Below are 49,190 nucleotides of genomic sequence, written 5' to 3'. Positions count from 1 at the left end.
CTCCGTTCTGTGTCGCAACTGAACAGAATCACAACCTGCTGAATTCACTCAACTCATTTCCGATTGGCCTCTCAGGCGCCGTCCCATCGGTTGCGCATAAAGGCCAGAGCCTCGCGGGCCAGCGCCAGTTCGTCGTCGAACATCCGGCGCCAGATGCGGGTCGGGTCGGTCTCGACTGGACTCTGTTGCGCAAATCAGGTGATCGCCGAATTGCCCCTTTCCCCGGACAGACTCATCCCACGTCTTCTGTAATGGGGATGCCGAGCGCGGTGAAACCGTTGAGCAATGAGCCATATCGCGCCGTCGCCCATTGGGCCTGAACCAATGGCGCCACAATGGGCGACTCCGAGCGACAATGGCGAATGACGCGGATTTGAAACTCTGCGACCTGACGGTCAAAGTCCCTTGCGTTCAACCGTTGGCCGAGTTGCTTCACGCAATGCATCTTTGCTTCGACGCGGCTTCGGCGGTGATACCGTTCGGGGCCGCCCTCGGACCGATGGCGGGCTGGCCCCTCACCATCGTCGCCAGATGGTTCGACCGACACGCTTGGATGTGCGCAGGATCTCATTGCGGTGTTCCTGCATCTGTCAGTCCGGAACAGGCACTGTCAGCCTGTGCGCAAGGGAGCGTATGTGCGAATCGGTCGGATTCAACTATAGTCTCTGAATTTATATTCATAGATTTTGGAGGGGGCGGTGTCGGAAGCACTCTTTCAGGGAGCTGGCAACGGCAGGATCTGGACCGCGGGAACGGGCAGTGCCCATCCGAACACATGGGCTGTCGCGGCGTTGACGGCGGACGGCGCGGTCATCACCTGGGGAACTCAGTGGAACGGCGGCGACCCGGGCGTCTATTCGGTGTCGCAGACCACCGGCGCGACGCTGATCGCGGATGTCTCGGATCAGTTGCAGGAGGGTGTGGTCGCGCTTTACTCCTCCAGCCAGGCCTTTGCGGCCGTGAAGGAGGATGGCGCGGTCATCGCCTGGGGCAACCAGTTCAGCGGTGGCGACACCAGCGCCGTGGCAGAGGCTCTGGAAAGCGGCGTCATGGCAGTCTACTCCACCCAGGATGCCTTTGCCGCCGTGACCGAAGGCGGTGCGGTCGTCACCTGGGGAAGTCAGGCCCGGGGCGGCAATTCCAGCGCCGTCGCCGATGATCTGGCCGGGGGCGTGGTCACCATCCATTCCACCCAGACCGCCTTTGCGGCGATCAAGGCCGACGGATCCGTCGTCACCTGGGGCCAGGCCGCCTGGGGCGGTGACAGCAGCGCCGTGGCCGAAGATCTAGCCGGGGGCGTGGTCACCGTTGCCTCGACCGAACGCGCCTTCGCGGCGCTGAAGGCGGATGGCTCGGTCATCACCTGGGGGGTGGCGGATTATGGGGGCGACTCCTCGGCGCTGGCGGATGAGTTGTCCGGCGGGGTCAGCGCGCTGTATTCCACCGGCCGCGCCTTTGCGGCGCTGAAGGAGGACGGCTCGGTCGTCGCCTGGGGCCAGAGCGCCACCTACGGCGCCGACACCTCTGCCGTGGACGACGATCTGTCCGGCGGCGTGGTGGACATCTACAACACGAACACGGCCTTCGCGGCGGTGAAGGAGGACGGCTCGGTCGTTACCTGGGAATGGGCCTCGGGCGGCGGCAATTCCGCCGCGGTGGCCGAGGCGCTGTCGGAGGGCGTGGTCACGATGGTCTCCACCCCGCAGGCGTTTGCGGCGCTGATGGAGGATGGCACGGTCATTGTCTGGGGCGGCTCGCAGGCCGCCAACACCGGCGCTGCGGCCGAGGCGCTGAGCGCGGGCAATGTCATCGGGCTTTATGCCAATCAAGCCGCCTTCGCCGCGCTCAGGGAGGATGGCTCGGTCATCACCTGGGGCAGCCAGTCCGATGGCGGAAATTCCAGCGCCATCGCCGAAGATCTGGCCGGGGGCGTGGTAGCGGTCTATCCGGGCTTCCGGTCCTTTGCGGCGCTGAAGGAGGATGGCTCGGTCGTCACCTGGGGCGATGCGGGTCGGGGCGGCGACAGCAGCGCCGTGGCCGATGATCTGGCCGCGGGCGTGGTCGATATCGCCACGCCCCTGGCGGTGGAGCCGCTGGACCCGGACGCCTTCATCTCGGCCCCCGAAGCGCCGGTGATCGATGTGGTGGCGGGCGATGACGTGATCAGCCCCGATGAGGCCGCCGAGGGCCTGACCATTACCGGCACTGCCGAGCCCGAGGTGACGGTGAGCGCAACCCTGGATGGCGCAACGCAAACCGTCACCGCCGGGGCCGATGGCGCCTGGAGCGCCACATTCCCCCCCGAAGACATCCCCGAGGCCGGCGATTACACCATTACCGCCCAAGCCAGCCGGCAGGGGCTGACCAGCCCGCTGGCCGAACGCGCGGTCGCGGTCATCACCGCCCCCGATGCGCCGGTGATCGACACCGTGGCGGGCGATGACGTGATCGACCCCGATGAAGCCGCCGAAGGCATCACCGTCACCGGCACCGCCGCCCCCGGCGCCACCGTCGCGGTCAGTTTCGCCGAGGCGACGCAGACCGCCACGGCGGGCACCAATGGCGCCTGGGCCGTCAGCTTCCCCCCCGAGGACATCCCCGAGACTGGCGATTACACCATCACCGCCCAGGCCACGCTGAACGGTCTGACCGGGCCGGGCGCCGAACGCGGCGTGTTTGTCGAGCCGCTGTCGGTGGAGATCACACCGATCGACACCCACAACCGCGGCCCCGGAGACGGCATGGTCTGGAGCGGCGGTTCCGGCAGCGCCTTCCTGAACCGCGACGCCTTCGCCGCCCTGCGCGAGGATGGCTCGGTCGTCACCTGGGGCGCGCCAGAAGCCGGCGGCGATTCCAGCACCGTGGCGGCGGCACTGTCGGGCAGAGTGCAATCCGTGGCATCGACGTATCGTGCCTTTGCGGCGCTGACCGAGGACGGCGCGGTGGTGACCTGGGGCGACCCTGAATACGGCGGCGATTCCTCGGATGTGGCCGAGGCACTGGGCGGCGATGTGGTCGCCCTGTCGTCCACCCGTGGCGCCTTTGCCGCGCTGAAGGCCGATGGCAGCGTTGTCACCTGGGGGGGCGACACCCTTTCCGGCTTGCCAACGGGAAGCGATTCCAGCGCCGTTGCCGATCAGCTTGCCGGCGGCGTCATCGGGGTCTTTTCCACGCGTGGTGCCTTTGCGGCGCTGAAGCAGGACGGCGCTGTCGTGACCTGGGGCGCGCCTTCCTGGGGCGGCGATTCCGACGAGGTGGCGGCGGCGCTGGGCGACGGGGTCAGCCGGTTATTTTCCAACCCCTACACCTTTGCGGCGCTGAAGGAAGACGGGTCGGTCGTCGTCTGGGGCCGGAACCTTTCCGGCGGCGACAACGCCGCCCTGCCGGCGGAACTGTCCGAGGGCGTGGTCGATATCGTGACCACGGCCCAGGCCTTTGCCGCAATGAAAGAGGACGGATCGGTCGTTGCCTGGGGCGATCCGGAATTCGGCGGCGATGCCAGCCCGGAGGCCGCGGCGCTGGGCGGCGGCGTGGCCGCGCTCCACGCCACACAATATGCCTTCGCGGCGCTGAAGGAAGACGGCTCGGTTGTAGCCTGGGGCGCGTTCGGGGGCGTCCAGGGCTGGGGCGGGGATCCTGGCCCGGTGGCAGAGCAACTGACCGGCGATGTTGTTGAGCTCTTCTCTACCCAAGGCGCCTTTGCGGCGCTCAAGGCCGATGGATCGGTGGTTACCTGGGGCGGACCAACCCGGGGCGGTGACAGCAGCGCCGTGGCCGAGGCGCTGAGCGGTGGCGTGCTTGCCGTCTATTCCAACCTCGGTGCCTTTGCCGCGATCAAGGCCGATGGCTCGGTCGTCACCTGGGGGTCCCGGGATTACGGCGGCAACCCCTCGGCGACCAGCGATGCCGCGGTTGGCGGGCTCGCCTTCGCCAGTGATCCGTCCACCGTGGACGGCGACCTGAGCGGCGGCGTCATCAAGATCTATGCTGGCGAGAGCACTTTCGCGGCGGTGCGCGAGGACGGCTCGGTCGTCACCTGGGGCAACCCGGAACGCGGCGGCGATTCCAGCGCGGTGGCGGCGGAACTGGCCGGTGGCGTGACGGCGCTTGCGTCCCCCTTTCCGGTCGAACCGCTCGACCCGGCCGGTTTCCTGACCGCCCCCGCCGCCCCGGTGATCGACACCGTGGCCGATGACGATGTCATCGACCCCGACGCGGCCGCCGAGGGCGTCACCGTCACCGGCACCGCCGCCCCCGGCGCCACCGTCGCGGTCAGCTTCGGCGAGGCGACGCAGACCGCCACGGCGGGCACCAATGGCGCCTGGTCCGTCAGCTTCGGACCCGATGACATTCCCGAAGACGGCGATTTCACCGTCACCGCCCAGGCCACGCTGAACGGTCTGACCGGGCCGAGCGCTGAACGCAGTGTCACCGTCGAGCCACTCCCCGATCTCATCGACCTCGATGCAGGCATCAAGGGCCCCGGCGACGGCACGGTCTGGACTGGCGGCAGCGGCATCGCCTTTGCGAACGAGCGTGCCTTCGCGGCATTGAAGGAAGACGGCTCAGTCGTCACCTGGGGCGCACCGGGTTATGGCGGCGATTCCAGTGCCGTCGCCGATGATCTGCAATCCGGCGTCGTCTCGATCATGCCCGCCCGCAATGCGTTCGCGGCGCTGAAGGAAGATGGCTCGGTTGTCACATGGGGCGCGGGCCTTGCCGCCGATTCCAGCGCCGTAGCGGAAGAGCTTGCCGACGGCGTGACGGCACTGTTCTCTGGCCGACACGCCTTTGCGGCGCTTAAGGAGGATGGCTCGGTTGTTTTCTGGGGCGGGGGCGCCGATCTGACCCATGATACAGCCTTCGTCAACGTTGTGGACCAGTTGCAGGGCGATGTGGCGACAATTCGCACGGCGCAATTCGGGTTTGCCGCCATCAAGCAGGATGGCTCTGTCGTCACTTGGGGTAATTTCGCCTGGCATCCCGCGTCTTTTCAGGGCGGCTTCGGGGACGACACCAGCGCCGTTGCGGACGCGCTGCAAGAGGGCGTCACGGCAGTCTATTCGACCGGCGGGCTGAAGGGCTGGGCGTTTGGGTCGGCCTTTGCGGCGCTGAAGCAGGATGGCTCGGTCGTCACCTGGGGTGTCGATCACATGGGAGGTGACCCCAGCGCCGTTGCCGATGCCCTGTCCGGCGGGGTCGTCGATATTCACCCCACGACAAAGGCCTTTGCGGCGCTGAAGGCGGATGGCTTGGTCATCACCTGGGGCGATGAGGGCTACGGCGGGGATTCCAGCGCCGTCGCCGACGCACTGCAGGGCGATGTGGTCGGTCTGCACGCCACCTTGCGTGCCTTTGCGGCGTTGAAGGCCGATGGATCCGTCGTCACCTGGGGCGATGCCAATGCCGGCGGGGATTCCAGCGCGGTTGCCGATGCTTTGCAGGAAGATGTGGTCGCCCTGTATTCGACCCGTTACGCTTTCGCCGCGCTGAAGGCCGATGGCTCGGTCGTGGCCTGGGGCCAAAGGCCCGACGACGTGAATACGGATATCGAAAACTGGGGCGGGGACGCGGGTGCGGTGGCGGACCAGCTGGACGACGGTGTTGTCCAGGTCTTCTCAACCGCCAGCGCCTTTGCGGCGCTGAAGGAGGACGGTTCGGTCATTACCTGGGGTGCTGGCAACCGGGGCGGCGATTCCAGCCTTGTTTCCGAGGATCTGAGCAGCGGTGTGGTCACGATCTACGCCACCCAATACGCCTTTGCCGCGGTCAAGGAAGATGGTTCGGTCGTCACCTGGGGTGCTGGCGCGTTGGGCGGCAATTCCAGTGCCGTTGCCGATCAGCTTTCCGGCGGCGTGGTGGCGCTGTCCGCCCCCTTCCCGGTAGAGCCGCTGGACCCGGCCAGCCTCGCCGATCCCCCCGCCGCCCCGGTGATCGGCGCGGTGGCGGGCGACGATGTGATCGACGTGACCGAGGCTGCCGAGGGCATCACCGTCACCGGCAGTGCCGAACCGGGGGCGTCTGTCAGCGTGCGGCTGTCCGACATTCTGGCGGCCAGCGCCACCGCCGATGACACGGGCAACTGGCAGGTGGTCTTCACGCCCGAAAGCCAGCTTGACCTTGGCGCCCATACCATCTTCGCCACGGCCACTGTCGGCGGGCTGTCCAGCGCCGTGGCCAGCCGCGATGTCACCGTCGTCGCCCCGCCGCTGGCGCTGGTGATCGACCGGGTGGCGGGCAACAACGTCATCACCCCGGACGAGGCCGCCGAGGGGCTTGCCATCACCGGCTCCGCCGCCCCCGGCGCCGAGGTGGCGGTTACCTTCGGCGACTTCGCGCAAACCACCGCCGCCAGCCCCGATGGCACATGGCGGGTCGAACTGACCCCGCAGCAGATCCCCGAGCCGGGCGATCACTTCGTGCTGGCCCGGGCCACGCTTGACGGCACCGCCAGCCCGCTGGTGGGGCGCCGGGTTTCGGTGGTGGAGCCGCCCTCGGCGCCCGAGATCTTCCCGGTCGGCGTGGACGATGTCATCGCGCCCGGGGAGCTGGATTTCGGGCTGGACATGCGCGGCCTCGCCGACCCGGGCGCGCGGGTGACGGTCAGTTTCGGCGACATCACCCAGACGGTCATTGCCACCGCAGAGGGTATGGTGACCGGCGGGTGGGAGGTGCTTTTTGATCTGGAGGACCTGCCCCCCGCGGGCGAGCATATGGTCACCGCGCAAGCCGCCCGGGACGGGCTGTTCAGCGATGTGACCGAAAGGCTGGTCACCATAGAGAACACCCCCGCCCAGATCTTCGGCGACACCACCGGCCAGGTGATTGACGGTGATCCCGCCGCCGAACAGGACCGCGGCACGCTGCTGGTGATCGACCGGGACCAGGGCGAGGACCGGTTTCAGACCCCGAACCCGCAGGAACTGGACACCCCCTTCGGCGCCTTCCAGTTCGACCCGCTGACCGGCAACTGGCTGTTCGCGCTGGATAACGACAGCCCCGCCGTCCGCGTCCTGAGCGCCGAGGACCGCGCCACCGCGACCCTGAGCGTCAGCAGCCAGGACGGCAGCGCCACCGAGACGATCACAGTCTCCATCCAGGGCGCCGGAGAGCCGGAGGCCGCGCTGCTGGAGGGGCTGGTGCTGGATCGCGCAGGCGCGCCGCTTGACGGCAGCACTGTCGTCTTCTCGGGTGCTGACGATCCGGACATCAGCGCGCCCGTCGCCGAGGATGGCGGCTTCCGCCTGGCGCTGGAGTTGGGCGCAAGCGGGCAGCTGGACGCGGCGCGCCCCCATGATCGCAGCATGGACGGTGCGGTCTCGGCACGCGATGCGCTGGAGGTGTTGCGCCTGGCCGTCGGGCTGGACCCAAGCTGGGGACCGGCCCACCCGCTGGATTTCATCGCCGCCGACATCACCCAGAGCGGACGGATCAGCGCCCAGGATGCGCTGGAGGTTCTGCGCGCGGCTGTCGGGCTGCAAAGCGATCACGCGCCGCGCTGGGTGTTTCTGGATGCCGAGGCTGACCTTTCGGGCATCGATCAGACCAACACCCGGATCGAGACCGGCATTCGGATTGATGCCCTGGAAGCGGGGGCGACCGAAGTGTCCATGACCGGGCTCTTGCTGGGCAATATGCAAGACTTCGCCTGACCCGTTGCCGGTCTGGCCCGGCGTTCGGATGGAGTGTCTGGTCCCCGCCAGGCGGGCCCTGTCATGATGGTCGATATGTGCCCTGCGCCGCCCAAGGCCGGGCAGCAGCAGGACGTAGTCCAGCTCAGCGCCCGCCATTGCGCCGCGACCGGCGCCACAGCGCCAGCCGCCGCCGTCCACGGATCATCGCCGCCGAGACACCGGGGCGCAGCAAAGGCAGGTCGATGGCCAGGATCAGCAGGCCCAGCGGGATCATCCAGAACCCGAGGATCGGCAGGAAGCCCAGGAACCCGCCCGCGACCAGCAGGAGCCCCAGCGGCAGGCGCAGGATCACGCCCGGGCGTGCCTCGGCCAGCCCGACCAGCCCGCGCAATGCCGGAAACCGCCGCGCCAGCGCAGCGAGTTGCCGGTCCAGACGACGGCGGTGGCGGTCACGCATGGGCATCTTCAGGCGAGCAAGCGCCGTGACGGGCGGTATAGAGCGGTGTGTTCGACGACATGAGACAGCTGGTGCCATGATGGCCATGATCCGGCAAGCCCCGGCGCGCCAGTCACGGCAACGCCGACCCGTGGCAGTCCACATCGCAACACCATGTCGCCAGAGGGGCCCGGCCCGCGATGCGGCAGATGGGCATGACCGGGGTGAAGAGCTTCGGGCCTGACGCGCAGTTCACATTGAAAAGCCTTGCAATCATTGACATCCGCGGGGCACTCTGAAAGTGAACCCCATCAGCCTGACCGCGTGTGGAATGACCAAGAGCATTGACGGCATCATCTGGCAGGCCGACGCGGATACTCTGCGTTTTCACCACGTCGGCGGGAGCGTTGGTGATATCCTCGGGTACAGCGCCGAGGACTGGCTTTCCGCAGACGGATTCTGGCAGTCGAAGTTGCATCCGGAAGACGCGGACAGGATCATCGAGACCTGCACGGACCTGAGCAGGCAGCGCCTGCCGCACAGGCTTACCTATCGCATGATCGCAGCCGACGGGCGCGCGGTCTGGCTTCAGGACAATGTCAAGGTGGTTGAAGACGGCGATCACGCAACGCTTTTCGGCATCATGATCGACGTTACCGATTTTGTCGAGGAGCGCCAGAAGCTGGAGGCCACAAGCCTGCAGAACGCTCACTACCGCGCGCTCTATGACCTCGTCCCCGTTGCCATCTGGGAAGAGGACTGGACCGACGTTCTGACGGAACTGCGCCGTCTTCGTGGGCAGGGCGTTGGCGACCTGGCCGCCCACGCGCATGAGACACCGGGTTTCACGCAGTTCATGCTCGACCGCCTTCGGGTTCTGGCGGTGAACGCCGGTGCGGTCGAAATGTTCCGCGCCGCGAATGCGGCGGAACTGGTCGCACGTGCCCATGAGGTGTTCGAGGCCGGACAGCCCAATTCGGTGTTCCTGACGGCACTTGAGGCAATATTTCGCGGCGAGCGACGGATCGAGGGCGTCAACAGGCTGCGCCGACTGAACGGCGAGCCCGTGCATGTACAGTTTCGGATCGCCCTGCCGGGGATCGAGGACCGCGAGGCGCATGTCGTCATCTGCGAGATGGATATCAGCGCGGCACATGTGGCAAACGAGCGTCTTGAACTGATCACCCGGGCCACGTCGGATGTGATCTGGGATTTTGACATCCCCCGAGACTGGCTCTGGGCCAGCGAAGGGCTGCAACAGAACTTCGGCCTGGACCCTGCGGAAATGCAGGGGTCGCTGGAAAAATGGACCCGGCGCATCCATCCTGATGACATCGGCGGGGTCATGCGCCAGTTCGACAGAATTCTGCATGAGGGCGCTGACAAGTGGAATCAGGAATACCGCTTCCAGACCGGTGACGGCACATACGTCTGGGTCCGCGATGAGGGGGTCATCCTGCGCAATCCGGCAGGCGAGCCGGTGCGCATGCTCGGCAGCCTTGTCGACATCACCGAGCGGCGCAAGCTGGAAGAGCGGTTGCTGCAATCGCACAGGATCGAGGCGATGGGCAATCTCACCGGAGGCATGGCGCATGATTTCAACAACCTGCTGACGGTCGTCATGGGCAACTTCGAAGCGCTGGAAGTCTCTGTCGGTGATGATCCGGAGGTCCGGAAGAACCTCGATGTCGCCAACCGGGCGCTCGACCGCAGTGCGCGGCTCATCAGCCAGCTCTTGTCCTACGCGCGCAGGCAGCCAATGGCGGCGCAGGCCATCGACCTGGACCACCTGATCGCTGAAATGAGCCACATCATTGCGCGAACTCTGGGCGAACAGATCGAGATCAAGGTCAAGACTGCGCCCGGGTTATGGACCTGTCGAACCGATCCCAGCCAGCTGGAAAGCGCGCTGCTCAATCTTTGCATCAATGCACGCGACGCGATGCCCGAGGGCGGTGTCCTGACCATCGGTCTGCGCAATGCCGAGGTTGAGGCAGACAGCACGCCTGCCGTTCGGGGGCTGGCTCCGGGGCGTTATCTCGTGGTCTCTGTGACCGATACCGGACACGGGATGGATGAGGCGACACGGCAATCCGCCTTCGATCCGTTCTTCACGACGAAAGGGCCAGGCGTCGGCAGCGGCCTTGGCCTGTCGATGGTGCAGGGCTTTGCGCATCAGTCGCAGGGCATCGTGGACATTCGCTCCCAACCCGGCAATGGCACGCAGGTCGAAGTCTTCCTGCCTGCGATCGCATCCGCCGCACCGGCAGAAAGCCACCCTGAAGCAACGGCCAGGACGGAGCACCAGGGATCGGGGCACATCCTGCTTGTCGAGGATCAGGACATCGTGCGCGACTACATGACCGGCTTGCTGGAATCCCTCGGTTACGATGTCACCGCTTCGGGCACGGTCGATGAAGCCGCGTCCTTGCTTGCCTCCGATACCGACTTTGATCTGGTATTCTCCGATATCGTGTTACCGGGCGGCAAATCCGGGCTCGATCTGGCAAAGCGGGTCGAGGTGTTGCGCCCGGATCTGCCGATCATCTTCACATCGGGCTATCATGAGGCTGCGGATGGTCCGGGTGCAAAGCTGCAGGAGGGCCGGAATTTCCTGCGCAAGCCGTTTCGCCGCAACGAACTGGTGACGCTTCTGCAGCGGGCGCTCCCCCGCGACTGACCGGCTGGAAACGCCCCCCGGACCAGTCGCCCCCCTCCCCTGAAAGGCTGCCGAAAAGACGCAATCCGCGCCCGATGGCCCGCGTCTGCAGTATCCGGGCCATATTCAGACCAAGGCCGACCGGGGGCAGCAGACGGCTGCGGCCGCCCCCGGGCGTTGTCAAAGCGGGTTGTCCACCCGGATTGTCACCATGGCGCGGCCCTGGGTGCCCTCGGGCCAGTGCAGGCGGACCTGGTCGTTGTTCGCGCCTTGCTGCACGGTGACATAGGGCATCTGCGACCGGACCGCTCCGCCGCCGCCCGTCGGCGCACCTTCCATCACCAGCGCCGAAACCGTCCGTGCCCAGCCACTGAAGGGCAGCCGCCCTGCCGTGTCCACGGTCCAGGTGGTGGCCGGGCTGTTCTGCTCATGGCGGATGACCAGCGGGCTTTGCGCCGGTATATCCACCCCGTTGAAGGCGTTGTTGTCGAAGATCACGTTGCGCGTGCGGTTGTAATCCAGCGTGGCATAGGTGCTGTCCACCGTGTCCACGCGGTCAATCCGCCCGTTCACCGTGCGGAACACGTTGCCGTTCACGTTCAACCCCTGCAGGAAGTGCCCCGGCCCATAGGGTTTGATGACAATCCAGGAAAACCACGGCGCCACGTCGTTGCAGGTAAAGGTGTTGCCCGTCACCGTCAGCCCGCCAAAGGAAAAGCCGTTGTCATGGGCCGGGTTGGCCGAATGTTCGTTGGTCCATTCCAGAAAGTTGTTGTCGATGTAGTTGCCGGTGATCGTGGTCTTGACGTTGGGCTGGGTCAGCACGATCCCCCCGCGCCGCACACCCGAAGGCTGCGTGTCACCCTGGAAATAGTGGTTGCCCATGATCAGATGCCCCGCCCCGTTCAGAATGGCGAAATGCCCCCACATCACCGCGCGGTTGTTGCGGATCTTGGAATCGTTGGAATTGACGTTGAACGCGATCGAGGTCCGCTCCTGCACCGGCAGGGCCATGTCGGGGGCCAGGAACTGGCAATGGTCGATCAGCAGCCCCTGACAGCCGCCACCGATCGAGGTGATGCCTCGATCCTTTGGCCGGTTGAAAGTGCAGTCGTTGAAGCGCAGGATGCCCCCGTCGCGCGGCAGCATCACCGCGCTGGCCGCACCACGGCAAAGAAACTCCACATGTTCGATCTCGAACCGGCGCAGATTGTCGAAGCCCGAGAAATCCAGCGCATAGGCATCGCGGGTGAAGGTCAGGTTCTGGGTCCCTGCCCCGCCGTAGAACGGCTGGCTCAGCGTCGCGTTGCCAGCGGCAGGGCTGCGCGAGCGGACATAGACCTCACGCCCCACACCAACACCCGTCACCCGCGCGCCCACCGGCAGGCTGTTGATATTGCTCATCCCCGACAGCCGCAGTGGGTTCGACGGGTCATAGCTGGCGGTGCGCGTCAGCGTCACACTGTCCCAGTCACCGCTGGCGATCACGTCGATCTGCCCGTTGGCGATGGTGCGCCGGGCGGTGAATTCGTCCAGCCCGGCCAGGGCTGCCACATCCACGGGCGATTGCAGCCGCACCCGGCGCCCGCGCAGATCAAAGGTCACATGGTCGTTGAAGTGAAACAGCGCCTGCACCCCCTTGCGGAACCCCGCATCGTCCGAGCCGAAGGCCGCGGCATAGGTGGGGAAGTCATAGCCGCTTTGCAGCAGCAGGCGGTGGTCATCCTCCATGACCAGCGTGCCCTCGAAGCGGACCGGGCCAGGGATGCTCAGATGCCCGCCGATCCGGTAACTGCCCTCGGGCACCAGCACGGTGCGCCCCTCGGCGGCGTCGGCGGCCGCCTCGAACGCGGCCAGATCGTCGGTGCTGCCATCGCCCAGCGCGCCATAGTCGCGCACATCCACCACGCCCAGCTTCTCGGACAGCCAGAAGCGGCTGACATCTTCGATCCGGATGTCATCGATCCGCACCACGCCGCCATTCAACCCGGTCAGATCCAGCCCGAAATGCCCGAAGACCGGCACCACGCCCCAGGGCATGTCCACCCCGCCGCGCGCGCCGGACCCAATGATGGCCGAGACCTCGACCACCTGGCCATAGGTCTGCAGCATCACCGACGGCCCCGTCTGCGGCACGGCACCGACATTGCTGCCGCCCGCATGGCCCGCCCAGCCCGCAATGCGCACCGATGGCAGGTTGCCGCTCAGTGCCTTGATCCGCACGGTGACGCGCAGATACAGTCCCGGCTGCATCGGCACCTCGCCCATCCAGCGCAGCCGCTGGGTGTCGGCGGTTTTCAGCAGCTCCAGACAGCCGTCGAAATCAGGGTCCGAGGGCACAAACACCGCATTCGGCGCCCCCGCATAGGTGGCCGTCCCGGGCCGCCCGGTGGTCTGGGACCAGACATCCAGTCCGGCGGAAAACGGCGGCGGCATCAGCCCCAGCCCTTCGGTGACAGCCTTGTTCATGCGCGGATCCCCTTTGGTTCAACCTTCTGGCAACACACCGAACCGGCCCCTTGGGGATGCACCCACGGGGGAAACGGTCCGGCTGCCCTGACCGCCACAGTCCTACGCCAATCGTGTTAAACTGCCTTGAGACCAGCGCGCGCTGCACTGCCCAGCGGCGCAACTGCCGGGTCTGCAACACGCCCCCCACCAAACAGACGGCCCTGTGCCCCGGCACAGGGCCAAGCGCCCGCGAGGCGCGCTGGGTGGGTGGGCGCGGCTCGGGGGCGCTCCTCCCCGCTGGCCCAAATGCGCAGCGCCAGGTCAGCGCAAGGCGGCCCTCAGACCCCGGCCTCCTGCGCCGGGACCAGCACAACACCGTTGATCCGCCAGCCACCGTCCGTTTCGATCATCTGATAATCCAACAAATGCACCCGCCCCGCGGCATCGCTGACGATCACCCGTTGCCACAGCCGCCCGCGCGCCTCGCGCAGATCACCGAAGCGCAGCGTTTCGGGACGATGAACCATGGGATAGCCCTCGCGCACCATCCGCCCAAACCGCTCGGGCGAGCCGAACATGCCGCGGATCGTGGGCGAGGCATAATCGAACGCGGCGTCGAAATCATCGTCGCTAAACGCCTCAATCTGGCTGGAGATGACCTCCGCGATCGCCCCGGCGCGTGCCGGGCCCTCGGCTCCAGCCCGCGCCGGTGTCAGGAAAAGCAAAAGCATCAGGGCAGCGAATGTGATCCGCATGGCACTCTCCGGTCGTCTGGCTCCCAATCGCCTTACGCGCCGGGGCCGCCGCCGGATCACACCCGCGCCTTTCAGAGGCTCAGTTGAACCGCTTCATGGCGTCCGAAAACGCCTTGTTCATGTTGTCCCAGGCCGACTCGAAGCCCTTGCGCATGTCCTTCCATGCGTCTTCGCTGGCGTTGCGGGCCTCTGCCATCTTCTTTTCGGCCTCATCGCGCTGGGTGCGCATCTCTTCGATCTGCTTTTCGTACTTTATCCGCGCATCGGCCTCGGCCTCGCGTGCCTTGGCCTGGAACTTCCCGATCTCGGCGTTCCACATGTCGATCTGCGCCTTCATCTTGTCAACATAGGCATCACGGTCCATGGACGTCCTCCCTCGTTACAGACCTTGCCAGTTTACCGCATTTGCGCGGAAAACCGAAACAAATCCCGCTCAGCCGCGCTTGCCCTCGGCGGCGCGGGCCAGATCGCGCGCGATGGCAAAGGCGCCGCGCAGCTTCTCGCGGTCCTGCGACCAGTCACGCTGCACCACGATCTTGTTGTCACGCACCCTGGCCTGCCCGTCCTGTGCGCGTACGAATTCCACCAGGCCCGCGGGGCTGGCGAATTTGTCGTTATGAAACTGGACCGTGGCGCCCTTCGGCCCCGCATCCAGCCGTGCGATCCCGGCGCGCTTGCACATCGCCTTGATCCGGATCACTGCCAGCAGCGTGTTCACCTCACGCGGGAGCTTTCCGAACCGGTCGATCAGCTCGGCCGCGAAGCCTTCCAGCTCCACCTTGCCTTCCAGCCCCGAAAGCCGCCGGTAAAGCCCCAGCCGCACATCCAGATCCGGCACATAGTCGTCGGGGATCAAAACCGGGACCCCGAGGTTGATCTGCGGCGCCCATTGACCGTCATCATCCGACGGGCCACCAAGCTCACCCGCGCGCAGCTTCGAGAGCGTCTCCTCCAGCATCTGCTGATAAAGCTCATAGCCAACCTCGCGGATATGGCCGGACTGTTCCTCGCCCAGGATATTGCCGGCCCCGCGCAGGTCCATGTCCTGGCTGGCCAGCGTGAAGCCCGCGCCCAACTGGTCCAGACTTGCCAGCAGCCGCAGCCGCTTTTCGGCCTGCGGGGTCAGCGGCGCGCGGGGCTTGGTGGTCAGATAGCAATAGGCCCGCGTCTTGGCCCGCCCCACCCGGCCCCGGATCTGATACATCTGCGCCAGCCCGAACATATCCGCGCGGTGGATGATCATGGTGTTGGCGGTGGGAATATCCAGCCCCGATTCCACAATTGTCGTGGCCAGCAGCACGTCATACTTGCCATCGTAAAACGCATTCATCCGCGTATCCAGATCGCCCGCCGCCAGTTGCCCATGGGCGGTGATGAAGCTGACCTCGGGGACATGTTCGCGCAGCCAGTCCTCGATCTCGGGCAGGTCGGCCACGCGCGGGACCACAAAGAAGGACTGCCCGCCGCGGTACCGCTCGCGCAGCAGAGCCTCGCGCAGGGTGACGGTGTCGAATTCGCTGACATAGGTGCGGATCGCCAGACGGTCGATGGGCGGGGTGGAGATCAGCGACAGGTCCCGCACGCCCGAAAGCGACAGTTGCAACGTGCGCGGGATCGGCGTGGCCGTCAGCGTCAGCACATGCACGTCCGAGCGCAGGGATTTCAGCCGCTCCTTGTGGTTGACGCCGAAATGCTGCTCCTCGTCGATCACCAGCAGGCCCAGATCGCGGAATTTCACGCCCTTGGCCAGCAGCGCGTGGGTGCCGATCACGATATCCACCGTCCCGTCGGCCAGGCCCGCGCGCGTTGCCGCCGCCTCCTTGGCCGACACAAAGCGCGACAGCGCCCGCACCTGCAGTGGAAAGCCCCGGAACCGTTCGGCAAAGGTCTTGAAATGCTGCCGCGCCAGCAGAGTCGTGGGCGCGATCACCGCTACCTGCACCCCGGACATGGCAGCGACAAAGGCCGCGCGCATGGCCACTTCGGTCTTGCCGAAGCCCACATCGCCCACCACCAGCCGGTCCATCGGGCGCCCGGCCTGCAGATCGCCCAGCACATCCTCGATCGCGCGCAGCTGGTCGTCAGTCTCCGCATAGGGGAAGCGGGCGCAGAAGGCATCCCACTGGCTTTCGGGCGGGTCGAACACAGGCGCGCGGCGCAACTCACGCTCGGCGGCAATGCGGATCAGCTTGTCGGCAATCTCGCGGATGCGGTTCTTCAGCTTCGCCTTCTTGGCCTGCCAGGCGCCGCCGCCCAGCCGGTCCAGCAGCCCGTCTTCGTGGCCGAAGCGTGACAGCAACTCGATATTTTCAACCGGCAGGAACAGCCGGTCACCGCCTGCATATTCCAGCGCGATGCATTCATGCGGGGCGCCCATGGCGGTGATCGTCTCCAGCCCCGTGTAGCGGCCCACGCCATGATCCACATGCACCACCAGATCGCCGGGGGACAGGGATTGCGCCTCGGTCAGGAAGTTCTCGGCCCGTTTGCGGCGGCGCGCGCGACCCACCAGACGGTCGCCCAGAACATCGGCCTCGGATATCACGCTCAGCCCCGGCGCCTCGAACCCTGCGTCCAGCGGCCAGACCGCCAGGAACAGCCCCCCCTTGCCCTCGGGGATATCGCGCGCATCAGCGATGATACGCGCGCCCTCGGCGCCATGATCCGCCAGCAACCCCGAAAGCCGCTCCTGCGCGCCCTCGGACCAGCTTGTCACAACCACCTGCCCCGCCTTGCGCCGCGCGGCCAGATGATCGGCCAGGGCGGCGAACAGGTTCACATCCTCCTGCTGGCGTTCGGGGGCAAAACTGCGCCCCGCGCGCCCGCCCGCATCCAGCACCCCCGGCCCGGGCGCCTGTGGCAAGGGGCTGAAGCGGATCACCCGGCGCCCATCCAGCGCCCCGTCCCAGGCCGCGTCATCCAGATACAGCAACTCCGGCGGGCAGGGCTTGTAGACCGTGTCCACCCGCGCGCCGCGCGCCGCCATCGCCTCGCGCCGCGCATCATGCTGGTCCGAGATCGCCTCCCACCGGGCGGCGCGGGCCGTATCGGCGGCGTCATCCAGCGTCACCGGCGCGCCAGGCAGATAGTCGAACAGCGTTTCCAGTCGCTCATGGAAAAACGGCAGCCAATGCTCCATCCCCTGATGCTTGCGCCCGGCGCTGACCGCCTCATAGAGCGGATCATCGCCGCCGCCTGCACCAAACTCGGCGCGGTAATTCTGGCGGAACCGCGTGATCGCGGCGTCATCGAGGATGATCTCGGACACCGGCGCCAACTCCACCGCCGACAGCTTTTCCGTGGTGCGCTGGGTCTCCGGGTCGAACCGTCGCGCGCCGTCCAGAACATCGCCGAACAGGTCCAGCCGCACCGGCCCGCCCTGCCCCGGCGCGAAAATATCGATGATCCCCCCGCGCAGGGCAAATTCCCCCGGCCCGGTGACCATGGGAACGGGCACAAAACCCATCCGCGCCAGATAGGCCCGCAACCCCGCCTCATCGATCCGCCCGCCCACCTGCGCCACGAACGAGGCCCCGGCCACCACCGCGCGATCCGGCACCCGCTGAACTGCCGCCGACAGCGTGGTCAGCAGCACGAACGGCCCCGGCACCGCTCCTGTCGCCAGCGCCGCCAGAACCGCCATGCGCTGCGCCGTGAGCGCCGGATTGGGCGACACCCGGTCATAGGGCAGGCAATCCCAGGCCGGAAAGGACAGCACCGTCAGATCGGGCGCAAAGAACGCCAGCGCCCGGCGCATGGCCTCGGCCCGGCGGTCATCGCGGGCCACATGAACAACCGGCCCCGCCCCCCGCGCCACCTCGCGCGCCAGCAACCGCGCATCATACCCTTCGGGTGCGCCCCCCAGAATGATCCGCCCAACCGCCTGGCTATCCATGCCCCGACCTTCCATACCCGGCCCTGCCCTGCCTGATCCAACCCTCATCCACACGCCACAGCATGATCCCCGCCTGCTCATTCACCCTTGGAGAAATATCCCGGGGGGCGCGCCCGTTGCGGGCGCCGGGGGGCAGCGCCCCCCGCGGTGCGGGCTTGCCCGCACCCGAAAAACAAACCCGTGGCGCGGGCTTGCCCGCGTCCACACATTGTCCCTGCAGCGCAGGCACGCCTGCGCTGCCCGGCCCAACGGGACGGACCTGCCGCTTCGGCAGGTCCGAACGGGCGGGAGCGCCCTCCCACCTGCGGTGCCGCCGACGGGGGGTTCCCCGCCACCAGATGCCGCGCCGCAAAGCTCACCCGCCCAGAACGCTCATGGTCAGGATGCTCCACATGCCCCACATGGCGGTGATGAAGATCGACACCATGCCGGTAACCTGGGTGGCCAGCCGCAGGCGCCCCAGTCGGCGCCACAGCGCCTCGCCGCGCTCGTCCCCGGCCTCGATCCGCAACGCCGTGCGCATGGCCAGAACCCCGGTCAGGCTCAGCGGCGCCAGCAGCAGAAATACTGCCTGCGCCAGTTCCACCCCATAGCCGAAGCCCAGCACCAGCAAGACCGTCAGCGCGGTGGCGACAAACCCGGTGATCCAATGCCCCGCGCTGCGCATGGCGGTCAGTCGGCGGCGCACCTGGACATGGGTCATGACCTCGGCATCCTCGGCCGCCATCCCACCGCGCCGCCGCGCCCGCGTGATCAGGTCATGGGGCACGCCCATCGTGTAATGCGACACGGTGGACCACATCACCGCCAGGGCGATCCAGTACCAGACCGAAGAAAACGACCTGGTGTCGATCAGCACGAATACGTTGTCGAACAAACTCACGCCCGCAGGCTCCTTCGCCGCGATGGTGCCGGTTGCGCACCTGCCTCTCGCCTGCCCTGTTAACGCGTTGCGCGCAGTGCCGAAAGGGCGAATTCAGCCCCGCAGCCCGCTGCGCAGCGCCTCGGCCACAGCCTCCAGCGCCTCCGGTTCAGGGCGCGGCGGGGCGGTGAAGGCCTCCAGCCCCTCGCCCAGATAAGCGGCCGAGGTCACGTCATGCACATGGTGCATGGGCACCACATGGGCGTGGGCATGGGGCACGTGAATGCCGGTATAGAACAGCGACACCCGCTCCACCGCGTAGATCCGCTTCATCGCCCGCGCCAGACGCTGCGCGCAGGTGGTGATCCGCGTGGCCAGCGGCTCGGGCAGATCCTCGAACCAGACATGATGCGCCTTGGGGATCACCAGCGCATGGCCGGGGCGGATCGGATGCAGGTCCAGAAAGGCCAGGATATGGTCATCCTCATGCAGCTTGTGCGCGGGCAACTCCCCCGCCGCGATCCGGCAGAACAGACAGTCCGGCTGGGCCGCGCCGCTCATGCCCCCTCCTCCATCCCGGCCAGAAACCCCGAGACCACCGGCCCCAGCGCATCCACGATCACGCCCACGCCTTCGGCATTGGGGTGGATATGGTCATCCTGCATCATGTCGGAAAAGGACAACCCGGCCTCGGCCTTGTCGGACATGGGTTGCAGCAGATCGGGGTAGAACGCGGCGCCATGGACCTCGGCCAATTCGGGATACATGGCCTCGAATGCCTCGCGGTATTCGGGCCCGTAATTGCCCGGCGCGGGCATGCCGACCAGCATGGCGGGGATGCCCTCAGTGCCCAGTCGCGCCAGAATCCCGTCCAGGTTGGACCGGCTGGCGCCCGGATCGATCCCCCGCAACAGGTCATTGCCGCCCAGGATCACCAGCATCGCGTCCACCGGCTCGGCCAGGGTCCAGTCCAGCCGCGCCAGCCCCCCGGCCGTGGTATCGCCCGAGACACCGGCGTTGATCACGTCCACGTCATGGCCCGCATCGCGCAGCCAGTCCTGCAGTTGCGGCACCAGCCCATCGCCTTGCGCCAGCCCGTAGCCCTGGGTCAGACTGTCGCCCAGCGCCACCAGCCGCAGCGGCTCGGCCGCCACCGGCGCGGCCAGCGCCAACCCCAGCGCCACACCCGCGGCCACTCGCCGCCCCGCCGCAGCGCAGCGCTTGCCAATCCGCCCCGCGGCCCCATATGCCAACCAGACCCAAGACCCCGGAAAGGCCAGCATGTCCGATACACTCCTCTCGCTCAGCGATGTCTCCCTGACCTTGCAGGGCAATGCCGGCCCGGTGGAGATCCTGCGCGGGATCACGCTTGATGTGGGCGCGGGCGAAACGCTGGGGATGGTGGGGCCTTCTGGCTCGGGCAAGTCGTCTCTCCTCATGGTCATGGGCGGGCTGGAGCGCGCCACCGGCGGGCGCGTCTTGGCGCTGGGCCAGGACCTCACCGCGCTGGACGAGGACGCGCTCGCCCGCCTTCGTCGCACGAATATGGGGGTGGTGTTCCAGTCTTTCCACCTGATTCCCACCATGACCGCGCTGGAAAACGTGGCCACCCCGCTGGAACTTGCCGGCCGGCAGGATGCGTTCGACCGCGCCGCCGAAGAACTGCACGCCGTGGGCCTCGGCGCCCGGCTGGACCATTACCCCGCCCAGCTTTCGGGCGGCGAGCAGCAGCGCGTGGCGCTGGCGCGCGCCGCCGCACCCCGCCCCCGCCTGCTGCTGGCCGATGAGCCCACGGGCAATCTGGACCAGACCACGGGCGAGGCGATCATGGACCTGCTCTTCGGCCTGCGCGACCGCCATGGCAGCACGCTGGTGCTGGTGACCCACGCGCCGGAGCTGGCCGCGCGCTGTGACCGGGTGGTCCGGCTGATGGATGGGCGCATCGCCGCGGACGAGGATCAACGCACCCTGCGCGGAGCCGCCGAATGAGCCTGCGCGTCGCCGCCCGCATCGCCCGGCGTGAGATGCGCGGAGGCCTGCGCGGCTTCTGGGTGTTCCTTGCCTGCCTGACGCTGGGCGTCGGCGCCATCGCCGCCGTCGGCTCCGTCCGCGCCGCCATCAATGCAGGGCTGGCCGAGGAAGGCGCGGCCCTTCTGGGTGGCGACGCCGAATTGCGCCTCACCTACCGCTTCGCCGAGCCGCAGGAACGCGCCTTTCTGGATGATCTGGCGCTGGAGGTATCCGAGATCGTCGATTTCCGCTCCATGGCTGTGGCGGGCGAGGAACGATCGGTCACGCAGGTCAAGGGCGTGGATGACGCCTATCCCCTGCTGGGCGAGGTCACGCTGGACCCGCCGATGCCGCTGGATCATGTGTTTGCCGGTGCCGATGGCCGCCCCGGCGGCGCCATGGACCGTATCCTGGCGGACCGTCTGGGGCTGGCGCTGGGCGACACCTTCCGCCTGGGCGTGCAGGAGTTCACGCTGATGGCCACGGTGGTGCGCGAACCCGATGCCGTGGGCGCCACCTTCGGCTTCGGCCCGCGCACTCTGGTGGCGACTGAAGCGCTGGCCAATGCCGAACTCCTTGGCCCCGGCACGCTTTACACCAGCCAATACCGGATGCTGCTGCCCCCAGGGCTGGATCTGGACAGCGCCCGCGCCACCACGATGCAGGCCTTCGAAGGCTCCGGCGCCCGCTGGCGTGACAGCCGCCGCGCCGCGCCCGGCGTAGATCGATTCGTCGAACGCATCGGCTCTTTCCTGGTGCTGGTGGGGCTGGCCGGGCTGGCGGTGGGCGGCGTGGGGGTTTCCGCCGCCGTGCGCAGCTATCTGGACCGCAAGACCGCCACCATCGCCACGCTGAAGACCCTTGGCGCGGAAACCCGCACCATCCTTGCGGTGTATTTCCTTCAGATCGGCGCGCTGACCGCGCTGGGGATCGCGCTGGGCATGGTGCTGGGCGCGCTGGTCCCCTTCGCCGTCGCCCCCCTTCTGGCAGATCAACTGCCGGTGCCGCCGCAGGTCGTCTTTCGCCCCGCACCACTGCTGGAGGCCGCGCTCTATGGCGCGCTGACGGCGCTGGTCTTCACCCTCTGGCCACTGGCGCGCACCGAAAATGTCCGCGCGGCGGCGATCTTTCGCGGGATCGGCAGCGAAGCGACCGTCTGGCCGCGCTGGCCCTATCTTGCCGCCATCGCCGCCGTGCTCGCGCTGCTGACCGCCGCCGCCGCCTGGTTCGCCGAGGTTCCGCTGCTGGCCTTCGCCACCCTGGGCGGGATCGTGGCGGCGCTGCTGGCGCTGGTGGTGGTGGCGCTGCTGGTGCAGGCGCTGGCCCGCCGCGCCGCGCGCGCCCGCGCCCTGCGCGGCCGCACCGCCCTGCGCATGGCGCTGGGCGCCATCGCCAACCCGCGCGAAGGCGCAACGGCGGTGATCCTGTCGCTGGGCCTAGGCCTGACGGTGCTGGCCGCCGTGGGCCAGATCGACACCAACCTGCGCAACGCCATCTCGGCCGACCTGCCGGACCGCGCGCCCAGCTACTTCTTCCTGGACATCCAGAACGACCAACTTGCAGGTTTCAGCGAACGCCTGAACACCAACCCGGATGTCTCGCGCGTGGACACCGCGCCCATGCTGCGCGGCGTCATCACCGCCATCAACGACATCCCGGCGCGCGAACACCCCCGCTCCGACCATTGGGTGCTGCGCGGCGACCGCGGCATCACCTACGCCGCCACCCAGGACGCGGGCGTCACCCTCACCGACGGCACCTGGTGGGAGGCGGATTACATCGGCCCGCCCCTTGTCAGCTTCGGCGCCTCCGAAGGGGCCGAACTGGGCCTGCGCATCGGCGATACCGTCACCGTCAACATCCTGGGCCGCGACATCACCGCCGAAATCGCCAATTTCCGCGAGGTCGATTTCTCCACCGGCGGCATGGGCTTCGTGATGACCATGACCCCCGAACCCATGCGCAGCGCGCCCCACACCCATATCGCCACCGTCTACGCCGCCGAAGGGGCCGAAGGCGCGATCCTGCGTGAACTCTCCAACGCCTATCCCAACATCACCGCCATCCGCGTGCGCGAAGCCGCCGACCGCGTGTCCGAGGCTCTGGGCCAGATCGCCACCGCCACCTCCTACGCGGCGCTGGCCACGCTGCTGACGGGTTTCGTGGTGCTGATCGGGGCGGCGGCGGCCGGCGTCGGCGCCCGCATCCACGAGGCTGCGATCCTCAAAACCCTCGGCGCCACCCGGCGCACCATCCTGACCAGCTTCGCCCTGCGCGCCGGGCTGATGGGCATGGCCGCCGCGCTCGTCGCCATCGGCGCGGGCGCAGCCGGTGCCTGGGCGATCATGCATTTCGTGATGAATACCGCCTACCGGTTCGAACCCATCTCGGCCACCATCATCATCCTCGGCGGTGTCGCCGCAACCCTCATCGCCGGTCTGGCCTTCGCCGCCCGCCCCATTTCCGCGCGTCCGGCCCGGATTCTGCGCGCCGAAGGCTGACCACCCCACGCACCGCCCAATCAGACGCACTGGGGGCTACGCGACCAGCCCACCCCCAATGCGCAACGGAGGCCGAGAGCCCCTCACGCGCTCAAGGCCCGCGCACCCCCGCGCCGCGCCCGCGCAAACTCCTTCACTGCCGCGCCAAAGGCCGCGAACAACGGGCGTGACACCGGATCATGCGCCGCGTTCCACTCCGGGTGCCACTGCACCGACAGCGTGAACCCCGGTGCATCGCGCACATAGAGCGCCTCGGGCGTGTCATCAGGGGCCCAGCCATCAATGACGATCCGCGCGCCCGGCGTCTTCACCCCCTGCCCGTGCAACGTATTCGTCATCACCTCCGCGGCCCCCAGCAACCGATGAAACGGCCCGCCTTCGGAAAACCGCACCTTGTGGCGCAGGGCAAATTTCTCCTCCAGTGACCCATCGGGCGGCATCCGGTGGTTCATGCGCCCGGGCAGCTCGCGGATTTCCGGGTGAAGCGTGCCCCCCATGGCCACATTGACCTCCTGAAACCCCCGGCACACGCCCATGAACGGCTGCCCCCGCTCCACACAGGCCCGCACCAGCGGCAGCGCCACCGCATCGCGGCCGCGGTCGAAGGCCCCATGGGCCGGGGTCTCCGGTTCGCCATATTCCTCGGGGTGGACATTGGGCCGCCCCCCGGTCAGCAGGAAGCCGTCACACACTTCCAGCAACTCGGCCACACCGACCAGCCGCGGGTCCGAAGGGATCAGCATCGGCAAGCACCCTGAAACCTCGGCCACCGCCTCGGAATTCATGGTGCCCCCGGCATGGGCCGGGTACTGGTCGTTGATCAGATAACTGTTGCCGATGATCCCGACGACGGGGCGGTGCATGCCGACTCTCCTGCCTGCTGTTCAGGGAACATAGGCGCCCCTCCGCCCGGGGTCGAGAGGCCAGCGCCCCGCCCTTGCGGCATCAGCGCCGAATGCACATATCTCCGGCAGGCGCGAAATGAAAGGCCCCCATGTCCAGCCCCACCCTTGCCCCCGATCCGCACACGCACCATTGGGACAGCGTTTATGCCGCCCGCGATGAGCAGGCCCTGACCTGGCATCAGGATGTCCCGCGCCCTTCGCTGGATCTCATCACCGCCCGTATCACCCCCGGCGACCCCGTCATCGATGTGGGCGGCGGGACATCGCGGCTTGTCGATGCCCTGCTGGATCGCGGGTTCGGGCCGGTCACGGTGCTGGACCTCAGCGCGAAGGCCCTGGCCAGATCGCGCGCGCGGCTGGGCGCGCGCGCCGATGCCGTTGCATGGATCGCCGCCGATGTCACCCGTTGGCGCCCGAAGCGCCGCCACGCGCTCTGGCATGACCGGGCGGTGTTCCATTTCCTGACCGATGACGCTGACCGCGCCGCCTATCTGAACCGGCTGGACACCGCCCTTGCCGCGCATGGCGACGTTGTGCTGTCCACCTTCGCCGAAGATGGCCCCGAACGCTGCTCGGGCCTGCCGGTGGCACGCTACAACCCCGAAACCCTGTCTGCGATGATTGAAAGGCACCTGCCCGGCAAACTGCGCCTGCTGAGCAGCCAGCACCATGATCACATCACCCCGAAGGGCCGGATCCAGCGGTTCCAGACCTCGGTGCTCACCCGCAACCACAGCTGACCCGGGCCGCCCGCATCGGGGGTGACGCTCAGGCCTCGGCGGAAATCCCCGCCGCCGCCGCCCCCGCCAGCGCCGCCTCGGCATCATTGTCCGAGGTATCGCCGGTCACACCAATGGCCCCGATCACCGCACCGCCCCCGTCGCGCAACAAGACCCCCCCGGGCACCGGCACCACCTTGCCCCCATAGACACCGTTCACGGCAGCCATGAAATAGGCCTGCGCCTCGGCCCTTGCCATCTGGGCACGCCCGGCCATGCCCAGCATCACCGCGCCATAGGCCTTGCCCTGCGCAATACCGAACCGCCCCGGCGCGGCATCATCCTCGCGCTCGAAGGCCAGCACATGGCCGCCCGCATCCAGAACCACCACCGACAGCGGCTTCAGCCCCATCGCGCGCCCCTTGTCCCGCGCCCCGGCAATGATCGCGCGCGCCTGTTCCAGTGTCAAAGCCATCCCCGGCCCCCATTTTCTTGCAAAAAATACTCCGGGGGGAGTCCAGCCCTGGCTGGACGGGGGGCAGCGCCCCCCACCCCCGGCATGCAGCCGCGCGACCCTCAGGCCCGGCGCGCCTGCGGCGCGGCCCAGCCGCGAGCCTTGCGCTCCAGCCGCCGGGCATGGAGCACCGGCTCGGTATAGCCCGAAGGCTGCGCGCGGCCCTGAAACACCAGATCACAGGCTGCCCGGAATGCCTCACCATCAAACCCCGGCGCCATCGGTTCATATGCGGGATCGCCCGCGTTCTGGCGGTCCACAACTTCGGCCATTTTCTTCATCGCGGCCATGACCTGATCTTCACCGACAACCCCGTGATGCAGCCAGTTGGCCAGCCCCTGCGCGCTGATCCGGCAGGTGGCGCGATCCTCCATCAGGCCCACATCGTCGATATTGGGCACCTTGGAACAGCCCACACCCTGATCGACCCAGCGCACCACATATCCCAGAATACCCTGGGCGTTGTTCTCCACCTCGCGCGTGATCTCCTCATCCGAGAAATTCCGCCCCGCGGCCAGCGGCAGGGTCAGCAGCGCGTCCAGACCGGCGCGCGGGCCACCCGATGCCACCGTGGCGGCGATCTCGGCCTGGCGGGCGGGCACATCAACCCGGTGGTAATGGATTGCGTGCAGCGTGGCGGCGGTGGGGCTGGGCACCCAGGCGGTACTGGCTCCGGCCAGCGGGTGGTTCACCTTGACCTCCAGCATCTCGGCCATGCGGTCGGGCATGGCCCACATCCCCTTGCCGATCTGCGCGCGCCCGCGCAGCCCGCAGGCCAGGCCGATATCCACGTTGCGGTCCTCATAGGCCTGCAACCAGACCGCGTTGCGCATCTCGCCCTTGGGGATCATCGGCCCGGCTTCCATGGCGGTGTGGATCTCGTCGCCCGTGCGGTCCAGGAAGCCGGTGTTGATGAAGGCCACCCGGTGACGCGCGGCGCGGATGCATTCGGCCAGATTGACCGAGGTGCGCCGCTCCTCATCCATGATGCCCAGTTTCACCGTGTTGGGCGCCAGCCCCAGCGCGGCTTCGATCCGGGTGAACATCGCATCCACAAAAGCCACTTCCTCGGGGCCATGCAGTTTCGGCTGCACCGCATAGATGCTGCCGGTGACCGAATTGCGCATCCCTTCAGGCTTCTTCAGGTCATGGAGCGCGCAAAGCGTGGTCACCATGGCGTCCAGAAGCCCCTCATAAGCCTCGTTCCCGTCACGGTCCAGAACGGCGGGGTTGGTCATCAGCAGGCCCACATTGCGCACCAGCATGAGCGCGCGGCCCTTTAGCACCAGCGCGCCGCCATCGGGGGCGGTGACCTCCAGATCCGGGTTCAGGCGGCGGGTGAAGCTCTCGCCGCCCTTCTGCACGGTCTCCGAAAGGTCACCCTGCATCAGCCCCAGCCAGTTGCCCCAGGCCAGCACCTTGTCCTCACCATCCACGGCGGCGACCGAATCCTCGCAATCCATGATCACGGTCATGGCCGATTCCAGCCGGATATCGGCCACATGCGCAGGGTCGGTGCGGCCGATGCGATGCTCAGAGTCAATCTCAACAATCGCATGCAAGCCGTTGTTTTTAAGCACAATCGCCGCAGGATTTCCAGCATCGCCGCGGTAACCCACGAATTGCGCCGGGTCCCGCAGCGCCGGGACCAGCGCGCCCGCTTCGACCCGGTAGCCCTGTACATCGGCATGGCCGCCGCGGGCCAGCGGCGCAATCTCATCCAGCATCGCCTTGGCGGCAGCCACCACCCGCGCGCCGCGGGCCTCATCGAAGCCGCCGGCGCGGGGCGTATCTCCCAGCGCATCGGTGCCGTAAAGCGCATCATAGAGCGATCCCCAGCGCGCATTCGCGGCGTTGAGCGCGTAGCGCGCGTTCATCACCGGCACCACCAGCTGCGGGCCGGGCACATGGGCGATCTCCGGGTCGGTGTTTTCGGTATCGATCTCGAAGGCAAGGCCTTCGGGCACGATATAGCCGATTTCCCCCAGGAAGGCGTGGTAGGCGGTGGCGTCATGGCCTTGCCCGGCGGTTGCCACATGCCAGGCGTCAATGGCCTGCTGCAGTTCGGCGCGCCGCTCCAGCAGCGCCCGCTGGCGGGGGCCCAGATCATTCACCAGATTGCTGAAGGCCTGCCAGAACGCCTCGGGCGCGACACCGCTGCCGGGCAATGCGCGGGTGTCGATGAAGTGCGCCACCTCAGGGTCAACGGAAAGCTGATGCTTGCGGACATACTCGGTCATGGCGGGATCCACTTCTGGGGCATGGCAAACGGCAGATGCCGGAGGCATGCGACGGCATACAAATATGGGATACGGTGGTATGCCAAACCATGCTGCATTGCAACATCGCGCCGCCCTGTTTGCGCTGCCACAGGGCATTTTCGCACGCGCCCTTTCTCTACCACGCGGCGCAGGCTATGCAATGGAGCGCCCTGCCCCAGCCCCCCGGTGTTGCCCATGCCCGACCTGCTTCTTGGCCAGACCCTGACCTTTGCCGCCGACCCTTTTGCCGAAGGCCCTGCTGCAGCGCGGCATGAGCGCCACGGCGCCGTGCTGATCGACGGCGGGTTGATTCGCGCCTCCGGCCCCGCCGCCGAGCTGCGCGCCGCCCATCCGCAGGCGCGCGTCCATGACTATGGCCAGCACCTGATCAGCGCCGGTTTCGTGGATGCCCATGTCCATTACCCGCAAACGGCGATCATCGCGTCCTGGGGGAAGCGGCTGATCGACTGGCTGAACACCTATACCTTCCCCGAGGAAACGCGCCTGGCCGACCCCGCCTATGCCCGCACCATCGCCGCGCGCCATTTCGACCTGACGCTGGCCCATGGCACCACCACCGCCTGCAGCTTTGCCACCATCCACCCCGCCAGCGTCGATGCCTTCTTTGCCGAGGCGCAATCCCGCGGCTTGCGCGCGCTGACCGGCAAGACCTGCATGGACCGCAATGCCCCCGACGGGTTGCGCGACAGCGCGCAATCTGCTCATGATGACAGCAAGGCGCTGATCGACCGCTGGCACGGGGTGGACCGGCTGTCCTATGTCATCACGCCGCGCTTTGCGCCGACCTCGACCCCCGCGCAGCTGGAGGTCCTGGGCGCGCTATGGGCCGAGCATCCGGGGATGCTGATGCAGACGCATCTGTCCGAACAGACCGAGGAAATCGCCTGGGTGCGGGACCTCTTCCCCGCCGCGCGCGATTATCTGGATGTCTATGAAGCCCACGGCCTGCTGGGCCCGGGCGCGCTGTTCGGCCATGCCATCCACCTGACCGACCGCGAACGCGCCCGCCTGCGGGAGGTCGGCGCCGCGCTGGTGCATTGTCCGACCTCGAACAGCTTCATCGGCTCGGGGCTGTTTGATCTGGCCGGGCTGAAGGGCGAAGGGCAGCGCGTGGGGCTGGCCACCGATACCGGCGGCGGGTCCAGCTTTTCCATGCTGCGCACCATGGCCGCAGCCTATGAGATCGCCCAGCTGCGTGGCACCGCCGTCCATCCGGCAGCACTCTGGTGGCTGGCCACCGCCGGATCGGCCGGGGCACTGGGGTTGGGTGACCGGATCGGCACCCTTGCCCCGGGGCGGGAGGCCGACCTGGTGGTGATCGACCTGGCCTCCACCCCCGCGATTGCGCAGCGCGCCGCGCAGGCCAATGATCTGTGGGAAGCACTCTTCCCCACCATCATGATGGGCGATGACCGCGCCATCGCCGCCGTCTGGGTCAATGGCAGCCCGGTTGTGCCCCAGGCGCCACAGCTCTGCGCATCGCAATGACCCGAAGGAATTATCCAAACGGCCCATGGTTCCATCTTCCGTGGGGTAAAGCAGGCGAAAAATCGGCAAGATTTCGCCCAACCGCCCGCAACAACCCCGATGCACCACGGCAACAGGCGCCAAAAATCTTGCGCCCGCTTTAACATCTTCCTAACACCGGGGCACAAGGCGGGACAGACTACGCCCCGAGCAGGCGACCCGCTTCGAGACGCACAAAAAACGGCACCGAACGCACGGGGACAGGATATTGCAGACGTTGAGCGACCGGCTGAATGGACGGCTGGAACCCATCTTGCCCGAGAAGCGGCTTTTCCTTCGCGCGGATGACAAGACCCGATTTGTCCGGCTTCGCCCCCTGACCCAGGCCACGATGATCGGCGGCACGGTGGCCTTTGTCGCCTGGTCGATGATCGCCACCGCCATCCTGCTGATGAGCAGCATCGGCTCCGGCAATCTGCGCGATCAGGTGGCCCGTGAGCAGGCCAATTACGAAGCCCGGCTGGACGCCATGGCCCAGCAGCGCGACGCCCGCGCCGCCGAAGCCGACGCCGCCCATGACCGCTTCAGCCAGGCGATGCAGCGCGTTTCGGAAATGCAGTCCAGCCTGCTTGCCTCGGAAGAGCGGCGGATGGAGCTGGAGGCCGGGATCGAAACCGTCCAGCGCACCCTGCGCCGCGCCCTGCGCGACCGTGACGAGGCCCGCGAACAGCTTGCCGCCCTGACCCAGGTGCAGGCCGAAGAAAACGGTGGCAGCCGCACGGCGCTGGATCTGGCCCGCGATGCCGATGACATGGTCGGCTTTCTGCTGACGGCGCTGGAAAACACGGCGCTGGAGCGCGATGCCTCGGACCACATGGCCGATCAGTACCGCCAGCAGGCCGAACACATGGCCATGGAAACCCGGCTGATGGCAGAGCGCAACAACCGCATCTTCGAGCAACTGGAAGAAGCGGTGGAGCTGTCGATGGTGCCGCTGGAGCGCGTGTTCCGCAATGCAGGCGTATCCACCCAGCAGATCCTGAGCGCGGTGCGCAGCGGCGCATCCGCCGACGCCCCGGCGCTGCGGCCGATCTCGGTTTCGACCAGCGGCTCGCTGGATCCGGACAGCGATGAGGCGCGCGCCAATTCCGTTCTGGCCGGGCTGGACAAGCTCAACCGCTATCGCATCGGTGTCGGGCGGCTGCCGGTGTCCAGACCGGTGGTATCGGGGAATGTGCGCCAGACCTCGGGGTTTGGCCCGCGCCGCCATCCGCTGACCGGGCGCAACCGGATGCATAACGGCCTGGACTGGGCCGGACCGCGCGGCACGCCGATCCACGCCACTGCCGATGGCGTGGTCACGCAAGCCGGACGCCAAGGCGGATACGGCAATCTGGTGATCATCAGGCATGATTTCGGCATCGAGACCTATTACGCCCATTTGAACAGCGTCAACGTGCGGGCGGGCCAAAGGGTCTCGCGCGGGGATCGAATAGGTGGTATGGGCACCACTGGCCAGTCCACCGGCGTACATCTGCACTATGAGGTGCGGGTCGGCGGCACTCCGGTCAATCCGATCACCTACATAAGGGCAGGACAGCATGTTTTCTAAAAGCCGCATCAATGAACCCGGGCCCAAGGCGAACGCAGCCGAGGAGGCGCCCGCCCGCACCACGAGCGATTCGGTGCCCGGCTTCCTGTCCCGTGGCGACAGCGGCGCCGACAGCGCCCAATCCACCCGCGCCAAGCCCGCAGCCTCTACCCTGTCTTCGGATCTGACCATCACCGGCAACCTCAACACCACCGGCGATGTCGTGGTCGAGGGCGAGGTTGACGGCGACATTCGCGCGCATCTGCTGACCGTCGGCGAAACAGCCACCATCCGCGGTGAAATCGTGGCCGATGACATCGTCATCAATGGCCGGGTCATCGGCCGGGTGCGCGGGCTGAAGGTGCGGCTCACCTCCTCGGCCCGGGTCGAAGGGGATATCATCCACAAGACCATCGCCATCGAATCGGGCGCGCATTTCGAAGGCTCGGTTCAGCGCAATGACGACCCGCTGGCAACCAACCGCAACCGCAGCGCCGATGCCGCCGCCCCCGCGCCGAAGCCGGCACAGCCTGCCCCGGCCGCCCAGCCTTCGGCGGCGGTCAAGGCCGCCACCGACCAGCGCCGCGTGCCGGAAAAGGCCAAGGGCGAAGCCTCGACATCCAAGTAACGCCTTGCGCCCGAAGGCGCTGGGTCTGACGGCGCCCGCGGGCGCCGTTTTGCATTGCAGGCTTGCCCCTTGCACCCGGATGCCCCGCGCGCCTATGGTCTGCGCCAAAGCCAGCAGGAGAATATCACATGGACATCACCTCGGTCGGCGTGGTTGGCGCAGGTCAGATGGGCAATGGCATCGCACATGTCTTTGCCCTGTCAGGATATGAGGTGCTGCTGAATGACATTTCAAGCGAAGCGCTGTCCGGCGCCGTCGCGCTGATCGACCGCAACCTGCAACGCCAGGTCAGCCGCGAGAAGATCTCGCAATCCGACAAGGATGCCGCCATGGCGCGCATCAGCACCACCACCACCCTGACCGACCTGGGCAAATGCGACCTGATCATCGAGGCCGCGACCGAACGCGAAACCGTGAAACAGGCGATCTTCGAGGACCTGCTGCCGCATCTGCAGCCGCATACGATCCTGACCTCGAACACCTCGTCCATCTCCATCACCCGGCTGGCCAGCCGCACCGACCGGCCGGAACGCTTCATGGGCTTCCACTTCATGAACCCGGTTCCGGTGATGCAGCTGGTGGAACTGATCCGCGGCATCGCCACCGATGACGAAACCTATCAGACCCTGCGCAAGGTTGTGGACCGCCTGGGCAAGACCTCGGCCAGCGCCGAGGATTTCCCCGCCTTCATTGTCAACCGCATCCTGATGCCGATGATCAACGAGGCCGTCTATACGCTCTATGAGGGCGTGGGGTCGGTGGAATCCATCGACCGGTCACTGAAACTGGGGGCCAACCATCCCATGGGTCCGCTGGAGCTGGCCGATTTCATCGGCCTGGACACCTGCCTGGCCATCATGAACGTGCTGCATGACGGGCTGGCGGATACCAAATACCGCCCCTGCCCGCTTCTGGTGAAATATGTCGAAGCCGGCTGGCTGGGCCGCAAGACCGAGCGCGGTTTCTACGACTATCGCGGCGAAACGCCGGTGCCGACCCGCTGATCCGGGGGCGGCGCTTCCTCAGCGCTACATGTCCTCGCCAAAGCGGGTGGCCACCAGCTCCTCCAGCGCTTCGGCCAGGGGCTGGGCGTCCGGGCCGGTGGTGCGCACGGTGATCTCGGTCCCGCGTGAGGCTGCCAGCATCAGCAACCCCATGATCGAATCGCCCGAAACGCTCATCCCGTCCTTTTCGACCTCGGCTTCGGCGTCGAAGCGCTCCACCACCTCGACCAGCTTGGCCGAGGCCCGCGCATGCAATCCCTTTTCATTCAATATCTGCAAGGTCTTCTCAATCATCCTGCCCCCCTTGGCCGGCGCGGTGCCTCAGAGCCCGCTGCCGCCATACTCAATGGTATTGATATACCGCCGCCCCGCATCCAGCGCGCGCGAGGCTGCCTCGGCCACCGGCAGGTGGCGGCTTTTCGTCAACTTGATCAGCATCGGCAGGTTCGCCCCGTAGAGGATCCGGCGATTGGGCGCGGAACAGGCGGGCAGCGACAGGTTGGAGGGCGAGCCGCCGAACATGTCGGTCACCACCACCACACCATGGCCCGTATCCACCGCATCGGCGGCGGCGGTGATTTCGGCCTGTTTCACAGCGCGGTCATGGTCATATTCGATGGAGATGGCGCGCATCCCCGGTTGCTTGCCCAGCACATGTTCCACGGCGGCGAGATATTCGCGCGCCAGGCCACCATGGGCGACCAGCACAATTCCGATGACCCCCGGTTGTCCGTTCATCCTACACCGACGGCTGAGCCGCAATCCTTGTCAATTCCCGATGCCGTTTAGACACCTGCCACCCCTGATCCACAAGAGCCGGGGCCAGTTTTTCCACCAACATCACCGACCGATGGCGCCCTCCGGTACAGCCAATGGCGATATTCACCGTGGTCTTGCCTTCCTCGGCGTTGGCGGGAAGCACCAGGTCCAGCATGGCCATCACCCGCTCCAGAAAGGGCGCGAAGCGCGCGTCCCCGGCCACATGGGCGGCCACTTCGGGGTCACGCCCGTCGCGCGGGCGCAGCGCGGGTTCCCAGTGCGGATTGCGCAGGAACCGGCAGTCAAAGACCAGATCCGCCTCATGCGGCAGACCGCGCTTGTAGGAAAACGACTGCAGGCTGACGGTCAACTGCGCCGAAGCGTCCGATCCGAACCAGCGCGTCATCTCGGCGCGCAGGTCATGGGGGCTCATCTCCGAAGTGTCGATCAGGTAATCCGCGCGCAGCCGCATGGGTTCCAGCAACAGGATCTCCAGCGCAATCCCGTCCGATGGCGCTGCGCCCGCGCTCAGCGGGTGGCGCCGCCGGGTTTCCGAAAACCGCCGCAGCAGCGTCTGCACCGCGCAATCCAGAAACACCAGGTCAACGCGGTTGCGGTCGCGCGCGCGCAGATCCTCCAGCACCTGCAAGAAGTTGTCGGGGGCGAAGTCGCGGCTGCGCGGGTCGATCCCCAGCGCCAGCGGGCGGCCCGGCGCGCGCCCTTCGGCAACCTGCGGCACCAGCGCCAGGGGCAGGTTGTCGATCACCTCGAACCCTGCATCCTCCAGCGCGTTGAGCGCCGTTCCCCGCCCGGCCCCTGCCGGGCCGGTCACAAAGACGATCATTTCCGTGTCGTTGTCTCTCATCTCACAGGTATCGGGGTTTCCGGATATCGTATCGCGCCTTTCAATAGCTGAAGCATTGCGGCGGCAAAGCAAGCGTTTTCGACCTTGTGCACAAGCGGAATCGACACGCCCAGCAGATCAATTCGCCGTGCAGGCGGCAATCTATGCGCTTCAATCTGCCCCAGATCAACCACCAGTTCCACCGGCGCGTGGGCCACGGGCTCTGCCTGCAACAGGCCAATGCCGCGCGCCTCGATCAGTCCGGCAATCGACGGTGGCGCCATGGCCAGCACCGCGCGCCCCTGCCGGGCCAGCCGCACCCGGTCATCGGCCACCAGCCGCGCCCCAATGGCCATCAGCTCCAACGCCAGCGCGGATTTGCCGCTTCCCGCCGGGCCCAGGATCAGTGCCCCCCGCCACGCCCCGCCGATCTCCAGCGCCACCGCGCTGGCGTGTTCGGTCTGCGCAGGCGCTGCGGCAGCATCGTTCACATCGGAAGCCCGACGACGAATCGCGCACCCAGCGGCGGGGTTTCGAGGCTTTCGCCCGGGGCACGGATGTTTTCGGCCCAGATGACGCCGTTATGCGCCTCGACGATCTGCTTGGAAATCGCCAGGCCCAGGCCGGAATGGTTGCCGAACTGCTTTTCGGGGCGTTCGGAATAGAATCGCTTGAAGATGCGGGTCAGGGCCTGTTCGGGGATGCCGGGGCCGGTATCCTCGACCACCACCAGCACGCGGTCATCACGCTTGCGCGCCCAGATGCGCACCGCGTCGCCCGGCTCGCAAAAGGAGATGGCGTTGGTGATCAGGTTGACGAACACCTGCGCCAGCCGCGCCTCCAGCCCGGTGATGATGATCGGCTCCTCCGGCAGCGCCCTGATGAATTCCACCCCCTTGGACGCCGCCTCGCGCGAGAGATGCTCGCTCAGATTGCCCAGGGTCCGGCAGAGGTCGAACTCCTCTTCCTCTTCCTTCACCAACTCGCTGTCCAGCCGCGAGGCGTTGGAGGTGTCCGAGATCAGCCGGTCGATCCGGCGCACATCATGTTCGACCACATCCAGCAGGCGCTGAACCTGATCTTCGCGCTTGGCCATGCGCAGGGTGCCAACGGCGGACCGCAGCGAGGCCAGCGGGTTCTTGATCTCATGCGAGACATCGGCGGCGAATTGTTCGTTGACCTCGATCCGGTCATAAAGCGCCGAGACCATGCCCCGCATGGCCTTGGACAGGCGCCCGATCTCATCCGGGCGGCCCGTCAGATCCGGGATCCGCACGCGGCCGGGGTTGACCTTGCGCGCATCGCGGTTGCGGCCCAGTTCGGCGGCCATGGCCAGATCGGCCAGCGGGTTGGCGATGGTCGAGGCCAACGCGAAACTCAGCCCGATCGACACCAGCAGCGCGATCAGGAACATCTGCAGCACCTGTTCGCGTTCATGGCGCATGGACTGGTCAATGGCCGAGGCATCGGTCTGCAGCATCACCGTGCCCGCCAGCGCCCCGTCCTGCAGCACCGGGGCGGCGACGATGATCCACATGCCACCGCCCGAAGCGTTGCGCAGCACATGGCTGTCCGACATGCCCGCCGCGGCGCGCTGCAGCACCTCAGCCCGCGCGGTTTCCAGGTCGGGGGCATCCTCGTTCAACAGATGCGAGCCGGTGACCAGCGTCAGCCCTGACCAGACCGAGGACAGGAAATTGCTGATGACGGTGGAGCGTTCGGCATAGCCGTCTTCCGGCGGGGGCGAGGAAAAGCGCCGCGCGCCGCTCTTGCGCTCGGCTACCTCGGCCTCCGGGGTGAACAGGATCAGCTCGGTCTCGGGGTCCAGGGTCAGGGCGCTGACCAGCGCGGGGCCGGCAGCGTCCATCCCGCCCGCCCCGGAGATCACATCGGCCACCATTTCGGCCTTGGTGATCAGGGTGCGTTCATGCTGCAACAGCAGATTGTCACGGAACGGGTTGGTGAACAGGATCCCCGCCACCAGCAGGATCAGCGCCACCAGGTTGAACAGCACGATCTTGCGCGCCAGCGGCGAGCGGTAGATGCTGAACACGCCCCGGCGGGCGCGGCGCTGTTGCACCTCGGATTCGACGGCGTCATCCGGGCGGACCCAGTCCTCGCCCAGAACCACATCTGTTCGTGCGACACTCATCTGCCTGCCCAACCCCTTGCCTGCGTTCTGCCGGTCCCCAAGCGTCAGGCTTCGTTATACTTGTAGCCGATGCCATAGAGGGTTTCGATCGAGGAGAATTCCTCGTCCACGGCGCGCATCTTCTTGCGCAACCGCTTGATATGACTGTCAATGGTGCGGTCATCGACATAGACCTGGTCATCATAGGCCACGTCCATCAACTGGTCGCGGCTTTTCACGAAACCGGGGCGCTGGGCCAGAGCCTGCAGCAGCAGGAATTCGGTCACGGTCAGCGTGACGTCCTTGCCCTTCCAGGTCACGGAATGGCGCAGCGGGTCCATCTCCAGGCTGCCGCGCACCATGACCTTGGTTTCCTCGGTCACGGTTTCCTCACCGTTGCGCAACACGTCCTGCCGACGCAGCAGGGCGCGGATGCGTTCGACCAGAAGCCGCTGGGAAAAGGGCTTCTTCACATAGTCATCGGCGCCCATGCGCAGCCCCAGAACCTCGTCGATTTCATCATCCTTGGAGGTCAGGAAGATCACCGGCATCTGCGTCTTCTGGCGCAGACGCTGCAACAGCTCCATCCCGTCCATGCGCGGCATCTTCATGTCCAGCACCGCCATATCCGGCATCTTGCGGTTGAAGGCATCGAGCGCGGATTGCCCGTCATTATAGGTCTCAACCTCGAACCCTTCGGCTTCAAGGCAGATCGAAACCGACGTCAGGATGTTCCTGTCGTCGTCCACAAGGGCGATTTTTGACATTGGCCTGTCCTTAAATTACTGCTCGGTCATTGGCGTTACGCCATTATTTTGCCAGATTCTGACGAAATCCGCCCCCAGAATCAACAAAATACTGCATGCTGCCCCAGATCCGAGCCTGTTTCACCGCCGCGCCATGCCAATCGGCAACAGGCATGAAACCGATCAAAGATTGAAATTGCGCTAACAACCGGATGGTTGCGCTAACTGTGGCATACCACCCTGTTCCCTTGTTCGCGCAGCATGGTAAGAGGACGCCACCGGGATTGCATGAACACCGGACCGGGCGGCGCCGTGGGAGGGGCCGTTCATCCTGATCGGCAACAGCCCGCATGGTGCGCGGCGACAAGGAGCAGACAAAGATGAGCATGGAGCGGGTGAACCCACGCAAACGACTTGAGGACCAGGGCATCACGGGCCTGGCCGCCGCCCATTACAACCTTCTGGAGCCCGCGCTGGTGCAGGCCTCGGTGCGGCGCGGCGAAGGGACGCTGGGTCATGGCGGCACCATCATGGTGACCACCGGCGTGCATACCGGCCGCTCGCCCAAGGACAAGTTCGTCGTGCGCACCCCCGATGTCGAAGACAGCATCTGGTGGGAAAACAACCCCCCCATGGACCCCGAGGCCTTCGAGCGCCTGTATCAGGACATGCTGGCCCATATGCAGGGGCGCGAGTATTTCGTGCAGGACCTCTATGCCGGTGCCGATCCGGCCTATCGGCTGGATGTGCGGCTGGTGACGGAACTGGCCTGGCACGGGCTGTTCATCCGCCACATGCTGCGCCGCCCCGAGGCCTCTGAACTGGCCACGTTCGACCCGGAATTCACCATCATCAACTGCCCCACGTTCAAGGCCGACCCCGCCCGCCACGGCTGCCGTTCGGAAACCGTCATCGCCATCAATTTCGAGCGCAAGCTGGTGCTGATCGGCGCCAGCGAATACGGCGGCGAGAACAAGAAATCCGTGTTCTCGATCCTGAACTACCTGCTGCCCGCCAAGGGCGTGATGCCGATGCATTGCTCGGCCAACCATGCCACGGGCGACCCGTCCGAGGCGGCGATCTTCTTCGGGCTGTCGGGGACCGGCAAGACCACGCTTTCGGCCGACCCTGAGCGCACGCTGATCGGCGATGACGAGCATGGCTGGTCGGATGATGGCATCTTCAACTTCGAAGGCGGCTGCTACGCCAAGACCATCAATCTGAGCCGCGAGGCCGAGCCCGAGATCTACGCCACAACCACCCGCTTCGGCAGCGTGCTGGAGAACGTGGTTTTCGATCCGGACACGCTGGAGATGGATTTCGACGATGGCAGCCTGACGGTCAACGCCCGCGTGGCCTATCCGCTGGAGGCGATCCCGAATGCATCGACCACCTCGGTCGCGGGCGTGCCGAAGAACATCGTCATGCTGACCTGCGATGCCTTTGGCGTGCTGCCCCCGATCGCGCGGCTGAATCCGGCGCAGGCCATGTATCACTTCCTGTCGGGCTTCACCGCCAAGGCCGCCGGGACCGAGCGCGGCATCCTGGAGCCGCAGCCCACCTTCAGCACCTGTTTCGGCGCCCCCTTCATGGCCCGCCGCCCCGAGGTTTACGGCAAGCTGCTGCAGGCCAAGATCGCGCAGCATGGTTCGGACTGCTGGCTGGTGAACACCGGCTGGACCGGCGGCGCCTATGGCACGGGCCAGCGCATGCCGATCAAGGCCACGCGCGCGCTCCTGTCGGCGGCCTTGAACGGGTGGCTGAGCAATGTGGAGTTCCGCAAGGATCCGAATTTCGGCTTTGAGGTGCCGGTTTCGGTGCCGGGCGTTGACGATGCGCTGCTGGACCCGCGTCAGACCTGGGCCGACGGCAATGCCTATGACGCGCAGGCGCGCAAGCTGGTGGGCATGTTCGCCGAGAATTTCGCGCAATACGTGCCCTATATCGACGATGAGGTGAAGCAGGCCGCTCTGGGCTGACCCTGCGCCGCCGAGCTTTGAGAGAACGGAAAAGCCCCGCCGGAAGACCGGCGGGGCTTTCTGGTTCATGCGTGGCCGGGGGCGCTGCCCCCGTCGCCCTTGCGGGCGACTCCCCCGGAGTATTTGAAGCAAGAAAATGATCAGGAGGCGCGCGCGCGGCGGTACCATTCAGAAATGAGTTGCCGGTTTTCGGTGTCCATCATCACCGTGGCCGGGGGGGGCATGGCGTGGCTGCGGCCGGATTGCAGATAGATGGTGCGGGCGGCGCGGGCGATCTGGGCCTCGGTCTCCAGCACGATACCCTTCGGGGCCCAGTGCAGCCCGGGCCAGACGGGGTCATCGGCGTGGCACATGGAGCAATGGCCAACGACGGCCCAGTAGACATCCTCGAATGCGGGATCATCGGCGAAACGGGCCTGATCGGGGGACAGGGCGGCAAGGTCGTCGCGCGCCTCGCGCGCCGGATCGCCCAGCACCGACAGCCAGACCGCGCCCAGAAACAGCAGCACCGTGGCCGCCCATGTCCACCAGACATAGCCGCCGCCGGCGTGCATGGTGTTGAAGAAATGGCGGATGGTCACCCCCATCAGGAACACCAGCCCCGCGATCAGCCAGTTGTAATCGGACGCGAAGGCCAGCGGGTAGTGATGCGAGAGCATCAGGAAGATCACCGGCAGGGTCAGGTAGTTGTTGTGCGTGGAGCGCTGCTTGGCGATCACCCCGTATTTCGGGTCCGGGGTGCGGCCGGCGCGCAGGTCGGCGACGACGATCTTCTGGTTGGGGATGATGATGAAAAAGACATTGGCGCTCATGATCGTGGCGGTAAAGGCGCCCAGATGCAGCAGCGCCGCGCGCCCCGTGAACACCTGCGTATAGCCCCAGGCCATGAGCACCAGCAGCACGAAGAGCAGGATCATCAGACGGGTGTTATCCTCGCCGAAACGGGACTTGCACAGCCGGTCGTAGATCACCCAGCCCACCGCCAGCGAGGCCATCGACAGCGCCACCGCCTGCCAGACCGCAAGATCGGCGCGGGAGGGGTCGATCAGGTAGAATTCGGCGCCCAGGTAATAGACCACCGCCATCAGGGCGAAGCCCGACAACCAGGTCGAATAGCTTTGCCATTTGTGCCAGATCAGATGCTCGGGCAGCCGGTCGGGCGCCACCAGATATTTCTGGATATGATAGAAGCCGCCGCCATGGACCTGCCATTCCTCGCCATAGGCGCCCTTTGGCAGGTCCGGAGACTTGCGCAGGCCCAGGTCCAGCGCAATGAAGTAGAAGCTGGAGCCGATCCAGGCGATGGCGGTGATGACATGCAGCCAGCGCAGCGCGAATTCGGACCAGGCGCCCAGCACGGCAAGTTCGAACATGGGTTTTCCTCCCTGAGGTTTCGCGCAGGCTATACCGGGGCGCATCTTTCTGATAATTCCATTAATCCCCGATCACTTTCAAACACAGCCAGAAAATGCCATGTCCTATGTGAATAATCTGCGCATGTTCGTGCGTGTGCATGAATTGGGCAGCATGTCGGCGGCGGCGCGCGATCAGCGCACCTCGCCCGCGGTGGCCTCCTCACGCATTGCCGAGCTGGAAAAGCACCTGGGCGTGCGGCTGTTCAACCGCACCACGCGGTCGCTCCATGCTACGGAGAGCGGGCGGATCTTCTATGACGGCGCGCTCAAGGTGCTTGAGGCAATCGAAGCCGCCGAGGCCGCCGTGGTCGATGCCACCCGCAACCCGCGCGGGACCATCTTCGTGGCCGCGCCGCTGGGGCTGGGTCGGCGCCTGATCGCCCCCGCAGTCCCGGCCTTCAAGGATGCCTACCCCGATATCGACGTGCGCCTGCGGCTGTCGGACCGCGGCATCGATGTCATCGGCGAGGGGCTGGACCTGGCCTTTCACCTGGGGCGGCTGGAGGATTCGGCGCTCAAGGTCCGCCAGATTGCCGATTGCCCGCGGGTGCTCTGCGCGGCGCCCGCCTATCTGGCCCGCCGCGGCACCCCGCGGGACGGCGAGGCCCTGCTGGCCGAAGGGCATGACTGCCTGAACCTGCGCTTTCCCGGCGCGCGGGAATTCCAGTGGCACCTGCAGACGCCCGAGGGCGTGAAACGCTACAGCATCAGCGGCCCGTTCGAATCCGATGATGGCGATGTGCTGACCGGCTGGGCACTGGACGGGCGCGGGATCATCCTCAAACCGATGTTCGAGGTCGCCGACCACCTGCGCAGCGGCGCGCTGGTGCCAGTGGCCACGGCGACACCGCCCCTGCCCGTCAGCCTCAGCCTGCTGACCCCGCACCGGCGCCTGCGCGACCCCAAGATCCGGCTGTTTTCCGATTTCGTGGCCACCCGCTGCCGCAGTGCGATCCAGACCGAAGGAACACCCTGAGCACCCGTCCAACGCGCCTGCGCGCTGGTCAGCGCCCCCGGGACGCGCAGGGTGGGTGGGTGGGCGCGGCCCGGGGGCGCTTGTGCAACGGCTCCACAGGTGCTGCACCTTGATGATGCATCACCTTGCCACCGACACTTCACGCGCCAGAGGCAGATGTTCGCGGATCAGGGCGGCACGGTGCGCAAAAACCGCCTCATCATGAAAGCCTGCGCCATCATGCCGGGCGCGCGCGATCAGATCCACCAGCGCGGCGCGGTCCGAGGCCAGTTCCGCCACCCGCGCGGCCAGCGCCCCCACGTCATCGCGCGCCACCAACGCCCCGCCCCCATGCCCGGCAATCAGATCGCGCGAAAAGGCGCAGCCATAGCCCACGATCGGACAGGCCGAGGCCAGCGCCTCGATCAGGCAGCGCGGGCTTTCGGGGGTCTTGTGGCAGAACAGCATCATATGCGCCGTGCGCAAGGCCTCCAGCACCGTGGCGCGCGCCTGCACATGCCCCGGCAGGTCCACCATCCCTGCCAGCGGCCCGCCCGCCACCCGCGCGCGCATGGTCTCAAGCGCAGGGCCAGTCCCCAGCCACCGGGCATGAAACGCCACCCCTTTGCGGGCCAATGCCTCCAGCACGTCCAGCCAGTCCTGGGCGCCCTTCATGGCATCGGCCCGCCCCACATAGACAATCCGCAGCGGCCCCTCGCCGACGCTGTCCAGCTTGGCCTGCAAGGCGTCTTCGCTGACATGATCCGCCCGCGCCAGATGAATGTCATGGACCAGATGCGGATTGCGGCAATGGGGGGCGTATGCCTCGAATGTCTCGCGCCCATGGAACAGGCCCAGCGCCGCGCGCCGGATCAGCGCGCGTTCCGCCCAGGCCATGGGGCGGTGCTCCAGATGCGCGCGCAGCCGCCGCCGCCAGGGCTGGCGCGCGGCGGTGCGGCGCACCACCTCGCTTTCAACCCGGTCGGTCCAGACGTAGAAGGGCTTGCCCATCCGATGCGCGCACCAGGCGGCGATACTGCCCCAGTCCCCGACCAGCCCGCCAATGGCAAAGCCCAGCCGATCCGCCCGCGCAATGGCACCGCGGATCACCGGCAGGCAGCGCGGCAGCGCCATCAGGAACGGCAGCGGGCGCCAGCACTCGGGCAGGGTGATGAAGTCTACCCGCGCCCGCGCCGGGCCGATCCGGTCCAGCGGCACCCAGTTGGGCGGCGGCGGGGCCGATGACAGCGGCTGCAGCACCAGCACCCGGTCGAAATGCTCGGCCCACAGCCGCAACCCGTTACAGGCCTGATCTTCAAGGTAAAGTTCACCATCCTGGCGGTGCAGCGCAACAGGAAGGTAAAGCAGGATCGTATCGGACATGCAGGCCCCCGTTACGGCCTGCGCAGTATCCGCGCAGGGGCCTGCGGGGTCAATGGATCAACTGCCGCGATAGGTGGAATACCCATAGGGCGATAGCAAAAGCGGCACATGATAGTGGCTGTCCCCCTCGGACATGCCGAAACGGATCGGCACCTGGTCCAGGAACAGCGGCGCGGCCCCGGCCTGCCCGCTGGCGCGCAGATAATCCCCGGCGGCAAAGACCAGCTCATACTCCCCTACAGCAAACCGCTCCTGCGGCAGGATCGGGCTGTCGGTGCGCCCATCCGCATTGGTCACGGTTTCGGCAATCCTTTCGCGCCCGCCTCTGTCGATCCGGTAAAGCGTGATCTTCAACCCCTGCGCCGGGCACCCCCGGGCGGTGTCCAGAACATGGGTGGTCAGAAATCCGGCCATTGCATCGCCTCCTGCTTCGGAACGCCCTGTTGTGCCGCAGACAGGCCGTGGAATGAAGCCCGTCCGCACGAAAGCTCTTTCAAAAATTCCCTGAATAAATTTCTGATTGTTTTGCGTTACCAGATAATCATCGCAACCGGAGGCCCGCACGTGACCCGTTACCCCCGCAACCTGACCGGATATGGCGCCACCCCCCCGGACCCGCGCTGGCCCGGTGGCGCGAAGATCGCCATCTCGCTGGTTCTGAACTATGAAGAGGGCGGCGAGAACTGCCTGTTGCACGGCGATGCGGCCTCCGAAGGGTTCCTGTCCGACATCCCCGGCGCCCAGCCCTGGCCGGGACAGCGCCACTGGAACATGGAATCGATCTATGACTATGGCGCCCGCGCCGGGTTCTGGCGGCTGCACCGGCTGTTCACCGCGCGTGGCCTGCCGGTGACCATCTATGGCGTGGCCAGCGCCCTGGCCCGCAGCCCCGAACAGGTGGCCGCCATGAAATCCGCCGATTGGGAGATCGCCAGCCACGGCCTGAAATGGGTCGAACACAAGGACATGCCCGAACCCGAGGAACGCGCATCCATCCATGAGGCCATCCGCCTGCACACGGAGGTCACCGGCACCCCCCCGCAGGGCTGGTATACAGGGCGCTGTTCCATCAACACCGTCCGCCTGACTGCGGAAACCGGTGCCTTCGACTGGATCTCGGACACCTATGACGACGACCTGCCCCATTGGGTCGAAATCGGCGACCGCGACCAACTGGTCATCCCCTACACGCTGGAGGCCAATGACATGCGCTTCGCCACCGCCCCCGGCTGGGTCACGGGGGGCGATTTCGAAAGCTACCTGCGCGATGCCTTCGATGTGCTCTATGCCGAAGGCGAAGCGGGCGCGCCAAAGATGCTCAGCATCGGCCTGCATTGCCGCCTGATCGGCCGCCCGGGCAAGCTGGCCGGGCTGATCCGCTTTCTGGACCATGTGCAGGCGCATCAGGGGGTCTGGTTCGCCCGGCGCATCGACATCGCCCGCCACTGGGCCGCCACCCACCCGCACAAACGCCGCGAACGGCCCAGCGCCATGGACCGCGAGACCTTCGTGGCCCGCTTCGGCGGCATCTTCGAACACTCTCCCTGGATCGCTGAACGCGCCCACGCGCTGGAGCTTGGCCCCGCCCATGACAGCGCCACAGGACTGCACAGCGCGCTGGCCCGCATGTTCCGGGCCGCCAGTCGGGAGGAACGCCTGGGCGTGCTCACCGCCCACCCGGATCTGGCGGGCAAGCTGGCCGCGGCAAAACGGCTGACGGCGGATTCCACCGCCGAACAGGCCAGCGCCGGGCTGGACGCGCTGACCGATGACGAACGCGCCACCTTCCAGCGCCTGAACACCGACTATGTGGCAAAACATGGCTTCCCCTTCATCATCGCCGTGCGCGACCATGACAAACCGGGCATCCTTGCCGCCTTCCAGCAACGCATCGACAATGACACCGACACCGAATTCGCCACCGCCTGCGCGCAGGTCGAACGCATCGCCGAATTGCGGCTCAAGGACATCCTGCCATGACCACCTATTACAGCCCCACCGGCGGCCTGCCCCCCCAGACCGCGCTCCATACCGGCCGCGCCACCTTTACCGAGGCTTACGCCGTCCTCCCCCGTGGCACCTTTTCTGACATCACCACCTCGCTCCTGCCCGGCTGGCACGATACCCGCGCCTGGATCATCGCCCGCCCGCTGTCCGGCTTCGCCGAAACTTTCGCCCATTACGTGATGGAGATCGCGCCCGGCGGCGGCTCCACCACCCCTGAACCGGACCCCACGGCGCAGGGCGCGCTGTTCCTCACCGACGGTAGCGCCGAACTCACCCTCGGCAGCACCACCCACTCCCTCACCCCCGGCAGCTTCGCCTGGATCCCCCCCGGCGCCGACTGGCAGCTTCACGCAAAATCCACCGCGCGCCTGCACTGGGTCCGCAAACGCTGGCAACCGGCGCCGGGCCTGACCCCGCCCGAACCCGTCATCGCCCATGACAGCACCACCGCCCCCACGCCCATGCCCGATACGAATGGCGCCTGGGCCACCACCCGCTTCGTGGACCCCACGGACCTGCGCCATGACATGCACATGACCCTCGTCACCCTGCAACCCGGCGGCGTCATCCCGTTCGAGGAAACCCATGTCATGGAACACGGGCTCTTCGTGCTCCAGGGCAAGGGCGTCTACCGCCTCAACCGCGACTGGGTCGAGGTCGAGGCCGGCGACTACATGTGGCTGCGCGCCTTCTGCCCCCAGGCCTGCTACGCCGGCGGCCCCGAACCCTTCCGCTACCTGCTCTACAAGGATGTCAACCGCCACCCCGCCCTGGGCCGCCCCTTCGCCTGAGCTTCATCTTGCCTCAAATACGCCGGGGGTGAAAGCGCCCGGAACGGGCGCAGAGGGGGCAACGCCCCCTTCCACCGCCCGAAGGGCCAGAAGGCTTGCGCGCGGCACGCGCGCTCCGTCTTGCAACCGACAGGATCCTGCCATGCCCCGCACCCTACGCACCGAACCGCTGACCGCTTCCGCCTTCGCGCCCTTCGGCGATGTGCTCGACTGCGCAGGCAGCCCGGACAGGATCATCAACCAGGGGCTTTGCGGGCGCTTCCATGACCGCGCGCGGCTGGATTTCGGCACCGATGGCCGGGCCGGTGTCTCGCTCTTTCTGGCCCAGCCCCGCACCCTGCCCTACCCGCTGGAGATGGTCGAACGCCACCCCGATGGCGCCCAGTCCTTCATCCCCATGCATGAACACCCGTTTCTGGTGATCACCGCCCCCGATATCCAGGGCCAGCCCGGCATCCCGCGCGCCTTCCTCACCGATGGCACCCAGGGGATCAACCTGCACCGCGGCATCTGGCACGGGGTGCTGACCCCGCTGGCCGCACCCGGGCGCTTCGCAGTGGTCGACCGGATCGGGCCGGGCGAGAACCTTGAAGAACACTGGTTCGATACCCCCTGGACCATCATCCAATCCACAGATCCGGGCTGAACCCGGGCACCCGCAGGCGGCCGCCGCACGCAGAGGAGGCGCGCGCCAGCCACCATCCAACCGGGAGAGGAGGAATCCCCCATGGCCGATACGTCCCTCGGAACGCCAGCGCAGCTGCGCGATCCGAACTACACACCCCCCCTTGCCAAGGCGATCCCGCTGGGCATCCAGCATGTGCTGGCGATGTTCGTGTCGAACGTCACCGTCGCCATCATCATCGCCGGGGCCGCAGGCTTCGGCTTCGGGTCGGATCAGGGGGCGCTCGGCTTCCCGGACATGACCTACATGATCCAGATGTCCATGCTCTTTGCGGGCGCGGCCACGCTGATCCAGACCATCGGCGCCGGGCCCGTGGGGTCGCGCCTGCCCATCGTGCAGGGCACGTCCTTTGCCTTCATTCCCATCATGATCCCGCTGGTCGCGGGCAAGGGGGTCGAGGCGATGGGCATCATCGCCTGCGGCGTGCTGGCAGGCGGGCTGTTCCACGCGGTTCTGGGCACGGTGATCGGGCGCATCCGCTTTGCCCTGCCGCCGCTGATCACCGGGCTGGTGGTGCTGATGATCGGCCTGGCGCTGGTGCGCGTGGGCATCCAGTATTCCGCAGGCGGTGTGCCCGCCATGGGCACCGAGGCCTATGGCAACTGGTCCAGCTGGTCGCTGGCGCTGGTGGTGATCTTCGTCACACTGGGCATGAAGTTCTTTGCCCGCGGCATCTGGTCCGTGGCCGCCGTGCTGATCGGCCTGATCGCGGGCTACCTGGTGGCTGTTGCCACCGGGCAGGTCAGCTTTGCCCCGGTCCAGACCGCCGCCTGGGTGCAGGTGCCCGCCCCCCTGCCCTTCGGCTTCGAATTCTCGGTCGCGGCCATCGTCGGCTTCTGCCTCATGGCCTTTGTCTCGGCGATCGAGACCGTGGGCGATGTCTCGGGCATCACCAAGGCCGGCGCCGGGCGCGAGGCCACCGATACCGAGGTCGCAGGCGCCACCTATGCCGACGGCATCGGCTCCTTCATCGCCGGGGCCTTCGGCGCGCTGCCCAACACCTCTTTCTCGCAGAACGTGGGCCTGATCGCCATGACCGGCGTGATGAGCCGCCATGTCGCCACCATCGGCGCGGTGTTCCTGATTGTCTGCGGGCTGATCCCCAAGATCGGCGCCGTGGTCGCCTCGGTCCCGATCGAGGTTCTGGGCGGCGGTGTGGTGGTCATGTTCGGCATGGTCTGCGCCGCCGGGATCAACATGCTGTCCGATGTGATCTGGAACCGCCGCAACATGGTGATCTTTGCGGTGGCGCTGTCGGTTGGCTTGGGCCTGCAGCTGGAACCCGGCGCGTTGCAGCATGTCCCCGAAACCCTGCGGGTGCTGCTGGTGACAGGGCTGCTGCCCGCAACGGTGATTGCCCTTGTGCTGAATCTGATCCTGCCGCACGAACTCCCCGCCGAGGCAACCGAAGAGGTCGCAGGCGGGCATTCCGGCCACGGCCGCGGCCTGCGGCAAGAAGACTGACCCAGGGCGCCGCACGCGACCCGCGCGCGGCGCCCCCACGGGCTGACAAACCCCTTGCAAAACCCCCGCACCCGGGGTAACCCGCCCGCATCGGTTCGGAGTGTAGCTCAGCCTGGTAGAGCACTGTCTTCGGGAGGCAGGGGCCGGAGGTTCGAATCCTCTCACTCCGACCAGATCATAAAAATTAATTAAATCAGTGACTTGAAATTCGACCTCGGGCGGCTCCGGAACAGTTACCCGGATCAGAAATCCGGACCACAGGAATCTCGACGCCAGGTCATGACGACGGTCAAGACCGACAAGGTGCCGACCGAGCAGTTCGATTCGGATAGCTGACGGCTCGTGCCATGGCTGCGCTCCCAGGAGTCTGCCGAAACACACCAGCCCACCACCGCCGACCGTCCTGCGCTCCAGCCTGACGCTCGGCTTCTCACGCGCTACGTGTCCGGCTCAAAGGAACGGGACAGGACCGCTCGTGTGGTTCCCCTCTCATCTGCCCTGCACCTAGGAAAAGGCTGACCCGGCCTCCGAGCGCGCCTCAGCCGCCGCCCCGTCCCGCGCCCTCCCGTCCCATGTCGAGCGCCTCACGCAGCGCGTGGATCCTTGCAGGCGTGACCCTGGGGTCGCTGCCGCAGGAGATGATGCGGATGAACTCTATCCACGCGCGCTCGTTCGGGGTCAGCTCCTCCCACGACCCGGACGGGGCCGTGGGGAGCGTGAAGGTGGTGTCGTCCATGTCGCGCCGGGTCATGCGAACCGGTCCCGCGGTCCCAGCGGACCCGCCGGTCCCCGCACATGAGAGATCAAGTCACAGGTCATTTGCCGAAGATCCCCCTGAGCGCCGTGCGGGCGCGTCCGGTCAGACGCGGGTCGCTGTTGTCGGAAGCGTCGCGGATCTCGGCCAGCCAGCCGCGCTCGTTCTGGGTGACGGGCGTGCCGAAGATCTCGGTGATGGCCTGCGCCGCCGTCGCACCCACCGCCTGGTCCAGCGCCAAACGCATGAGCATCGCAGGATCGACCTCCAGCGCCTTCGCAAGCGAAGGCACCCGGTCGAGCGGCACCTTGTTGCGCCCGTTCTTGAGAAAGGTCATCATGTTCGCGTTTGCGAAGCCCGCCTCGGAGGCGATCTCGGCCTGGGTCTTGCGATGCGACAGGTCACGGACGCGGTCTGCGATCAGTTTCGCGGTTGGGGTATTCTCGTAAGGGTTCATGCTGTGCTCGCTGCTGTGTGGTTGGTCACAGCACACACTTACCGCGTGGTGTGCGCGCGGTCGGGTGGGGAGTGCGGTCGGGTCGTCGGGAAGTGCGGTGCGATCGAAGTCCTAGAAAAAGAGCGCTCGGTGCATGGGGGTGCGGCCGGTGCCAGCCGGTCGGGGGCGGCTGAACCCTCCGGGATTGCAGAACGCAAGCGAAAACGTCTAGCGCGCAGATTGCATCAAGGCGCTCAGGCATACTCCTGCATGTTGCCCAACAGGATTCCGATCATGTTGACTTCGCTCAGGCCAGAAGCGATTGAGTCGATACGGACACCGGTTTCGACACTGGTATTGGTGCGGGAGATGCCCGACAGATCGGCTTCGGCATCGAGAAAGATCCAGCGGGGCTGGTGCACGCTTTCCAACCTGACCGCCGCGCGCAACACGGGGATGTCCCGATGAATGTTGAAATCGGGTCGGGGCAGCGCTGCCGGGATCATGGTTAGGCGGCCTCTGCGGTCT

General features: G+C 66.8%; 40 protein-coding genes, 1 tRNA gene and 1 pseudogene. 18 read left to right on the top strand and 24 right to left on the bottom strand.

Annotated features, from left to right (window positions below; translation table 11 throughout):
• A partial coding sequence (locus HUK65_RS18790; RefSeq protein ID WP_235442144.1) for a hypothetical protein occupies positions 1 to 320 on the top strand: 320 nt, incomplete at its 5' end.
• Here the strand turns inward: HUK65_RS18790 and HUK65_RS13215 are convergent.
• Positions 233 to 575, bottom strand: a pseudogene (locus tag HUK65_RS13215) (hypothetical protein); the annotation flags it as partial. The gene HUK65_RS18790 and the pseudogene HUK65_RS13215 overlap by 88 nt on opposite strands.
• Before the next feature lie 123 nt (positions 576 to 698).
• Here HUK65_RS13215 and HUK65_RS13210 point away from each other — a divergent pair.
• On the top strand, positions 699 to 7,652 hold the full coding sequence (locus tag HUK65_RS13210; protein WP_179906743.1) for a VCBS domain-containing protein: 6,954 nt from the start codon (positions 699 to 701) through the stop codon (positions 7,650 to 7,652).
• A gap of 124 nt (positions 7,653 to 7,776) precedes the next feature.
• Here the strand turns inward: HUK65_RS13210 and HUK65_RS13205 are convergent, their stop codons facing one another.
• Positions 7,777 to 8,091: a tryptophan synthase subunit beta gene (locus tag HUK65_RS13205; RefSeq protein WP_235442139.1), complete on the bottom strand. Its 315-nt coding sequence runs from the start codon at positions 8,089 to 8,091 to the stop codon at positions 7,777 to 7,779.
• Between the two features lie 310 nt (positions 8,092 to 8,401).
• On the opposite strand from HUK65_RS13205, the gene HUK65_RS13200 reads away from it, so the two are divergent.
• Positions 8,402 to 10,750 (top strand): PAS domain-containing protein, encoded by a 2,349-nt coding sequence (locus HUK65_RS13200; RefSeq protein WP_179906741.1) that lies wholly within the window; start codon positions 8,402 to 8,404, stop codon positions 10,748 to 10,750.
• Positions 10,751 to 10,909: 159 nt separating this feature from the next.
• Here the strand turns inward: HUK65_RS13200 and HUK65_RS13195 are convergent, their stop codons facing one another.
• The 7 genes from HUK65_RS13195 to HUK65_RS13165 form a co-directional block, all read right to left on the bottom strand.
• Positions 10,910 to 13,198, bottom strand: coding sequence for a glycosyl hydrolase family 28-related protein (locus HUK65_RS13195; protein WP_179906740.1), 2,289 nt, complete (start codon positions 13,196 to 13,198; stop codon positions 10,910 to 10,912).
• A gap of 320 nt (positions 13,199 to 13,518) precedes the next feature.
• Positions 13,519 to 13,935 (bottom strand): DUF4864 domain-containing protein, encoded by a 417-nt coding sequence (locus HUK65_RS13190; RefSeq protein WP_235442138.1) that lies wholly within the window; start codon positions 13,933 to 13,935, stop codon positions 13,519 to 13,521.
• A 79-nt stretch (positions 13,936 to 14,014) separates the two neighbouring features.
• A complete protein-coding gene (locus tag HUK65_RS13185) occupies positions 14,015 to 14,299 on the bottom strand; it encodes a sll1863 family stress response protein (protein WP_179906739.1) in 285 nt (94 codons plus the stop codon).
• 69 nt (positions 14,300 to 14,368) lie between these two features.
• Positions 14,369 to 17,830, bottom strand: a complete 3,462-nt coding sequence (gene mfd / locus HUK65_RS13180; RefSeq protein ID WP_179906738.1) for a transcription-repair coupling factor — start codon at positions 17,828 to 17,830, stop codon at positions 14,369 to 14,371.
• A 355-nt stretch (positions 17,831 to 18,185) separates the two neighbouring features.
• Positions 18,186 to 18,713, bottom strand: a complete 528-nt coding sequence (locus tag HUK65_RS13175; protein WP_179906737.1) for a component of SufBCD complex — start codon at positions 18,711 to 18,713, stop codon at positions 18,186 to 18,188.
• Positions 18,714 to 18,806: 93 nt separating this feature from the next.
• Complete coding sequence (locus HUK65_RS13170; RefSeq protein WP_179906736.1) at positions 18,807 to 19,253, bottom strand: HIT family protein; 447 nt, start codon at positions 19,251 to 19,253, stop codon at positions 18,807 to 18,809.
• Entirely contained in the window at positions 19,250 to 19,975 is a 726-nt protein-coding gene (locus HUK65_RS13165; protein ID WP_179906735.1) for an arylesterase, read from the bottom strand. Before HUK65_RS13165 ends, HUK65_RS13170 begins: the two co-directional genes overlap by 4 nt.
• Here HUK65_RS13165 and HUK65_RS13160 point away from each other — a divergent pair.
• Positions 19,974 to 20,681 carry an ABC transporter ATP-binding protein gene (locus HUK65_RS13160; protein ID WP_179906734.1) on the top strand — a complete coding sequence of 236 codons (708 nt, stop codon included), beginning with the start codon at positions 19,974 to 19,976 and terminating at the stop codon, positions 20,679 to 20,681. The two genes, HUK65_RS13165 and HUK65_RS13160, sit on opposite strands and share 2 nt — an antisense overlap.
• On the top strand, positions 20,678 to 23,203 hold the full coding sequence (locus HUK65_RS13155) for an ABC transporter permease (RefSeq protein WP_179906733.1): 2,526 nt from the start codon (positions 20,678 to 20,680) through the stop codon (positions 23,201 to 23,203). The genes HUK65_RS13160 and HUK65_RS13155 overlap by 4 nt, the downstream gene beginning before the upstream one ends.
• A gap of 83 nt (positions 23,204 to 23,286) precedes the next feature.
• On the opposite strand, the gene HUK65_RS13150 is transcribed toward HUK65_RS13155, so the two are convergent.
• Complete coding sequence (locus tag HUK65_RS13150; protein ID WP_179906732.1) at positions 23,287 to 24,066, bottom strand: gamma-glutamyl-gamma-aminobutyrate hydrolase family protein; 780 nt, start codon at positions 24,064 to 24,066, stop codon at positions 23,287 to 23,289.
• A gap of 131 nt (positions 24,067 to 24,197) precedes the next feature.
• On the opposite strand from HUK65_RS13150, the gene HUK65_RS13145 reads away from it, so the two are divergent.
• Positions 24,198 to 24,848 carry a class I SAM-dependent methyltransferase gene (locus HUK65_RS13145; protein WP_179906731.1) on the top strand — a complete coding sequence of 217 codons (651 nt, stop codon included), beginning with the start codon at positions 24,198 to 24,200 and terminating at the stop codon, positions 24,846 to 24,848.
• Between the two features lie 28 nt (positions 24,849 to 24,876).
• Here HUK65_RS13145 and HUK65_RS13140 read toward each other — a convergent pair whose 3' ends face one another.
• On the bottom strand, positions 24,877 to 25,302 hold the full coding sequence (locus tag HUK65_RS13140; RefSeq protein WP_179906730.1) for a GlcG/HbpS family heme-binding protein: 426 nt from the start codon (positions 25,300 to 25,302) through the stop codon (positions 24,877 to 24,879).
• Positions 25,303 to 25,403: 101 nt separating this feature from the next.
• Positions 25,404 to 27,581 carry a malate synthase G gene (locus tag HUK65_RS13135; RefSeq protein WP_179906729.1) on the bottom strand — a complete coding sequence of 726 codons (2,178 nt, stop codon included), beginning with the start codon at positions 27,579 to 27,581 and terminating at the stop codon, positions 25,404 to 25,406.
• 216 nt (positions 27,582 to 27,797) lie between these two features.
• Between HUK65_RS13135 and guaD the strand changes: the two genes are divergently transcribed.
• The 4 genes from guaD (at position 27,798) to HUK65_RS13115 (ending at position 32,313) form a co-directional block, all read left to right on the top strand.
• The gene (guaD, locus tag HUK65_RS13130; protein WP_179906728.1) at positions 27,798 to 29,111 is read left to right on the top strand and encodes a guanine deaminase; all 1,314 of its coding nucleotides are present in this window, start codon (positions 27,798 to 27,800) and stop codon (positions 29,109 to 29,111) included.
• Between the two features lie 256 nt (positions 29,112 to 29,367).
• On the top strand, positions 29,368 to 30,702 hold the full coding sequence (locus HUK65_RS13125; protein WP_235442137.1) for a DUF5930 domain-containing protein: 1,335 nt from the start codon (positions 29,368 to 29,370) through the stop codon (positions 30,700 to 30,702).
• Positions 30,692 to 31,309: a bactofilin family protein gene (locus HUK65_RS13120; RefSeq protein ID WP_179906727.1), complete on the top strand. Its 618-nt coding sequence runs from the start codon at positions 30,692 to 30,694 to the stop codon at positions 31,307 to 31,309. Before HUK65_RS13125 ends, HUK65_RS13120 begins: the two co-directional genes overlap by 11 nt.
• Positions 31,310 to 31,437: 128 nt before the next feature.
• Positions 31,438 to 32,313 (top strand): 3-hydroxybutyryl-CoA dehydrogenase, encoded by an 876-nt coding sequence (locus tag HUK65_RS13115; protein ID WP_179906726.1) that lies wholly within the window; start codon positions 31,438 to 31,440, stop codon positions 32,311 to 32,313.
• A gap of 24 nt (positions 32,314 to 32,337) precedes the next feature.
• On the opposite strand, the gene HUK65_RS13110 is transcribed toward HUK65_RS13115, so the two are convergent.
• The 6 genes from HUK65_RS13110 to HUK65_RS13085 are packed head-to-tail and all read right to left on the bottom strand — an operon-like array spanning position 32,338 to position 36,814.
• Positions 32,338 to 32,607 carry an HPr family phosphocarrier protein gene (locus HUK65_RS13110; protein WP_179906725.1) on the bottom strand — a complete coding sequence of 90 codons (270 nt, stop codon included), beginning with the start codon at positions 32,605 to 32,607 and terminating at the stop codon, positions 32,338 to 32,340.
• Between the two features lie 27 nt (positions 32,608 to 32,634).
• Positions 32,635 to 33,051, bottom strand: a complete 417-nt coding sequence (locus tag HUK65_RS13105; RefSeq protein ID WP_179906724.1) for a PTS sugar transporter subunit IIA — start codon at positions 33,049 to 33,051, stop codon at positions 32,635 to 32,637.
• 1 nt (position 33,052) lies between these two features.
• Entirely contained in the window at positions 33,053 to 33,937 is an 885-nt protein-coding gene (rapZ, locus tag HUK65_RS13100) for an RNase adapter RapZ (protein ID WP_179906723.1), read from the bottom strand.
• Entirely contained in the window at positions 33,934 to 34,407 is a 474-nt protein-coding gene (locus HUK65_RS13095) for an HPr kinase/phosphorylase (protein ID WP_179906722.1), read from the bottom strand. The genes rapZ and HUK65_RS13095 overlap by 4 nt, the downstream gene beginning before the upstream one ends.
• Positions 34,404 to 36,068: a sensor histidine kinase gene (locus HUK65_RS13090; protein ID WP_179906721.1), complete on the bottom strand. Its 1,665-nt coding sequence runs from the start codon at positions 36,066 to 36,068 to the stop codon at positions 34,404 to 34,406. The genes HUK65_RS13095 and HUK65_RS13090 overlap by 4 nt, the downstream gene beginning before the upstream one ends.
• A gap of 44 nt (positions 36,069 to 36,112) precedes the next feature.
• The gene (locus HUK65_RS13085; RefSeq protein ID WP_179906720.1) at positions 36,113 to 36,814 is read right to left on the bottom strand and encodes a response regulator transcription factor; all 702 of its coding nucleotides are present in this window, start codon (positions 36,812 to 36,814) and stop codon (positions 36,113 to 36,115) included.
• Positions 36,815 to 37,173: 359 nt separating this feature from the next.
• Between HUK65_RS13085 and HUK65_RS13080 the strand changes: the two genes are divergently transcribed.
• A complete protein-coding gene (locus HUK65_RS13080) occupies positions 37,174 to 38,772 on the top strand; it encodes a phosphoenolpyruvate carboxykinase (RefSeq protein WP_179906719.1) in 1,599 nt (532 codons plus the stop codon).
• A gap of 140 nt (positions 38,773 to 38,912) precedes the next feature.
• Here the strand turns inward: HUK65_RS13080 and HUK65_RS13075 are convergent, their stop codons facing one another.
• Positions 38,913 to 40,145: a urate hydroxylase PuuD gene (locus HUK65_RS13075; protein WP_179906718.1), complete on the bottom strand. Its 1,233-nt coding sequence runs from the start codon at positions 40,143 to 40,145 to the stop codon at positions 38,913 to 38,915.
• A 100-nt stretch (positions 40,146 to 40,245) separates the two neighbouring features.
• Here HUK65_RS13075 and HUK65_RS13070 point away from each other — a divergent pair, with 100 nt between their 5' ends.
• Positions 40,246 to 41,163: a LysR family transcriptional regulator gene (locus HUK65_RS13070; RefSeq protein WP_179906717.1), complete on the top strand. Its 918-nt coding sequence runs from the start codon at positions 40,246 to 40,248 to the stop codon at positions 41,161 to 41,163.
• 120 nt (positions 41,164 to 41,283) lie between these two features.
• On the opposite strand, the gene HUK65_RS13065 is transcribed toward HUK65_RS13070, so the two are convergent.
• Both HUK65_RS13065 and uraH read right to left on the bottom strand, forming a co-directional pair.
• On the bottom strand, positions 41,284 to 42,525 hold the full coding sequence (locus tag HUK65_RS13065; protein ID WP_179906716.1) for a glycosyltransferase: 1,242 nt from the start codon (positions 42,523 to 42,525) through the stop codon (positions 41,284 to 41,286).
• Positions 42,526 to 42,582: 57 nt separating this feature from the next.
• Positions 42,583 to 42,939: a hydroxyisourate hydrolase gene (uraH, locus tag HUK65_RS13060; RefSeq protein ID WP_179906715.1), complete on the bottom strand. Its 357-nt coding sequence runs from the start codon at positions 42,937 to 42,939 to the stop codon at positions 42,583 to 42,585.
• Positions 42,940 to 43,089: 150 nt separating this feature from the next.
• On the opposite strand from uraH, the gene puuE reads away from it, so the two are divergent.
• The 6 genes from puuE to HUK65_RS19015 all read left to right on the top strand — a co-directional run bounded on the left by puuE (position 43,090) and on the right by HUK65_RS19015 (position 47,808).
• Positions 43,090 to 44,505 (top strand): allantoinase PuuE, encoded by a 1,416-nt coding sequence (gene puuE / locus HUK65_RS13055; RefSeq protein ID WP_179906714.1) that lies wholly within the window; start codon positions 43,090 to 43,092, stop codon positions 44,503 to 44,505.
• Positions 44,502 to 45,323 (top strand): bifunctional allantoicase/(S)-ureidoglycine aminohydrolase, encoded by an 822-nt coding sequence (locus HUK65_RS13050; RefSeq protein ID WP_179906713.1) that lies wholly within the window; start codon positions 44,502 to 44,504, stop codon positions 45,321 to 45,323. Before puuE ends, HUK65_RS13050 begins: the two co-directional genes overlap by 4 nt.
• A 142-nt stretch (positions 45,324 to 45,465) precedes the next feature.
• Complete coding sequence (locus tag HUK65_RS13045) at positions 45,466 to 45,969, top strand: ureidoglycolate lyase (RefSeq protein WP_179906712.1); 504 nt, start codon at positions 45,466 to 45,468, stop codon at positions 45,967 to 45,969.
• Between the two features lie 81 nt (positions 45,970 to 46,050).
• Entirely contained in the window at positions 46,051 to 47,472 is a 1,422-nt protein-coding gene (locus HUK65_RS13040; protein WP_179906711.1) for a uracil-xanthine permease family protein, read from the top strand.
• A 96-nt stretch (positions 47,473 to 47,568) separates the two neighbouring features.
• Positions 47,569 to 47,645: transfer RNA gene (locus HUK65_RS13035), tRNA-Pro, on the top strand.
• A 28-nt stretch (positions 47,646 to 47,673) separates the two neighbouring features.
• The gene (locus tag HUK65_RS19015; RefSeq protein ID WP_268839405.1) at positions 47,674 to 47,808 is read left to right on the top strand and encodes a hypothetical protein; all 135 of its coding nucleotides are present in this window, start codon (positions 47,674 to 47,676) and stop codon (positions 47,806 to 47,808) included.
• 202 nt (positions 47,809 to 48,010) lie between these two features.
• Here the strand turns inward: HUK65_RS19015 and HUK65_RS13030 are convergent, their stop codons facing one another.
• The 3 genes from HUK65_RS13030 to HUK65_RS13020 form a co-directional block, all read right to left on the bottom strand.
• Positions 48,011 to 48,208 carry a hypothetical protein gene (locus HUK65_RS13030; protein WP_179906710.1) on the bottom strand — a complete coding sequence of 66 codons (198 nt, stop codon included), beginning with the start codon at positions 48,206 to 48,208 and terminating at the stop codon, positions 48,011 to 48,013.
• 79 nt (positions 48,209 to 48,287) lie between these two features.
• Positions 48,288 to 48,683 carry a helix-turn-helix transcriptional regulator gene (locus HUK65_RS13025; protein ID WP_179906709.1) on the bottom strand — a complete coding sequence of 132 codons (396 nt, stop codon included), beginning with the start codon at positions 48,681 to 48,683 and terminating at the stop codon, positions 48,288 to 48,290.
• A gap of 233 nt (positions 48,684 to 48,916) precedes the next feature.
• Positions 48,917 to 49,190: hypothetical protein (locus tag HUK65_RS13020; RefSeq protein WP_235442136.1), on the bottom strand; the 274-nt coding region annotated here is incomplete at its 5' end.

This window comes from Rhabdonatronobacter sediminivivens, from assembly GCF_013415485.1.
GTDB lineage: Bacteria > Pseudomonadota > Alphaproteobacteria > Rhodobacterales > Rhodobacteraceae > Rhabdonatronobacter > Rhabdonatronobacter sediminivivens.
The sequence above is the reverse complement of the archived record's forward strand: the minus strand, read 5'-3'. Positions and strand labels throughout refer to the sequence as shown.

Bases quoted from the DNA above. Each gene is read 5' to 3' on its own strand.
- HUK65_RS13195 (WP_179906740.1), bottom strand. From the start codon at position 13,198: ATGAACAAGGCTGTCACCGAAGGGCTGGGGCTGATGCCGCCGCCGTTT.
- HUK65_RS13070 (WP_179906717.1), top strand. From the start codon at position 40,246: ATGTCCTATGTGAATAATCTGCGCATGTTCGTGCGTGTGCATGAATTG.
- HUK65_RS13085 (WP_179906720.1), bottom strand. From the start codon at position 36,814: ATGTCAAAAATCGCCCTTGTGGACGACGACAGGAACATCCTGACGTCG.
- HUK65_RS13065 (WP_179906716.1), bottom strand. From the start codon at position 42,525: ATGTCCGATACGATCCTGCTTTACCTTCCTGTTGCGCTGCACCGCCAG.
- HUK65_RS13110 (WP_179906725.1), bottom strand. From the start codon at position 32,607: ATGATTGAGAAGACCTTGCAGATATTGAATGAAAAGGGATTGCATGCG.
- HUK65_RS13140 (WP_179906730.1), bottom strand. From the start codon at position 25,302: ATGGCTTTGACACTGGAACAGGCGCGCGCGATCATTGCCGGGGCGCGG.
- HUK65_RS13205 (WP_235442139.1), bottom strand. From the start codon at position 8,091: ATGCGTGACCGCCACCGCCGTCGTCTGGACCGGCAACTCGCTGCGCTG.
- HUK65_RS13160 (WP_179906734.1), top strand. From the start codon at position 19,974: ATGTCCGATACACTCCTCTCGCTCAGCGATGTCTCCCTGACCTTGCAG.
- HUK65_RS13040 (WP_179906711.1), top strand. From the start codon at position 46,051: ATGGCCGATACGTCCCTCGGAACGCCAGCGCAGCTGCGCGATCCGAAC.
- HUK65_RS13105 (WP_179906724.1), bottom strand. From the start codon at position 33,051: ATGAACGGACAACCGGGGGTCATCGGAATTGTGCTGGTCGCCCATGGT.
- HUK65_RS13145 (WP_179906731.1), top strand. From the start codon at position 24,198: ATGTCCAGCCCCACCCTTGCCCCCGATCCGCACACGCACCATTGGGAC.
- HUK65_RS13135 (WP_179906729.1), bottom strand. From the start codon at position 27,581: ATGACCGAGTATGTCCGCAAGCATCAGCTTTCCGTTGACCCTGAGGTG.
- HUK65_RS13030 (WP_179906710.1), bottom strand. From the start codon at position 48,208: ATGGACGACACCACCTTCACGCTCCCCACGGCCCCGTCCGGGTCGTGG.
- HUK65_RS13190 (WP_235442138.1), bottom strand. From the start codon at position 13,935: ATGCGGATCACATTCGCTGCCCTGATGCTTTTGCTTTTCCTGACACCG.
- HUK65_RS13045 (WP_179906712.1), top strand. From the start codon at position 45,466: ATGCCCCGCACCCTACGCACCGAACCGCTGACCGCTTCCGCCTTCGCG.
- rapZ (WP_179906723.1), bottom strand. From the start codon at position 33,937: ATGAGAGACAACGACACGGAAATGATCGTCTTTGTGACCGGCCCGGCA.
- HUK65_RS13200 (WP_179906741.1), top strand. From the start codon at position 8,402: ATGACCAAGAGCATTGACGGCATCATCTGGCAGGCCGACGCGGATACT.
- HUK65_RS13115 (WP_179906726.1), top strand. From the start codon at position 31,438: ATGGACATCACCTCGGTCGGCGTGGTTGGCGCAGGTCAGATGGGCAAT.
- HUK65_RS13120 (WP_179906727.1), top strand. From the start codon at position 30,692: ATGTTTTCTAAAAGCCGCATCAATGAACCCGGGCCCAAGGCGAACGCA.
- HUK65_RS13075 (WP_179906718.1), bottom strand. From the start codon at position 40,145: ATGTTCGAACTTGCCGTGCTGGGCGCCTGGTCCGAATTCGCGCTGCGC.
- HUK65_RS13090 (WP_179906721.1), bottom strand. From the start codon at position 36,068: ATGAGTGTCGCACGAACAGATGTGGTTCTGGGCGAGGACTGGGTCCGC.
- HUK65_RS13165 (WP_179906735.1), bottom strand. From the start codon at position 19,975: ATGCTGGCCTTTCCGGGGTCTTGGGTCTGGTTGGCATATGGGGCCGCG.
- HUK65_RS13050 (WP_179906713.1), top strand. From the start codon at position 44,502: ATGACCACCTATTACAGCCCCACCGGCGGCCTGCCCCCCCAGACCGCG.
- uraH (WP_179906715.1), bottom strand. From the start codon at position 42,939: ATGGCCGGATTTCTGACCACCCATGTTCTGGACACCGCCCGGGGGTGC.
- guaD (WP_179906728.1), top strand. From the start codon at position 27,798: ATGCCCGACCTGCTTCTTGGCCAGACCCTGACCTTTGCCGCCGACCCT.
- HUK65_RS13080 (WP_179906719.1), top strand. From the start codon at position 37,174: ATGAGCATGGAGCGGGTGAACCCACGCAAACGACTTGAGGACCAGGGC.
- HUK65_RS13185 (WP_179906739.1), bottom strand. From the start codon at position 14,299: ATGGACCGTGATGCCTATGTTGACAAGATGAAGGCGCAGATCGACATG.
- HUK65_RS13155 (WP_179906733.1), top strand. From the start codon at position 20,678: ATGAGCCTGCGCGTCGCCGCCCGCATCGCCCGGCGTGAGATGCGCGGA.
- mfd (WP_179906738.1), bottom strand. From the start codon at position 17,830: ATGGATAGCCAGGCGGTTGGGCGGATCATTCTGGGGGGCGCACCCGAA.
- HUK65_RS13170 (WP_179906736.1), bottom strand. From the start codon at position 19,253: ATGAGCGGCGCGGCCCAGCCGGACTGTCTGTTCTGCCGGATCGCGGCG.
- HUK65_RS13150 (WP_179906732.1), bottom strand. From the start codon at position 24,066: ATGCACCGCCCCGTCGTCGGGATCATCGGCAACAGTTATCTGATCAAC.
- HUK65_RS13025 (WP_179906709.1), bottom strand. From the start codon at position 48,683: ATGAACCCTTACGAGAATACCCCAACCGCGAAACTGATCGCAGACCGC.